Source organism: Agaribacillus sp. DX54, from assembly GCF_056858335.1.
Genome location: NZ_JBXEQE010000001.1, coordinates 1 through 57,671 on the forward strand (window position 1 = coordinate 1; position 57,671 = coordinate 57,671).

Consider the following 57,671-nt stretch of genomic DNA (forward strand, 5'->3'; position numbering starts at 1 on the left):
CTTTACAGTAAGCTTACTTTTGAAGAGCTTATTTTAATTCAAGATGATGTTCAGCAATACAATCAATTCTGGAGTGTTTGGGAGTTATTTTATCCAAAAATTATCGGCACTAACTACCATAAAAGCTCCCATCTAAGTCAGGTGATACATAATTATTTATTAGCCTGGAACTGGTGGAAAGAAACCGCTAAAAGTTGGCACAGTTTAAAAGAAAAGGAGAGGGTATTTTATAAAAACATAGTAAAGGATATTGGACACCTTCCATGCGTATTAGATTCCATAGCCAAGTTTCTTAATCAAATTGGTAGTGACTTTTTAAATGAAGGAATTTTTTGGATATGTGAATTGATCGAAAAAAATAAGAGTAAAAAGCTTGAATCTAATACTGTGTACTATGTCGAAAAATTAGTCAGAAAATATGTTCACATAAATAGATCAAAAGTGAAACAAGATATAAAAGTAAAGCAGAAAATATTAGTTATTCTGAATTTTCTAATCGAACATGGTTCTGTGAATGCTTATTTACTTAGAGAAGACATCATTTGATTTTTCCATATTAGTTTCCTAACGATTCCAGGAAGAGAAATGGCGCTGGGCTGAAGGAATTCCAACTATTGAATGTCCGGCATTTGAACCCGTTCTTCATGACATTTTTTCTTTTCCATGACAGCAGTTCAGTGAGGTGATGTCTTTATCATCCATTATGCTGTACTTTGGAATATTTGCACCCTGATTTGGTTTTTTGCCCCATTAATCTATGACTGATCTGGCGACAGTATGTTGTCTAAATGTGTCATACAAAAGACGTCCCTGACCCAAGGAAGGGACGTCTTTTTGGATAACTTACAGGTCAATCTTCACAATTGAAGAATAATTGTAGCGATTAAGGGGATTATCCGAAAGAACGCCAACTCTCACGTAATAAGTCTTTCCTGTTTCTAAGTCAGATATCTCATCTATGAAAATGGTGGAAGAGATTTCATTTTCCGTCAGCGTGCTGAGATCATTGGCACTTGAAGATATCAATCCCCTGGTTTGTTCATGTACGATATTTCCGGTGTGGCAAAAGAGCACACTTTTTAGTATATCCCTTGTGCCGGAAGTACCCGAAATCCTGTACTTTGCGGTAATTGTACCTCCGGATCCCGATATTGTAACATCGGAAATCCTGGCAAATGGCGCTACTTCAAATTGAATAGTCTTATTTGCATTCAGGTCGACTATTACCGGCGCTACACTTGATTCTTCAAACGGTCCGTCGATCACGGATACTTCATAAGTACCGGCAAATAGTCTGGTATTTTGAAAGGTGCCATCGGGTTTGACCCAAAAATCAAGTGGTGTGGGATTTTCATATCCATCCTGTAGTAATCTTACCCTGATTCCATCAGGCTGGCGTGTTTGGATAGGCTCACCGGTAATGACATCAACCACAACGCCTTTCAGCGTCAGGTTAGGGGCCTGGTAATTATCAATTTCGCAGGAACATATGATTAACGCTCCTATGGTTATGATCGTAAATATGATGATGTTTTTCATAGTCTTTTTTATGTATTGGCTTAGTAACCCGGATTTTGAACGAGCAAAGTGTTTGCCTGCAAAATATGGTCATGAATTCTGTTGTAATACATGGTGGCATTAAAGGTCTTCGTATAGATACCGGGCAGTAATTGCTTTCTGAAGATATATACCTGCTTATCTTTATTGAGAATTGGCCATAGGGCATAAAATTCCTTATTGGACACAAGTGTATGAAATATTCTCCATCTTCGCATATCCCAATACCGGTTATCCTCAAATGCCAGTTCTATTTTCCGTTCATGCCTGTAGTCTTCCATGGCTATAGGGCTGTTGTGTATCGGAAGTCCTGCCCTGGTGCGAATGGCATTTACATAAGTCCGTGCCTCGGCTTCATTGTCCAATTCCAATTCCGATTCAGCGGCATTCAATAATACCTCGGCATATCGCATGGAGATCCTGTCGACGTCAGACGAGCCGATGTTGACCGGTCTTGTCTGATCCCGGTCTCCCCATTTCGACATATAAAACCCTGTTGAAGTTGCTTCGGGCTGGGCGATACCATCTACCCCGAAGCCTTCCCCTTCAACGTCCCCTTCAATAACACTTCCGTATATTTCCAGGGTAGTTCCAAACCACGGCGCACCGGGATAAAGCACCGCCTGAAAAAATCTCGGGTCTTTATTGGCAAATAAATCTGCGGGATTGGCATAGGCTATCGGCTCTCCTTGTTCATCCGTTATCTTCAGGGTACCATCGGGATCATCAATATACTCATAGCTCTCCACCATCTCCAATACGGGACAATACTTTCCACCATATCCGCCACCGCTTCTATGGCTAAAAGGGGCAAAATGTAAATCAAAATCATGAACCAGATCGGGCCAGTTGTAAGCTTTCACAAATATGCGCTCCTTGTTGGTTTCAGATTCATCGAAAAATAAAAAATGAAAATTTTCAGCGCTATCATTCACTTCATCATAAAGTTCATAGTTCCCACTGGCGATGACTTTTTTCGCGGCATCCCTTGCCGATTGCCAATAATATTCGGCTTCGGAAGCCGGAATACCGGTCAAACCATCCAGTTGAACTTCACCATAAGTCGAAACAGACGCGGCGTGAAGCATGGCTCTTGATTTCAGGGCCAGCCCTGACCACTTATTTAACCTGTACGGATTAGCGGTCTCCGGCATCATATCGATCGCTTCATCCATTTCGGACTCCACAAATTTAAAAACATCAGATTCCGTATCACGAGGGATATATAATGTTGTTATATCACCGGATTTTGCCAATGGTTCCGCAGTTGTCACAATAGGCACTCCGCCATATCTTCTGGCTAAACTAAAGTAGGAATAAGCGCGTAAGAATATTAACTCGCCCAGGACGGCTGCTTTCTCATTTTCATCGGTATACATAGAAGAGGAAGGAAACTTTTCTATCATATTGTTAAGGGCGCGGATAAGTTCATATCCATCTGACCACCAATGGGTATTTGCCCCTGCAGTACCACTACCGCTACTTACCGATTCATCTGTATAAAGGGCAAGCAGATTATTATCATAGTTCCTAAAATGCTCAAATGGCATTTCAGCGTATAAGAAGGCCAAATGGGCTTCAAAAGCTGATTTTTCCTGAAGAATTATATCATCGGTTATGATGGAAACCGGTTCCTTATCCAGGAAGTCGGCTTCACATCCGGAAGAAACCGTCAGTCCGCATGAAAGCATGAAAGCACCTAAAAATTTATATACACTATTCATTGTACGAATGGTTAAAAAGTTATACTTAAACCCAGGTTGTAATTGGCCATTATCGGATATTTATAACCGTTATCCGCCCCACTCTGGTTCATCCTGTGTTCAGGATCCGATACCTCCAGCAAATCTTTGTTAGCCCATGTAAATACATTAAAAGCATTCCCATAAATCCGGACCTCCTGCGCTTTAATGGTGGATATCCACTTGTCGGGTAGCTGATAGCTTAACTCAATGCTTTTTAACCTCAGGTATCTGACGTTATGCATCCAGAATTCAGAATCTGCCTTATTGGGCTCATAACCAAAGGCATCCCTGGAAATGGGATATTTACCAGGTACCCAGGGGGTACTAAAGTCCAGCGGATCCTCGTGACGCCAACGGTCCAGAAACATGGCAGATGAATTTCTACCCCACGGGAGCGGAGCATTTAATTGTTCCGTAGGTTTCAATGAGTAATTGGTTGCCCCCTGAAAAAACAGGTTAAGTGATAAACCCTTCCAGGTCGCTGAGATGTCCATACCATAAAAGATTTCAGCATCTTCATTGCGGCCAATAGGGTGTTGATCCAGCGAATTGATCATTCCGTCACCATTCCAATCTTCGTATTTGAAGTCTCCGGGAAACATCTCTGAGTGTCCATGGCCATCCTGGATGATGGGGTAGCTGTTAATTTCTTCTTCCGTTTGGAATTGTCCTTCATAACCATATCCCCACCTGATATTTGTCCAACGGTCTTTAGCGCCATGCCGCCAGGCAATATAGCTATTCCCTGCCTCAGTCTGTTCACGATGTACCCACTTTAAACGGGCATAGGTGATGTTTCCGCGAACCGAGTAGTTAATCCCGTTAACTTCATGGGAATGTCCCAGTACAATTTCAAAGCCTTTACTCAAATCACTGTTTAGATTTTCCTGAGGTAAATTCGCCCCAAAACTCGCCGGAAGTGTGGCACTTCTTCTGGCCAGAAGTCCGGATCGCTTTCTTTGAAAGAAATCAAACTGGAAGTCTAACTTTCTTTTCCAAAGGCTACCGTCCAAACCTAAATTTGTGGTGGTAGCTGTATACCAGGTTATATGGGGATTATTCAGGCCCCGGGAAGCAATGCCTGTGACAAGGTTGGTACCGTCGAAAATATAGGCCCCGGAATTAGAGTAGCCGGTCAGATACTGGAAATTGCTGGCATCGCGATCATCCCCCATTTTACCATGTGAAAAACGGAGCTTTAGATTGTCCATAAAACCTATATTGTCACGAATGAAGTTTTCGTCGCTCAACCGCCACCCTAATGACATCGCTGGAAAAAACCCCCACCTGGAATCTTTCGGGAATCTGGATGAACCATCGTATCTGAAGCTAAATTCCACTAAATATTTAGTATCGAAATCATAATTTAACCTGCCTACCAACGCCTTATTGCCATCCAGAATTTTATCCGACCCGCCAGCGCCCTGATTGGTTATCAAGCCAGCATCCAACTGGTCAAGTACATCTAACTGATAAAACCTTTCTGACCGGAATCCGGTCCCTTCGCCATTTCGCAGATCGGTCAATAACAAAGCATCGATATTATGCTTATTGTTCAGGAAAGATCTGTTATATCGTATTGACAACTGGGTCTGGTAATATATCCATTCATCAAAATATTGCCTGAGCCTGGTGGGATCATGAAGACCCTTTACGCCATATTGATTTGTTGACTCGTCAAAACTTCTGTATTCTTCATAAGCACGCCTGAATTGCTTTTCACGGGCATACTTCATATCGTAGGCAAACAGTCCTTTTAATTGTAGTCCCTGAATGCTTGGAATATCGTAAACCAAAGAAAGGGTTGTTTCATAACGCCTGGTATTATATTTTCTATAGCCTGTCAGTTCCGAGTCAGTGATAGCCAATGGGTTTCTGTCGGCCTGCCCGTCGTAATATAGCGGTTCGGTATTGTTGAGATAGATCGGCTCCCACGGTGGTTGCATCCATACTTGCTTAAAAAAATCCCATGAAGAATTACCATAAGGACGGTTTCTTTCTTCCAAAATAGTCGTAAAGATCAGATTTGCAGTAAGGCCTTCTTTGAGATTTGCCGAAATGTTTGTACGCAGGTTATACCGGTTGTAATCCATCGATCCGGACTTATATATTCCCTCCTGATGCAGGGTTCCCAGCGACATAAAATAAGTTACTTTATTGCTCCCGCCACTAACGGATAAATTGTTTTTATAGATGGGTACCCTTTCCCTGATCGTAAGATCCCACCAGTTCACACTTGGAAAATCCGGATCTTCGCCTGTGTAGCGCTCCCAGTCAGGATAAGGCATGGGCCGTCCGCGAGCCAGTGCGCCTTCATTTTTAAGAATCAACGCATCGATGGCGTTATCAATAGGTTTTGGGTAATTCAGCAACTCCTCAAATCCTACAGATGTGTCCAAAGTTACTTTAGCCGGGCCTTCCTGCCCTTTTTTTGTGGTAATTAACATCACACCATTTGCCGCTTTTACGCCAAAAACGGCTGCAGAAGCATCTTTTAATATAGAGATGCTGGCAATGGCACCCGGGTCGATTTTTTGAAAGTCCTCCCGGGGTATACCATCCACTACCACCAACATATTTCCCCAACCCCGTATATCGATTTGGTTATCATACAGCCCCGGCTCGCCCCCTACCTGCATCACACGCAAGCCAGGTAATTTACCTGTCAGCGCATTGCTTATATCCCCGGTTGTAATAACATTTAAGGTTTTGGCGTCTACTGTCGACACAGCGCCGGTCAGATTACGTTTGTCTTTGCTCCCATAGCCTATCACCACTACCTCCGATAGCGAGGCAATATCAGGAGTGAGCGCTATATCTACCACAGACCTCCCCGTTATTTCTATTTCTTCCGAAATATAACCTACATAAGAAAATACCAATGTTGTAGCTTCACTGGGAACATCTAGTTCATAATACCCATCGACATCCGTAATGGTACCGATGTCCGTACCTTTAACCATTACATTTACTCCCGGTAGTCCATGGCCATTTTCATCGGTTACTCTTCCGGATATCTTCCCATACTCCGTAACCATGATTTTCTTTCGCGACCGGTTACGTTTGTCAGTAACTACCAGTATGTTGTTATTCACTCTCTTAAACCGTATTTCGGCTTCGTAAGCGAGTTCCTCCAGCACCTTCCGGAGGTTTGTCTTTTTAAAATGTAAGCTGTATTTCTTTCGGTCAGACTTGATAAATTCCGTATCATAGCCAAAAACGAAGCCTGTCTCCTCACTAATCACATGAAATACTTTCTGAAGAGAAACATCAGTGAGACTAATCCCCAAGCTTACCTCTTTCAGAAGCTGTTTCTGTCCGTTGGAAGATTTAGCCAGCAGCAATTGCATGGCGATCGTTTGGATTAAAAATAGGTAAAACGCTTGCTTTGATACAAACATTAATAGTTTAATTAGTTTTAAATGCATAATTTTGTAAGGTTTCAAAGTAAAACTTGGATGAGATTCCTGTTCATATCAGGAACCAAGATTTTCGGTCCGGTAAGCTGCTCCAACAGGCCCGGACTTTTTTATTTCCTCCTCGGCAGGAGAAATGAGTGATGAGATCGTCAAATTTTAATCATAGGCATTGTTTTAAGTGTTACATCCGTTGCCGTTTAAGATGACCTTTTGGTCATCCGTTATTTCATAATCGAGGTTGAATATATGCTTGAGACCTTCCAGTACATTAACCAGGGTCTCATCCGTATATTCATTTTTAATCCTGCAGGCTTTGATAGCCTCTGTTTTAAAAGAGATTTCCACACCATACCAGCGTTCTATGATTCGCGCTGCCTTCTCCAGTGAAACATTATCGAAGATCATGGTGCCTTGCGTCCAGGCCAGGTACTGCGCCGGGTTAGCTTCATTGATCCGGATATGATCCGAAGATCTGTTAAACATCGCCTGCTGGTTGGAAACCAAATCTTCGGAGGCCTTCCCGGTTCCCCGATTATCCAAAATACTTACCCGTACCTTGCCTGTTGCCACGGTCACATAGATGTCCTCATTTTCAAAGGCACGGATGTTAAAGGTGGTACCCAGAACAGTGGTTTCAATCTCTCCGGATTTAATCACAAATGGCCTTTGCTCATCTCTTTCAACCTCAAAATAGGCTTCCCCGGATAGCGTTATTTGTCTTGAATGCTTTGAAAACTCAGAAGGAAATATCAATTTACTACCGGCGTTCAGCCTGACTTTTGTACCATCGGGTAATCTGATCCGCGTTTTTACACCATAAGGCGTTTCTTTGGTAATGATTTGACTTGCTGAAATTGGTTGTTCATTCGTGTTGGGGAGGTAGTTATAAAAAAGAAAAGCCATGCCGACCACCAGAAAAAGAACAGCCGCAACTCTAAAAGCAGGCTGCTTCCAATAAACAACCTTGTCCGATCTGCGTTGTCCTATTCGATTTTCTACCTGCTTATAGATGTTTTGTTTGATGGTAAGTTTATCCGCATCGTCTTTCAAATCCCATTTCAATGCATCTTCCTTAAACTGATCACAAAAATCCTCAAATAATGCTTTCTCCTGCGGTGAACAGGTGCCCTTCTCATATTTTTCTGCCAATTTCAAAAACTCCTGTCTGGTCATTGTATTCCGTATTTTGCCTGGTAGTACCTTCAACAGCAGAAAACACGTACGCTTTTTTCAAACTTTTTGAAAAAATTACAGATTCATCAATCCTGATGATTTTATATCCATACACTTTCAGACAGGGGATTAATGGTATTCTAGCCTCCGGAATAATTGTTGCCTGAGGACTAGCGGAAAAGTAAAACTAAGGTTACTAACAATTCGGGTTTGAGGGATTCACGCAAATGTCTTGTGGCTCTGCTGATTTGGGTTTCGACAGTTCGAATAGATATATTTAATTGCTGGGCTATCTCTTTATTGCTATAATGTTCGAACCTGCTGAGTCTGAATATCTGGTAACAACGATTCGGCAATGCTTTTAAATGTCGATCGATCGTTTGTCTCAATTCTTTCAATTCGTAGATCGCATCTGCACCGGGGCCAACTCCCGATAATTTGGCAATCGCTTCCAGATGTTTTCTTTTTAACCGGATATGGCGAATGTATTTAGCCACTTTATTTCTTACAGCCTGGAAAAGAAATGCTTTTACATTCTCAATAAGCAGTATTTTTCTTCGCTGCCATAAGTCTATAAAAACCTCCTGGATGATGTCCTGGCAAAGTTCCTCATCTTCCAAAATACCGTTGCTAAATCTAAATAACATTTCCCAATAACGATCAAACAGTTCTTCGAAAGAAGATTTATCGCCATTTCTGATTCGGATTATCAAATCATTATCGGTACTCTCATACAAAGCCATAAAAATTGAGAATTTACCTGGCTAAAAATAATAGAAACAGTTTGCAAAAAAAATAAAACAGGACAAAACCCAGGCAAGTGGCCCGGCAAGCTAAAACCCGAGGAAACGGGTAAAAGGTTTTGGAGGGCCGCCGTCTAAAATAGGTTTACCATCCGTACGCAGGCTTATGAGGCTTTTGTCAATTACTTTGGCATTAAAAATCTATGAGTTTTACATTAACTTACTTCTTAAATGTTTTTATCTATCCTGCCGGAAAGCAGCTATATTTTCTCCAGATCACCATTCAATTTCAGCCTTTGACCTTTGACCAGGGGCAGTTCCACCCATTTATTATTATACTTTACTTTACAAGTATTGTTGACCGCCGACAGGATTTCCAATTCCGTTAACTCACCATTTTTCCATGAGAACGCCAGTTCGAACCCTCCGCGGGCTTTCAATCCCACAATCTTACCTTCGGGTAAAGCCTTGGGTAAGGCAGGTAAAATATCTATCCTTCCCATATGGGATTGCATCAGCATTTCGATTATTCCTGCCGGAGCGCCGAAATTTCCATCAATTTGAAAAGGAGGGTGGGCATCGAACAGGTTAGGGTATGAGCCTCCTCCCTTGTCATACCTCGTGGTAGTTCCGGCAACTGGTCTGAACATCATCTTGATCAGCTTGTAGGCGCGATTGCCATCCAGGAGACGCGCCCAAAAATTGATTTTCCAGGCAAGACTCCAACCCGTGCCATCGTCTCCCCGCATTTCCAGACTCTTCCTCGCTGCCTCCATAAGCTCAGGGGCTGTATCCCAATTGAAATCATTTCCCGGATGCATGCCCCACAGGTGTGATACATGCCTGTGTTTATTTTGAGGATCGTCCTTGTCCTCCATCCATTCCTGAAGCTGCCCATATTGCCCAATCTGGTTAGGGGCAATTTTCGGTATCATTTCTGACAGGAGCGAGGCAAATCGATCATCCCCGCCGATCACTTCATTGGCCTTGATGCATGCGCTGAAAAGGTGCCTGATAATCTGATGATCCATGGTTGGGCCGGCCACGAGTCCACCTGTTTCGGGGGAATTGGAAGGTGTACTTATCAACCATCCGGTTTTTGGATCTTCCGTTAAGAATTGAGTAAAAAACTTTGCAGCTCCTTTCATTAAGGGGTAGGCCCTGTGCTTCAAAAAATCCTCATCCTGGGTATAAAGGTAGTGTTCCCACAAATGTGTTGCTAACCATACACCCCCACCTGTAAAGATGCCATGATTGGCATGGTTGATAGGTGCGGCGCCGCGCCATATATCAGTGTTGTGATGCACCACCCAACCGTCAGCCCCGTAGTGCTCCCGGGCTACAATAGCACCCGACTCCGAACAATCTTCTATTAATGCAAATAAGGGTTCATGGCATTCTGCCAGGTTCAGTACTTCGGCAGGCCAGTAATTCATTTCAGCATTGATATTAATAGTATACTTGCTTCCCCAGGCCGGTTTTAAATCCTTGTTCCAGATTCCCTGCAGGTTAGGGGGATGAGTACCCTCTCTGCTGGATGAGATCAGCAGATATCTGCCATATTGCACGTATAATGCCAGTAAACCCGGATCATTGGGATCTTCATTAAATTTGATAATTCTCCGGTCAGTGGGAAGGGAGTCCCTGCTATTGCTTCCCAAATCTATAGTAAACCTGTCAAATAAGGTAGTGTAGTCTGCCATATGTTCCTTAAAGAGCTGATCGTAAGATAAACCGGCAATGGCCGCAAGATTTTTCGTAATCTCTTCTTCAGCATTTTTAGAAACGTCTTTGTAGTTTTTGTAATTGGTGGACGCTGTTAAGTGAAGGGTGGCTGTGGTAGCATTGGTTACTATTACATGACGGTCAGTGGTTTCTACCATACCATCGGTTGCTAACTTTATGCTGGCTAAACCCTTGAGTACACCGTCCTTCACCTTAACTTCAAGGCTTAATAAGCTATCGTTTATTGAAACTTCCTTCACCTCATGTTCTGCATCCATGGTATATCTAAAACCCAAAGCGCCCTTTTTATCTGAGCTAAGCCTTATTGCCACCACTTCATGTGGATTGCTGGAAATGACCTCCCTTGTGTAAGTTGTTCCATCCACTTTATAGATAACTGTTGATACGGCCTTTGTCAGATCGAGCTGACGACGGTAGTCGGTGTATTTGTCATGGCCGTCAAATTCAATGTAGAGATCACCAAAGGGTTGATATTCCATTTGTTTCAATGGAATGCTCATAAATTTCTCCATACTCAGCATATGGGCTTCTTCTTGTTTCCCTTCAAACAGCAACCGGCGAATATCATCCAGGTATTTAACCGCTCCTTTGTGTGCATAGTCGTGAGGTCGACCGGTCCAAAGCGTTTCTTCATTAAACTGAATGTGTTCCTTTGCTACGGTACCAAAGACCATGGCTCCCAGTCTTCCATTACCCACCGGTAATGCCTCAGTCCAGGTTTCGGCAGGTTTGTCATACCACAGCCGCAGCGCAGCTTTTTCCTGCTGAATGGTGCATGACACAGAAAAAAATACGTAAAGTAAAAAAAAGCATGAGATCCTTAACATATCAATTGATTTAAATTAAATGAGTTTATTACATAGCCATCCTTATTCACAGGCCGTTTCTACAAAGTAACCTTTATGTTCATCTATGAACAAATAACTGAAGTGCCACTTCGTTAGTCGCACATCCGGAAATCCACCGAATCCACTTCCTGCCCCATTACACATTATCCCTTTCGGCGCTGTTTGACTATCACAATTTTCATGTGGCATGCCAAATGTATGTCCCAGCTCATGACCGATGGCACCTGCTTCTGTATCGTAACCTTGTTCTATCCTGTCGATTATCCATTTAGGCATCGCTGCAAAATGGAAATTTGCCGCTGCGGCACACGGACAAAATCCCCCCACATCTACTTCCAGAAAAACTATACTCTTGTGGTTCGGATCATTCATAATTACATTTGTATGGGCGATAACCTCATTGACGGCATTACCTAACCAGTTCCAGTCAGGGTTATTATGAATGTCATCATTGTTGTTTAAAAACGCATTTGATGAAAGACTGCTTTTAATGGTTACCACATCTTCGACGACAAATGTTGCTCCGTCACGAGCCCACAATTGCCTGTTTTTTTCCACAGCTTTTGCTACTATTTGTTGCCTGTCGGTATGTTCGGCATCACTGGGCAACACATAGAAAACTTTAACTGTCTTGCAAGCTCCGGGATCAATTACACGGATGGTTTTGGAAAAAACTGCGCGCTGACCTTCATTCATTGCCGTAAGCTCAATGGTATATGTTCCAGGCTCGGTGTATACATAAGCGGGGACTTCTTCGACGGATGTATCGCCATTTCCGAAATCCCAAAGATAGGTAGTCGCATGCTGGCTTTGGTTTTCCGCTTTAAGGGAACATGGCGCCAGGCAATTTGTTTTTTCAATAACAAAAAGTGAGGTCACCGTAACCCCATTATCTTCGCTGCATGCTACAAGCAGCATCATGGTTGTAAAAACAGGTATTATTCGTTTCATTCTCAGTAATCATCTTATGGTGTCTTTTTGATCATTGTTGGTGTGTTATTATTGCCGATGTGGTGAAGACAAGCTTGTGCCATGTCCGACTTTGACTATTTCAACAGGCGCATTATTCTTGATAATCATTAAATGATTTTTGTTAATGATCTTAAAATCTCTTATCTGACCCTCAACCCAGAAACCGCTCGCCGAAGCACTCACAGGTGTGAACCCGGAGGCATGACCTTTTAAAAAATGCCCGTAACTCGCATCATATCTGCCCATCTCCGGTTTGACTTCATATAAATTTCCCCCGGTGAGAATATCGACAAATCCGTCCTTGTCAAAGTCCTGAACTAACAAGGCGTACAGGGGACTCGATTGAACTTCCATCGGAAGTGGCACAAGATCGAATTGGTTATTTCCCTTATTTATCAGAATTGAGGATTTCAAATTATAAGCAACCAGTTTTTCCGACTTCTCAAGTGCTTCTTCACTAAAAATTTCGTTGATCTGTTGTCCCTTATAACGTTCGTATTTCAGGTATTTTTTCTTTAGATGGGGGAGCTGCATGACAAGGTCATGCTTCAGACAAACCGGGTAAGATCGTTCACCATTATAGGCGCAGATGATCTGTTCAGCCGTTCCGTTTTTATCGAAGTCATTGATATACATGGAAACAGGCTTTTCATGGGAGGCCCTAAATCTGGAGTTAAGACCGTGGTTGCCAATGACAAAATCCATGTCACCATCATTGTCAAAATCTCCGGCTTCTATGTTATTCCACCAGCCATTACTATTTGAAAGACCTGCCTGAGTGGTAATATTTTTGAAATTGCCATCGATGTTTTCAAAAATCGTGACGGGCATCCATTCCCCAATCACAATTAAATCCCAATCTTTGTCATTATCAATATCACTCCATTCTGCCGAAGTAAACAGGCCATAATTCAGTAAATCCGGTGCTATTTCCCTGGTCACATTGGAAAAATTGCCATGACCGTCGTTTTCCAGCAAATAACCATTTGCCGGCACTCCGTATAACATGGGACGCATTCGGAGACCAACAAACAAATCCTGATCCCCATCCAGGTCAAAATCAGCGGCCCTGACGCATGATGTGTTTTCAAACCGGGTGGAAGGAAGTATCTGCGGCGACTTTTCAAAATTGCCTTTTCCATCGTTCATATAAAGCCGGTCGATCAGAGCAGCCGAGGTATTTGAAAATTCATTGCCCCCGCTGGCGACGTACAAGTCCAGATCCTGGTCATTGTCGGCATCAAAAAACAGGCAATCAGTGTCTTCCGATGCCTTGTCGGCATGAAATAATGCCACATTGCTTTGTATAAACTCACCGCTATCTTTTTGAACGAATAGTGAGCCTTCGAATCCTTTGGCGCCACCTATGTAAAAGTCCTCTAAACCATCTGCATTTACGTCCCCGACACAAGCTTTTGGCCCTTGCGTTGACAACATAAAGTAGGTTAACCGATCTCTGTCGAAATCTACAAAGGCATTTTCTTTGTGGACGTATAAATCCTTGAATTCTTCCAACGGTTCGGAAAAAAGCAGTTTTTGAATTTTGGATTCGCTTACGTTTGCCTCGGCTTTGGAGGTTTCACCACAGGTGACGGTTAAGGTTTGATTGACCTCCACACGGGTTAAAATGGTCTGGCTATCATTTGGCCATTGAATAATCAAAGAGTCTATCACCTTTGCTGTGCCAAGACCCAGGTTAGGTCTCGGGTCCACGGAAGATTGAAAGCCTTTCAATGGCATTTGCTCCAGGTAAAACCTGGAGCTTCCTGCAATAGCAGTAATTTTTGTTCCGAAAGCCATGGTGTTTTTACCCGGACCTTTTAGTTCCAGTTTTATGTAATTGTTTTCCGGGTAAAGGCGATCAGCGTCGTTGCGATATACAAAGGCTGGCATATTAACATTATTGACAACAAGATCCATGTCACCATCGTTGTCCAAGTCACCGAACGCAGATCCATTAGAAAAACCTGGTGTTGCCAACCCATATTCAGCGGACCTGTCGGAAAATTTTAAATTCCCCTCATTGACAAAAGCAAAATTGGGAACCGGATTGGATGGAATCACGTCTACCAGATAGCTGTAATCAATGGCGTTATTGTTAACAACAGATTTCCTGGTGCTTTCATTGGATATAAATTGGATATAATCCTGATCAGTCAGATCTTTATAAATGCCATTAGCTACAAATATGTCCTTTAACCCATCGTTTTCCATATCAAAAATGAGGGCACCCCAGCTCCAATCAGTGGCTTCCACACCCGATAACCTGCCAATTTCACTAAAAAATATTTCATTGGAATTTGGGCGTTTACCGCTATTAAGCTGCAAAGTATTTCGGGTAAACTGGTGATAGTAATCGTATTTTAAGTTGAATTGATATTTGTCCCAGTTTTCGAATGTTGTTTTTGTTTTAAGTCTGTGTTCATCTTTTGGAAGCATTTCGGTCACGAAAATATCCATAAGGCCATCATTGTTAATATCAGCCATATCGGCGCCCATGGAGGTGGCACTAATGCTTTTCATTTGGGTGTCCATAACCTCCCGGAAGGTTCCGTCCCCATTGTTCATATAAACGTAATCTTTCTCGAAAAAATCATTTGAAATATAGATGTCCTGCCATCCGTCCCTATCGAGGTCTCCGATGGTAATGCCCATGCCGAAACCTATGATACTGCCATAGATGCCTGCTTTTTCACTGACATCGACAAAAGTATCACCGTCATTTCTATACAATTTATCACCGCCCACTTCATCACGTATCATTCTCTCATTTTCCCGGAGGTTAAAAGTGCTGATAGGCCGGTAGGAATTATTCAACTGGTACATGTCCAGATCACCATCTTTGTCATAGTCAAAAAATGCAGCATGGGTCGAATATCCCAGGTCCGCGAGACCATACTCCGCTGCGCTTTCCGTAAAGGTGAGCTGTCCTTTTTCATTAATACCATTGTTAATAAAGAGCTCATTCTGCTTGTTATCACCATCAATATCCCCTGAATTGCATACATAGATATCGAGCCACCCATCCCCATTGACATCCGCCATACTCACACCTGTCGACCAGGCCCGTTCACCTTGCACTCCTGCCGATTCGGTAATGTCCTTGTATCTTAACTCCCCTGCTCCTGCATTTATGAAAAGCTTGTTGTCCTCCATGTTGGCAGTCAAGTAAATATCCGGAAAGTTGTCATTGTTTACATCACCCAAAGCTACTCCGCCGCCGTTATAATAATTTCTGTATTTATAAATATTGAATTCCTGGTCGAAAGTTAATGTATTGTTAAAGGCGATACCTGTCACTTCACCTGACAAAATTTTAAAGACAGTCTTTTCAGACTTCTCCGGCCCGGCACAAGCCAATAGAATCAGTATGCTTAAGATTATGCTATTTGCTTCTCTGAATAGGAAGAACTTCATTGCTTCATTGTACTTTATCAATTTTCACTTAAATCAGTAAACCGCACCTTCACTTTGTTATAATTATCGATAAAAACCGATATCCTTCTGTTTCCTTCGACTGTAACATGTGCTACCTGATCGTTTTTGGGATTTTTTATTTCAATGAAATCATCCCCATAGTGTTGCTTGGTAAATAATAACACTTCTTCCAGCAAGCAGTCGACCTTCGTATCCTCTCGCCATGGCATCCAATCCCGGTATGTAAAAATCAATGGCAGCTCATAAATGCGGTTATTACGGAATTTTGGAAAAAAATTAATATTTATGGGGTTACTGAAACTATCTATTTCACACAAGACCGACATATCGCCTCCCTGCTTCACGATTCCCTGGTACCCTAAGGGCGTGATGTGGTCATAAAATTGTCTTTGAGTCATTCCAAAAGTAACCCCCAAAAAAAGACTGTCCTGCCTATGTCCTTTTCCAAGTTCTCTCTCCACAAGTTTTTCATACGCTGACCGGTGGTTGCATCCCAGCAAGATCATTCCAAATAGGGATGCGCAGCACAGACAATATTTCTTAATATTTAAACAATTGAACATTGTCGTTGTTTTTTATTACCAATATGGCGTCCTCGTCTTTTATTTTTAGCTTTTCCAGATCTCTGATCTCTCCTTTTACCGAAAAGCCGGACTCAATGGCGGGTACGGGCTTGAAATTATTAGCTCCATCTCCCAAAAGGAGTAACCCATAACTGCCATCATATATGCCAATCTCCGGTTTTGACCGATAAAAATTGCCTCCTATGAGGAGATCCTCTGCCCCATCCCGATCAAAGTCCTGTACCGCCAGGCCGTAAACCGGAGAATACTGAGCTTCCATTGGAAGCTCCTTAAGAAAAAAAGTACCATTTCCCTGATTTATAGCAATTGATGTGAAGGTAGTGTAGACTTTTAATTCGATGGCTTTTTCCAACTGATCAGGGGTGAAAATGTCGTTGATCGTTTGCTCCTTATAACTGCTGTATTTCAGGTATTTTTTCTTTAATTGGGGAATTTGCGTCACCAATTCATTTCTTAGCACCAGGGGGTACGCATTTTTACCATTAAATACAGTCACTAATTGCTCCACCGTACCGTTTTTATCAAAATCATTGATGTACATCGAGGCGGGTTTATTCATGGATGCCTTTATGCGGGTATTGGCGCCGAGGTTGCCAATTACGAAATCGACGTCTCCGTCTTTATCAAAATCTTTGGCTTTAATGCAGTTCCAGAAGCCATTCGATTGATCGAAACCGGCCTTATGTGTGGCATCATAGAACTTTCCCCGGTCGTTGATAAAGACTTTTATAGGCATCCACTCCCCGACAATTGTCAGATCGTAATCTCCATCCTTGTCAATATCTTCCCAGACGGCGTCGGTAATCATTCCAATCTCTTTAAGCCCGGGAGCAATGTCCAACGTGGCATCACTGAAATTTCCGGAACCATCATTTAGCAGCAAGTAGCCGCTGCAAGGAACGCCATACAGAAAAGGACTCAACCTTTCCCCGACAAATAAATCCTGATCACCATCATTATCGATGTCGCAAGCCTCAACGCAGGAAGAGCTCACATACTTTCTTTGAGAAGGTAAAATCTGCGATGACCGGTCAAAATGACCATTTCCATCATTAAAATATAGTCGATCAGCAAGATAGGGCGAGCCATTGGAAAATTCATTACCTCCACTTGCCACATACAGATCCAAATCACCATCATGATCCGCATCAAAAAATTCGACATCCAAATCCTCTGAATTCTTGTCTTTTTCGAATACGTTATGATCTGGTTTTTTAAATCTGCCAGGCTGCTGTTGCATGATGAGACAGCCTGTAAAGCCTTTTGAGCCTCCAATGTATAAATCTTGCAAGCCATCTCCATCGACATCACCTATCGCTGCCTTAGGCCCTTCTGATGAAAGCATATGACTTATTAACCTTTCTCTGTCAAAGTCAATAAATGTATTTTCATAATGCCTATGATCGATTAATTCTTCAATCTCAGAGAAGATGGTATTATTATTTCCCTTACTTGTCCTGGAATCGACTTTCAGTGCCTTGTGTTGATATAAGGTAAGTGTTTGATTTACAGGAATATTTTCCAGGACAGTTGTATTGCTGTCGGGCCACAATACATGTACCGTATCAATGATTTCTATTTTCCCCAGGCCAAAGGTCAGCCTATGGTCCACACATGACTGAAAACCCCTCATGGGGTTCAGTTCCTGATAAAAGATTTCACCCTGGCATTTGAGGGTGACCTGGGTACCCAATCCAAAGGTATTTTTTCGTTCACCGACCAAGGCCAAAGTCAAATAACCATTTTGTTTGATTTTGTCAGCTTCATTGCGATAAATGAATGGTGGCATATTAACATTGTTGACCACGAGATCCAAATCTCCGTCATTATCCAGGTCGGCATAGGCAGAGCCGTTAGAGTGGCTTGGTGTATCGAGTCCCCATAAAGCAGCTTTGTTTACAAAGATCAGGTCTTCATTTCCGGAAAAAGCGTAATTGGGAATTCGGTTAGAAGGAATTTTATCGATTAATTTTTTTATTACCCCGGTTTCGTTCTTTATCATTTTACGAATGCTTTCGGGGTTTGCTGTGAAATTAATGTAGTCCTGGTCTGTTAAATCCTTATAAATCCCGTTCGCTACAAAAATGTCTTTGGTTCCATTATTGTCCATATCGAAGATAAGTGCTCCCCAGCTCCAATCTGTTGCCTGGACACCTGCCAGCCGACCAATTTCGCTAAAGGTTCCGTTGCGGTTATTGAGTTGCAGAACATTTCTTACAAACTGGTGATGATAGCCATTTTTCACACTTGTTCGATAGGTATCCCAATTATGAAAAGTTGTTGTTGTTTTCATTCTGGCATCTCCTTCGGGCAGCATATCTGTGACAAAGACCTCGGGATAACCGTCGCCATTGATATCGGCCATGTCAGCCCCCATGGACCCCATGCTGATTTCCCTCATTTGATGTACCAGTAATTCACTGAAGGTTCCATCATGATTGTTGATATAGAGATAATCGCGCTCGAAAAAATCATTAGAAACAAAAATATCCAGCCAATTGTCTTTGTTAATATCGCCAACCGTAACACCGAGCCCAAAGCCGATATTGCTGCCGTAAATGCCGGCTTCTTCGCTGACATCAACATATTTGTTGCCGACATTTTTATATAATTTGTTACCACCATCCGGATCCCTGATCTCCCGTTGTCCCGGTCTGAAATCGTACCCTCCAACGGATCTTATGGAGTTGTTTAACAAATAGCAGTCCAGATCGCCATCCTTATCGTAATCAAAAAATGCTGCATGCACTGAAAGGCCTACGTCCGCAATTCCGTATTCGTGTGCCTTTTCAGTAAACGTCAGATCACCATTATTAATAAAGAGTTCATTATGCCGGTTTTCGCCTTTAGGGTCGCCCGATTTGCATACGTACAGATCGATCCAACCGTCTCCGTTTACATCGGCCATACTAATGCCGGAACTCCAAACCCCGGCGCATGAAACGCCTGCTTTTTCAGTGATATCTTCAAACTGAAAATTTCCTTTGTTTAGATATAGTTTATTGGAGACCCTATTGCCGGTAAAGTATATGTCTGTTAAACCGTCGTTGTTTATATCTCCTAACCCAACTCCGGCACCGTTGTAAAAATTTCTGTAGGTGTAAACATTAAATTCTTCGGTATAGTCCAGGTTGTTTTCGAAATCAATACCGGTTTGAGCACGGGATAATAATGTAAACAAATGAGGCTGTTTGTTACTATTCTTACGGATGTCGCATGACCATATGAACATGCCAGTCAATACCCAACAAGAGATAACCCAAAGTTTTGACATATCAATTTACTATTATAATAGTAAAAGGCAGGCCGTAGTTTTAAGACGGCCTGCTGATGAAGCGCGAATTTTAATTACCTGTTAATAACCGGGATTTTGAGTTAAATTTGAATTGGCATCCAATTGAGCTCTGGGAATGGGATAGAGATTCCTGAACGCCGGGCTTGGATCTTTTTCCCACCAGGCATCATTAAAGACGCCGAACCTGATCAAATCCTGTCTCCTGATCGCTTCTGCGAAGAGTTCCCTGCCTCTTTCAGCTAACAGGCTTTCTTCCGTCAACGCTGTGAACGGATCGACCCCTGCTCTTTCCCTTATCTGATTCACCAACATCAGAGCAGTACCGGTTTCCTGTCCAAGTCGCAGCAAGGCTTCCGCTTCCAGCAGCACAAAATCTGTGAGCCTGAAGATTGGAAAGTCATTGTTCATATCGATTTGGCCGCCTTGCTCAAACTCATATTTTGCAACTCTGGCTCCGTCCTGTCTCAGGAAAAAGAGTCCGTCCCCATTCGGGTATACGGTCAGGTTCAATTCGGGGCCATCGGGGTCGAATATTTGCTCAGGGGCGTCCGGATTTTCTACCTCGTAAGCATTATCGATTACCGGATCACCGTTTCTCTTGAATTGGGGCCCTGAAATAAAGTTGCCTCTGATATTCGGATCAGATGGGATCCCTCTTCGTTTGTCGTTTTCTTCATAGGTATCATAGAACTCGCCAACGGCGGCCCATCCATTCCATGGTTGATAAGCCAGATCATACACATCCTGTAAACCAAAATGAAGGCCCATGGCCCCCATTACGAAACCTTTGGCAAAAACTTCGTCGAAGGGGATGGCAAAAATAAATTCAGGGGAATTTTCGTTATCGGCATCAAAATTGTCGAAATAACTGGTTGCCAGCGAATATTTCCCCGAGCCTGTTATTTCGCGTATCGCTGCCAAAGCTTTTTCCCATTGAGGAGTGCCCGTATATACTCCGGCATTCATGTACACTTTGGCCAATATTGCCTGACCGGTATAATAGTCGACTCTTCCATAGGTTGCAGGGTCAACTTCCTTGCTGAGTTTGTCTACGTTATCGGTGATTTCGCTTATGACGAAATTATACACTTCCTGCCTGGTATTATTGGCAGGATTCGGTTCGGCATCGGCGAAACGGGTTACTATAGGGACATTGCCATAAAGGTCCAATAGCCAGTAATAATACATCGCCCTGAAAACTTTTAATTCTGCAATTGTTACATCGGCAGCCGCTGTTCCAATTTGTTCAAACTGGAATATTAACCTGTTTGCAGCATTAACCCCCTGGTAACAAAAGTTCCAGCATGAATTCACGCGTGGATTATCAGGGGTCCATTCGTGGGTGTGCAATCTTCTCCAGGTGCCATTTTCATTCCAACCATTGCCTCTTGTCGGTACCACCAATTCGTCTGATGATGTTTCCTGCAGGCTATAAACATGATCATTGTTCATATAGCCATATAAGTTGGCATACACTGACCCAATTGCAGCAACCAGTTCCTCTTCGGTTTGGAAAAAATTGTCGACGGTTACCTGACTAAAGACCTCCTCATCTAAGTTCGTACAAGCAATAGCTATTGAACACATGCTTACGACCAATAACAATATTTTAATGGGTATTTTTCTGTAATTCATGATACTAAAATTATGTATGAAATACTAAAAACCGGCATTTACTCCAAGCGTGTAGGTTCTTGTTGCAAACCAGGTATTGCGTCTGTCGATACCCGGTGCCAGTACGTTGCCGTTATCCTCATACCGTACTTCGGGATCTACACCTGTGTAATCGGTGATCACGAACAGATTTTGACCGGTAAAATAGAAGCGAAGTTTTTTAAGCACGCCTGAATTTTTGACAGCAAGGTTATAGCCTAAAGTCACATTATCCAGTTTAAAAAAAGAAGCATTTTCAACATGGAGGTCGGAATACAACGGGATATCACTGAGGTTAGGGAGAAAATGCTCGGTTTTGATAGCATTCCAGGCCTCCACCACATCGGTATTCTCATAAAAGGCTCTGTTAGTATGGATCAGGTCATGACCAAAGGTACCTCTGAAAAACGCATTTAGATCAAAATTTCCATAGGTAATCGTATTATTAAAGCCGATGTCAAAGTCAGGAAGCCCATTGCCTACCACGATTTCATCCAAATCGTCGATAACAGCATCATTGTTTTGATCGATAAACCTCCAGGTCCCGTCATCATTCAATCCGTCGAATTGTAAGGCGATTATCTGTCCTATATCTTTTCCTTCTTCCACGCGAATAAGTGGCCTGTTCTGACCGGGAGAACCAAGATTTGAAATATCCTGCCTGCCGTCGGTTCCAAACGCCAACTCATCGTTTGACAGCGATACAAGCTCATTTTCATAGGAGGCAAAATTAAGTCTCAGATCATACGTGAGTTTATTTCGGTCGATCACTTTGTATCCCAAAGACACTTCCAAACCCTGGTTTCTCATTTTACCGATGTTTAGCCACTTCAGATCAAACAGATTAGGCGGAACCGGAACGGGTAGCTCAAAAAGTCCTTGATCCGTATCCCTTATATAATAATCGATAGTACCATCTATTCTTCCCCGGGCCAGGGTAAAATCTACCCCAATATCAAATTCTTTCTTTCGCTCCCACTTCAGATCAGGATTATCATTACTCACGGGACTGTAACTCGGTACAAAATTCCCTTCGAAGAAGAAATTGGAAGAGGGGGCAAATCTTAACTGAGACAAAAAGTTTTGTCCCGGGATATTTCCGGTTATACCATAGCTGGCCCTTACCTTAAGATTATCTATCAGGTCGCTGCTACCTACCAGGTTTGCCAGATCTACGCCTGCACTTACTGCCGGGAAACTTCCCCATCGATTGTTTTCTCCAAATCTTGTTGAACCCTCTCTTCGGATGGATGCGGAGAAGAAATAGGTATTTTGATAATTAAGGTTGATCCTGGCAAACCCCGCGATTAGCTTGGAGCCTTCTTTCCAACTGCCGGGAGTGCTTAACCCTTCCTGAAAAGATTGAGCAGCCGACAAATTGTTGTAACCGAAGACATCTGAGATAAAATCGAATCCGCCCGCTGAAAAGCCTTCATTTTCGAACTTCTGGTACGAGTAGCCGACCAATCCGCTCAGGTCGACCTCCCCTAACGCTTTGCGATAGGTGGCCGTAGTTTCAAACAACTCAGCGCTAACGTCCTCAGTGGTTCTACTGGCCTCTCCATTGCGATTATATCCCCCAAAGTAGCTGTTCCTGTCAAAATATGTACCATCTAATCTGCTACTGGTCTGCAGGGCATATCTTCCCATCACATTCAAGCCATTTATTAGCTCGAAATCTGCCTCGAACTGCGTCAATAATCTTTTAGTTGTTCGATCCCGTTGGTTTTGCTCAACGATGGAAACAGGGTTGAAGTAATCAAACTGGATAGTCTGCCAATAGCCATCGAACCTCTGAGCTTCCGGACCGCCAAAGACCGGTGCGGTGGGATTATAGATGGTGGCATAGCGGAAAGCTTCGGTAAAGCCCAGTTTGGCCTCATTTGTCAAAGACGATAGGTTGACAGTCAGCGCTAGCCTGTCATTGATTGCCCTTTGCGTAAGATTTAATCTTCCATTCAGTTGATTAAATCCGGAATTATAAGCAACTCCCTCGACATCTCTATAGTTAATCGATGCTCTGTACGTTGTGGTATTATTACCTCCGGAAACGGAAATATTGTGAACGTGCGAAATAGCTGTTCTTGTCAGTTCGTCGAACCAATCGGTTTCGCTTCCCTGGTCCTTTCCCCCTGCGGCAATAAATTCCGCTGCTGTCATTACTTCCGGTGTGCGGGCCATTTGTTCGGCGCTTACATAGCCATTATAATCTACCTCTGTTTTACCTACGGCCCCTCTTTTGGTCGTTATTAATATAACACCGCTGGAACCTCTGCTGCCATATATGGCCGCCGCAGAACCATCTTTCAATACATCCATGGTGGCAATATCATTCGGGTCCAGGCTGTTAAGGCTTGCCCCGATAACACCGTCGATCACAATCAATGGGCTGGAATTAGCCCCGAAAGTTGATAATCCGCGCAGTCGCAGCGTAAAGCCTGCGTTCGGATCCCCGCCAGGCCTTGCAATATTCAGACCGGCTACCTTGCCCTGTAACAATTGAGCGACATTATTTACATTACCCTTGTTGAAGTCTTCGGCACTTACGCTTGTCACGGCACTTGTGATTTCCTTCTTTTCCTGGGTGCCGTAGCCAACTACTACAATCTCGTTCAATTGCGTAAGATCAGCCGCCAAAACAATGTCGATTGTGCTTCTTCCCCCAACGCTAACCTCCCGGGTTTCATAACCGACAAAACTGAAAATCAACACGGCATCTTCCCCGGCTTCTATCACATATTTGCCATTGACATCGGTAATGGCGCCGGTATTAGTTTCTTTGATCCGAACAGTTACTCCTGTCAGCGGCTCACCTGTTTCATCTTTCACGACTCCCTGTATTCTAATCGGATCGACAGATGCCTTTATTTGGACGGCCCCCTTATTTTTTATCTTTGACCGACTCACGTTGATGGTCCGGTTTACCTGTTTGAAATCCAATTCGGTTTGCCGGGCTATATCATACAGGATTTCATAAACCGAGGCCGTCCTATGGCTAACACGTACATCCCGGTTCTTTTCTATATCCTTTTCGTTGTAAGCAAATTTGTAATTCGTTTTGGATTCAATTTCCCTGAATACTTTGGATAGCTTATCTTGAAACGATTCCAGAGAAATAGTTACATCCCTGATGCTCTTGACCCGCTGAGCCTTAGTAATATCAGCCATCAGAAAATTAAAACTCAGCGTCTGAATGATTATGATCAGGAATGAATACTTCATTAAATGGTATAATTGTGGTAAAAGATTTCTTTTCATATCTTTACAATTATGTTAAACAAATAATTTGGAGCTTGTAAGATGGAAAGCCCTGAGAAAGTTTACCATCTGTCAAGCTGATTGGGATAGATACATTTCTTAAATGTTACTATCCCTTTTTAGCGTTAAATCAATATTTCATATTTTGTTGGTTTAGTGATATGTTATTGTTACCTGTTGGTCATTAATCTCAAAATCAAATTTCATTGTAAAGCCCATCGAAACCAGTACGTCATGAAGGGTCATTTTTTTAAATTCGCCTGAGTAATCCCATGTCAATGACGACTTATTGGTGGTGGTTATATCGACATCATACCAATCCTCGAGTACACCCATAACATAGTCTTCTCCTGCGCGCTTAAAAACAATGATTTTGTTTTTCCATGCCAATACCTCCTTATTATCAAATTGTCCTTTTACCAATTCATTGATTGCTTCATTGTAAAAAGCATCTTCCCCGGGATTCAACAGGAGGTTCGATTCCTGCATACCGGCGTTATTCGACACGTAAACCTTGCCGGTTACCAATGCCACGTGGATTCGATTATTTTTCGTATTTATATTAAAAGATGTACCTAAAGCGGTAGTAGTTACATTGCCTGTATTCACCTGAAAAGAACTGTTGCTGTCTTCGGCAACTTCAAAAAATGCCTCACCCTCCAAATGGACAACTCTGGCGGAGTGAGAAAACTGTTCCGGAAAAGTAAGCCTGCTATTTGCATTCAGGGTTATCTTGGATCCGTCATGCAGGTAGATTGTTGATTTTTGCCCACGCGGATTTTCCTTGGTGATCATTACCACTTCCTTTTCCGAAATCCGCTCTTCCTGGTTTTGCAGGCTTAGGGTCGTATAGCCCAACGTGGCTCCAATCACCAGTATTATCCCTGCGGCAATCTTTCTTGATTTTGTCCTGAAACTGATTTTCCGGTTGTAACGCTGGTTTTCAAACCTGCTAATGATCGTTTCCGAATTCAGCAAATAAGTATGATTACCCGCTTCCTTGGATTGATCTTTCCGGGCTGCTGATTCAATGGCTTTCCATAAATCATCTACTACCTCATCTTTGAGATGATTATATTCAAGTGGAAAACTTTTCAGGATTTTCTTTGCTTTCTTTACCTCTTGAATTTTTTCAGGATACTGCCTGAGCCAATTCTCCCAAAACTCATTTGAGTCCATGGTTGGATTGATTACCCACGCTCTGAATTCAGGATTGAGCACCAGATCCTCAGCCGTATAAGAAGCGTAATTCATAGAGATCAGCTATATCGTTTACTATACAATGTATCCGAACACCGATATCTATTCAAAAAAAAGTATATTTTTTTAGGGCTTACACAAGTCGTTTGATTTGAGTAATCGCTTTCCAGGCCAATGTGTAAACAGAGCCGATGCTGATTGACATGATACTGGCCACTTCTTCGTAGGTAAGGCCCTCATAAAAAATTAAGGTGATGACTTCTTTTTGACGGGAAGTCAATTTATCCAGCGCATGTTCTACTTTTAATTTCCTTGATGCAACATGCTGGCTTCTTATCAGTTCATCTTCGAAAGGGAAGGAGATATGTTTGCGAAAGATTTGAGGCTCCTGGTCCATAGCCACCATTCTTTTGTCCCGCACCTTTGAATGATTAATTTTCCAACGCAACGCTTTGAGAAGATAGTACTTAATACTGCCCGTTGACGATAAATTTCTTCTCGATTTCCAAAGTTCCAGAAATAACTCTTGAATGCAATCCTTTACCAGCCCCTCATTATGTACAATACTCATACCATAGTTAAACATATGTTGTACATTGCTCCTATAGATTACTTCATAAGACTTTATATCTCCGGACTTGAATTTCTTCCAGAGTTCGTTATCTGTTTCACCTGATTTTCTGAAATTAATCTCTAAATTGGAGTCAGACATGCGTATACAAAGTCGATGCTTTTCAAACGACTAAACGACAATTTATTGAAATTTTTTAACAATCCATGAATCCTATGCTAAATTATCTGTTCCTGAAGTAGCGGTGATTACCAAAAAGGAATCACATTTTGTGTGACCTTTGATGTTGTCATTGAAATATTCACAAAAATTTGGGAAAAAAGAGAAGATATAAAACCAGGTCCGACATTTCAGGCTTATCTGTTTAAGGTAACCAAAAACCACATTATCAACTTTTTACACAAAGCATCTGTAGATACAAAGCTTCAAAAACAGTTATTCACCTCGGCTAATTACTATCGGTCCAGTACTGAGGAAGAGATTATTTACAATGACTATCTCACATTGGTGGAACATTAGTCAAATGCCTAGCCAGAGGAGCCGTATTTTTAAACTAAGAAATGAGGAGGGTATGACTTACGATCAAATAGCCACACAACTCGGGTTATCCAGAAACACTGTAAAAAGTCATCTGGTGGCAGCCACTGCGCATCTGCGGAGTGTGTTCATGACGCATCCTGATAAACCGGCAATGCTGCTGCTGTTGCTTTCATATCATTTAAGGGGTTAAAAAAACTTTTTTTCTTTTCGACTCACCCATTCGATAGATGAGAACTGTACTGTCTATACATTGAGAAATAATGTATGGACCCAACGGCAAGATTAAAATTACTTTTCGAGCGATTTTTGAATAATGATTGCTCAGAAGAGGAAGTTGAAGAATTACTCTCCCGCCTCAGGAAAGGCCCTGTTTCCAAAGCGTTGGAGCCCCTCTTAGAGGATGTGTGGCGTAAATTAGCGGACTATCCGTCTCTTAATTTACATCATAGAGATCAGTTGTTGGGAAAGATAAGCGTGCGCATGGTGGAAGAAAAATCAAAGAGGAGGTGGCTCCTGCCCTTAAAAATTGCGGCAACATTAGCGCTTCTATTAGTAGTAGTTCGGATAATAAATATGCCGGGGCTAAAGCCGTTGGCAGATGGAAAAAGCATAAACTATATCACAAAGTCTACCCAGGTGGGCCAAAGGGCATTATACACATTGCCCGATGGTTCAGTTGTCAACCTGAATGCAGGGAGTTCACTTACCTTCTCCGAAAAATTTGCTGCCTTCCAACGTGTGGTAAAGCTGGATGGAGAGGCATTTTTCGAAGTGACCGGGCAGCATGACAGGCCATTCATTGTGGAATCCTCGGGAATAAAAACCAGGGTGCTGGGCACTTCATTTAATGTCAGGGCCTATAAGGGACAAGATATTGAAGTGACGGTGCTAACGGGAAAAGTACAGGTGGAATCATCTGATAAATCATCACCTGAGCAAGATACGGCGATTTTGCTTACACCGCATCAACAGGCAATTTACAGCCAAAAAAATAAAGATTTTACACATACACCGGTAGACGTCAGAAAATACCTGGCCTGGTATACTAAGGAGCTTATTTTTGAAAACACACCCATGCGGGACGTAATTGTGATGTTGGAAAAGCGATTTGATCAAAAAGTCATGCTTGAAAACAGGGAGATGGGCTCCTGCACCATTAGAAAAGCCAGGTATGAGCGAGAAAGCCTGGAGACGATTCTGAAGGGATTACAAACCTTACTGGAATTCGACTATGAATTTGACGGATATAATCAATGGACTATTCAAGGAAAAGGTTGTCACTAAATAAAGGAAGGAAAGCCTATGAAGCAATAAAATACCCAATAAACACGCATTAACTTTTTACCGGGTGAAAAGTAGAAGGCCTTAAGCTGGTGGCACAGCCTAAGACCTCATTCCCGAACCATGCATTCGGGAAGTAATCAATTGAATTAATTACTCTAAATGTAAAAGTATGAAACTAAACTTACTTAAGCTAATTATGCTATTATCTAAACATTCGCTTTATATCATGGTGATACAACTTGTATCGATGCAATTGGTGGTGGCGAATGCAACACTTGGTCAATCTTTAGCAAAAGTGAAGGTGTCAATTTCGGTAAGCAATGCCTCTTTGGAAGAAATTATCCGTATCGTTGAGAATCAGACTGATTTTGTATTTGCTTCAAAGGGGCAGATGGTAGTCAGTGACTCCAGGATTGACCTGCATTTGAGAAATTCTAATCTGAAACATGTGCTTGAGGAGCTTTCCCGAGCATTTCAATACAACTTTAAACGGGTAAACAGGAACATTTATGTCTGGAAGCAGAAAAAATCAAACGCTAAACCAAACGATAAGATTGACTATCAGGTATTTGATCGCACGATTTCAGGAAAAGTCACCGACGAAAATAATCAAGGTTTGCCGGGTGTTAATGTGCTGGTGAAGCATACGGGCATCGGCACTATCACAGATGCCAATGGGGGTTACAGGCTCAATGTTCCTGACGATGCAACCACCTTGGTATTTTCCTATGTCGGATACATTTCCGAAGAATTAGAAATAGCAGGCAGATCGGTAATCGAAGTACAGTTGGCACCCGATCTTTCAACACTTTCGGAAGTAGTAGTGATAGGTTATGGTACTCAAAATAAGAAAGATTTGACCGGGGCGATTGGCCTGGCAGCTTGGCGATGAAAATTTCATGAAAAGTATTTCCTTCATAGGTGACGCGAAGGTGCGTGCCAGCTGGGGACAAATAGGCAATAACAGAATAGATGATTTTGCTGCTCAGGCAGCACTCGAATATGTGGATCGAAAATACGCATCGGGTTCTACGATTTTTTATGCTTTTAACAATGAGCTTCAGCTTGGGGTAGTACCCAACAGGCTGGAAAACCAGTACCTGAGGTGGGAAACCGTTGAAGAAGCCAATATTGGATTGGATTTGGGACTGTTAGAAAATCGTTTCAATGTTAAAATAGCGCGTGATCCGCCGGCGAAGGTTTATGAGCAGATCATTGAGGACATGGAGTATGCTGAGGAGCGGGTATTTCCCGCATCTCGTTTTGTGACGGCTGAATATGGAAGAGTTTGCCAAGGCGCAGTGAAAGGCATGCTGGCCCGGGTAAATTTGACAATGGCCGGTGAACCACTTAGAGATGTAACCAGGTATCAGGAAGCACTTAAGTGGGCACAAAAAGTAAAAGACTCCGGTGAGCATGGACTCCTGGATAACCAGCATCAGGTTTTTATCAACTTAACGGCAGATATATTCGACATGCGAGAAAGCATGTTCGAAATTGTATTTTTTGGCGACAGAACAGGGGATACGGAGTCCTGGCGTTTTGGTAATTTGAACGGTATACGATCCGGAAATATCGATTATGGATTTGACTGGGCATTTTTTGGTACGACAAAAAAATTGTACGACCTGTATGAGCCAACAGATGCCAGAAGAGATGTGGCCATTGCTACCTATCGTGTTTTATCAAACGGTGATAAGCGTTTTTATGAAGACACAGATATATGGGATCGTGAGCCTGGAAAATGGGATAGACAATATTCATCACTTAAGGATAAAAACTTTACGTCGACGAATTATCCGGTGATGCGCTATGCCGATGTATTGTTGATGTTGGCCGAAGCAGAAAACGAAGTGAACGGTCCTACACAAAAGGCTTTGGATGCGCTAAATGCTGTGCGCATAAGAGATGAGCAGCTTGCCACAAATAATACCGGGGCCACACCCTTTAATCTCAACGGACCGGAGGTCGCTGATAAAGATGCCTTTAGAAATACGATTATTGATGAAAGGGCCCGTGAATTGTGTAACGAGGGAGAAAGAAAAAGGGATTTGATACGGTGGGGCATTTATATTACTACAGTGAAAAGTCTTGCGGCCCAAATCAGGGCCGAATATCCTGATAACAGACAATATCAAGCCAGGGTCGGGGACAACGTCGAGGAAAAATACCTGCTCTTGCCCATTCCCACAAAGGAAATAGAAATTAATCCCGCCCTGAAGCAAAACCCTGGCTGGTAGTCAAAGATGTTTGATTTTAAAGTTCGAAAAATGAAAAATTCTATCATCATAACGCTTCTTTCCATCATAGTTTTCATAGCGGGCTGTGTGGAAGATTTATCGGTTGAATCACCTGATTTTCAGATTGCTATGGACAGTGCAGTGGTGAAAGCAGGAGAGGAAGTGATATTTTTAATCGAGGGTAATCCGGATTTCATGACGTTTTATTCCGGAGAAGACGGTCATCGTTATATGCACAGAAGCAGGACTCAGGCTGAGGGAACTCCTGCACTTTCTTTTAAAAATACATTGCGGTGGGGTGCACAACAAAATACGCTACAGGTCATGATCTCTACCGATTTGAGCGGTAACGCGGATGCCTCTTCGGTGGGTGCTGCTACCTGGACCGATATTACTTCAAGCTTCATACTGGATACCAACGCAGGTTCCTTTGACTTCGTTGAATCGGGAGCAGGTGACCTGTTGGCTTATATAGATAAACCGGTTTATCTGGCCTTCAGGTTTACCGGAACAGCAGGCACTACGCAAAGAACCTGGAGGATCACAGATTTTTCAATCACTTTGACTACTACCTATGGTGAGGCAATTAATGTGGCTGATATTAGCATTCCTGGTTTCGTTGGCGTCAATGTCGAAGGGGAAGGAAAGGTTTGGACCTGGAAAAACACGTTTTGGGAGATGGCAGGTGGTAATGCTTCCGCTCCATCCAACGAAGATTGGCTGGTTACCGGGCCGCTCAATTTAACCGCTGTATTTCCCGATAAAGGAGCGTCACAAAACTCCTACACGGATAAGGTTAGCGAGATACCTCATACCTATGATCAGCCGGGTACTTATACGGCCACATTCGTTGGTATAAATGTGACTGTTGATGACACCAAAGAATTAGTAAGATCAATCAGTATTCAAGTGCAGTAAAGATGCCGGATTATAAATCTAAAAAATCTTTCCTTACTTTTTTTGAATTCAAAAAGAAGGAAAAGTCTTTAATACCCCGGAATGCCGGTAGATGCCAATCATTCTTTTCTAAGGCGTAGGGAGAAAAATCTTGAAAACGCCGATTTTCCATATGGTTTGGCTTAATGCTAAAGCAGGCCCGGGGAGCTATAAATTTCTTAAACTTCAAGACGATGCAAACAATTACTAATCATAAAATGCCCGCTATTCTGATATTATTTCTCTTTTTGCCATCGCTTCTTATGACGAATTACACCCATGCTCAGGAAGCACAAATCTGGAAAAAATATACGGGCGCGATTAATGATCCCAATATTCCGCTATTACCAAATTATGGGTATGCCGGATACAAACTCGGAGCGGAAGCGATACCGGATTCTTTTAATTACCCGGTTTTTGATGTGACCAATTACGGTGCCGTACCCAATGATGCCAACTCCGACCAGGCTGCGATCCAGGCAGCTATTGATGCAGCCGGGGCCAATGGCCGTGGGATCGTATTTTTCCCTCCGGGCGAGTTCCTCGTCAATACCGATCCGAATCATACTACCTCCATTACCATAGCGTCATCCCATATCATTTTAAAGGGGAGTGGTTCTACGCCCGGAGGTACTGTCATCAACATGAAAAACCACATGTTGCTTCCTCCCGGTAATCCTACATGGGCAGTGCCGCCTATGATTGATTTCACCCTTCCCTGGTCTTCATCGGCGATCAGTTCACTGACCCATGACGCCGACCGGGGGGATCACTTTATTACTGTTCGGAATGCCAGCCTTTTTCAGGGGAGAAAATATTGCCGGATGGAAATGCCTGCTACGACAGCGGCGAATAGTCAATTTCTGGAAGGAAAAACACCACGCAGTATCTGGAGCAAGATCAATAACGATGGGATTAACCTGATCGAATTTCATGAAATTGACTCGATTGATGTGGTCAATAACCGGGTTTACTTCAAAGATCCAATCGTTGATGACATGAAAGTGTCACATGGTTGGAAAGTACGGGGTTTCGATATGATGGAAGGAAGTGGGTTTGAAGATATCCATTTCAAGGCCAACTTCCTGGATAACTTTGTGCATCACAAAGATTACATTCATAATGCGGGTTGGAATGCCATTAAAATGTCCAGGGTAGCCCATTGCTGGGTAAGGCGATCCCGGTTCACCGATGTTACCGGTGTAGCGAGTTTTGGCCACGCCTATGCGTCATCTATGATCATGCTATTGATAGACGGCAACCGGGGCCACACCCTGACTTCGACCGGAGGATCTACCAGAATCCTGCAAGGACTGATCTGGGATAATACCAACAACGGCCAGTGGCATGGGCCAAATATGTCAGGAAGTGCCAGTGGGTCCGTCGTTTGGAGAATAGAGGCTACCAAAGGCCGGGGCTTTGACCTGCATGGCAGTTTTCCGAGAACCAACCTCATTGACCTTTACACGAGTGTAGAAGTAACTGGCAATGGCGGGGCTTACCAGAACTTGCCCAACCACGTCAGCGGTTTGACGATATGGAATCAAAAAAGAGTCGGCGCCAACCTGTCGGCCCCTTACAATTTTTGGGAAAACTGTGGCGGCAATTACTGCGGCATAGCCATTGTGAATCCCATCGTAGTGGGCTACCATGGCAGTACCACCACCTTTGTCCGGTCAAATGTAAAATATGAAGAAAGCAATGGCACAAAAGTGAGCCCGGCGTCGCTATATGAAGCCCAGGTGGAACACCGGCTGGGGGCAAGACCTGCCTGGATGGATGCTGCCCTTACAAAGTATGCTGCCTTAAAGTCAACATGGTATCATGGAGGTGTTGAAACTTTCGGCCATTTGACCTTCACAGGTTGGGGACAAGAAACCTATACCGGTGATAACGGAAAAAATTGGCATGTTGCCGCCAAAGGCGTTTCCGGCTATATTAATAGTTCGAAAGGCATTTATTTTCAGTCCGGAAAAACCGGGGTGGTTTCAGATTCGATACCCGGTGGTATTGCTTCTTTTTCAGTAAAGTGTAAAGACCTGTGGGATACCGGCAACCCACGCACCATCCAATTATTAATCAATGGTGCCGTAGTAGGTTCAATGAATCATACCGGTAGTGAGATTTACGATTTTACAGTTAACAACATCAATATGGCCGGCAATATTACCGTGGCCATAAAAAACGCCTCTTCTGCAAGCACCAATAACACGATAGCTATCGATGATATATCATGGACAAGCTATACCGATCCATCAACGGCAAGGAACGTTTCTGCCTTGAACCGGCCCATCACTGCTTCAAGCAAGCCTCAGACCGGAAATCCAGCCCCCGGTTTGATGAACAGGACAGGATTAAACGTTTATCCTAACCCGTTTTATTCAACAGTAAAAGTACAATTCGGCGAATATCATACTGTGAGGCGGATTTTGCTTACGGATATCCATGGTAAAATCATCTTCGAACAGTTGGTCGATGAAGTTGAGAATCAGGAAATTGCCATCGATTTAACCCGGCATATGCTGTCACAAGGATGGTATTTGTTAAAGATTACCGAAGCGGATCGGTTGCATACATTTAAACTATCCAAACTTTTGAGATAGTCATCGATAAGACCAAGCTGTCTTTTTTGTGTAGCTTTTCATGGTGTTGCGGGAAAAATGATGACCCCTGCCAACTATGAAGGAAAAATCCTTGTGCCATAGTGAACAGGTCTTTAAAAATTAACATTTTCATAAACACAATCTCAGCAATGGAAAATGCTAAAGCAATAAATTTGAATACGCAAGTTTAAGGAATTTATAAAGCCATGCGAGATTGGAAGGCAACGAAATTATTATCGGAATTCCAAAAAGGAAATAAAAAAGCTTTTGAAATAATATATAACCTTTATTGGAAGGGGCTATACCTGCATGCCTACAAGCGGTTGAATGCCGAGGATCTGGCAGAGGAACTGGTTCAGGAGCTCTTCATACAACTTTGGGAAAAGAGAAGGGAGATAAAAGTGGAAAAGTCCTTACAGCATTATCTGTATGGAATTATCAAAAAGAAGATCCTGTACCATTTGCGGGAGCGATACCGGGAAGCGGCACATTATCAGGCATTCAGAGAAAATGTAGTGACTGTAAACGGCCACTTGGAGCATCGCATTGAACAGCGGGATATGTTACAAAACATCGAAGATTTGGTACAGAAACTTCCGGCCAAATCGAAGCGTATTTTTGAGCTAAGCAGAAAGAAATTCCTTTCTAACAAGGAAATCGCCTGCCGATTGAACATTTCCGAAAAAGCCGTGGAGTACCATATACATTCCTCCCTTCGTTTTATAAGAACCAATTGCCCCGATTACCTTTCTTATCTGTTTTTATGGGCGTTGTTTTTTTAATGATCACATGATACCCGAAACTCAAAAATTCTTATCATTATTTTGATTTTCAGTCATTTATAATTTTTCTGTGAAAGAAAATGAATGATGCTTAACCCATGAAAAATCAAAACAAGATCTGAACTGCCAGTTGTGCGTTCAGGACTTCGAGTAGTAATTACGCCCGGTTGTATCGTCAGGCATTGCCCGTAAACCACTCCATGTATTATTATCGCCATATTAAGAATTCAGTGTGACATTTAACAATAGCATAACAGGTTGTTTTTAGGGAGATGTGTGTGCCGGGTAACTATATGGCTGAACGTAACTTATTATGCAGAGAGAAAGAATTAAATATTTGCTGGAAAAACATGCTGCCAATGTATTAACAGAAAATGAGCGTAAGGAACTGGAGGTGTGGTATCAAAGCTTCGATACGAAAGAAGACGAGCACATCATTCAATTTGAGCGGCACAGTGCTAATAAACGTCAGAAAATATATAAAAATATATTAGAGGCTATAGATACTGAAGATTCCGGAAAGATCAGCAGATCTGTCTTACCGCTTCGTTGGGCTGCAACCATTGCCCTTTTATTAGTCACCTCTATGCTTTTACTTAACTATCGTGCTGCGCTCTACCAGCAGCTACTCTCTGCTACCAGAAGAACAGTCGTTGTACCCGAGGGGAAAATGCAAATTTTAACTTTGCCTGATGATTCGAAAATCTGGTTGCGTTCAGGTACCACACTGACCTATAACCGGTTTTTTATAGGCAAAGAAAGAAAACTTGTCCTGAATGGCGAGGCTTATTTTGAAGTGGAGGAAAACCCGGATAAGCCATTTGTAGTACAATCAGGCCCTCTGAAAACCACGGTACTAGGTACCTCTTTTAATGTAAAAGCCTTGTCAGGACTAGATATTTACGAAGTAATTGTCCGCACGGGTAAAGTATTGGTAAGTGATTCCCTGCAAGTGTTGGCCACTTTATTCCCATCCGGGAGGATAAGTTTGAAAAACGATCGACAGTTATTAGACAGCACCAATGTGGAGGCTTATCTGCAATGGCGGGAAGGCGACCTGGTTTTTGATAGCAGCAGCATGGAGGAAATCAGGTGGTATCTGGAAAACCGGTTCGATGTCCGGATTGAATTAGTGGATGAAGTCATAAAAAAACATTCATTTTCCGGTGATTTTACCGGTTTCCGCTTGGACCAGATACTGAAAATGATGCAGGAGATCCACCCCTTTGAAATAGTATACCAGAATGAAAAACAATTAATAATCAGAAGCCCCAGGCGGATAAAAAATGAGCTGACACAATGACCCACTAATTTTATATATATAAAGATCACCAATTAAACACGACCTACATGAAAAAAAACTTACCCGAGAAGTATTATCATTTACTCTGTACAGGCATGTTGATTTTTCTTTCTTCTTTTTCACAAATAACCGGTAATTCGGCTGAGAGTCATGCCTATAACGACATTTTGAAAACAACTGTGACAATTAATTGTACAAACTGTTCCATGAAAGAAGTGTTGCATTATTTGGAGGAAAGTACTGAAATAAAGTTCATCTTTAGTACAGGTAATGTCAAAGGGATTTCGTTTCCAAATCTGGCGTATGTGAATACCCCTTTGGGAGAGGTGCTGGCAGCACTGCTTAATCCCTATGAGCTGACATATACGGTCATGAACAACCGCATCATTATTAAGGCGGACCGGCAACCTGGTACAGGCACAATTCGGGGGAAAGTATTCGACTCGCAAAATAAAGATGAGTTTTTAATAGGGGCCTCTGTGCGTGTGGAGGGCACCAATTTAGGAGCTCCCGTGAATATTGATGGTGTATTTGAGATTACGCACATTCCGGTAGGCACCTATTCATTGTTGGTTTCATACGTAAGCTATCAAGCCAGGCGAATCGAAGACATACAGGTAACAGAAAACATCGTCACTGTGGTAAACGTACCGCTGGATCAGCAAATGAAGAAGTTGGATGAGATTGTGGTAACGGCTGACTTTCCCGTTGAGTATGTACCTATCAAAAACTCTACCGAAATGACCTTGCTGTCGAGCATCAGGGCTGAGACAGGCATTGTAACCGGCATTTCTCATCAACAGATATCCCGCAGCCTTGACAGAAATGCGGCAGATGTGGCACAACGCATACCAGGTATTACTTTGCTCAATAATTTTGTGTTGATCAGGGGATTGGATCCGCGTTATACAATGACCTTTCTGAATGGCATGATCGCTCCCAGTACGGAGGAAAACCAACGGGCCTTTTCGTTTAATCTCGTCCCTAGTGGCTTACTCGATCAGATGATGGTTTATAAAAGCCCGGCCCCTGAATTGCCCGGTCAATTTGCCGGGGGGATTGTCAAAGTTTCTACGAAGCAAGCCAACACCGCCCGAAGGATACAGATCGGTATTTCCGGCCAGTACCGGACAGGAGGCAGTTCATTTACCGATACTTATTCCAATACCGGTACCAGCGACAGCGACTGGATAGGCTTTGGGCTGGGAGATCGCCTCTACGATGAAAGACTGTACAACGCTGATTTTCAATTCCCTGACAAGCAGTTTTTCCCCAGCGCCAATGCCGAGCTTACCCGTAACTTTCCCGAACCCTATAGCTTGAGGAGGAGTACCCATAATTTTGACAAACGCTTTAATATCAATTATTATGATTCCTGGAAAATTGGCGGTTCGCGGCTCAATAACCTCACCAGTGCCACCTATACCAATGAGGCCAGTTTTAGAAGAATAGATGCCATTCAGGACCTTCGGGCAACAAGAGCAGGTGATACCTATATCGTGGAGCCAATACCCGAAGCGCAGTTTGTAGACAGTGTATACGACGCAGGCCTTCGATTGAGTGTATTGGAAAATCTTAATTACCTGATTAATGATCATCACGAAATAGGATTTACCGGTTTTTTTAACAGGCAGGTATTGGATCAGACCATTGTCAGAGATGGCTTCAGGGAACAAACGCTTCTAAACACCATACGAAGAATACATTTCGAATATTCCAGACGTGACCTTTTCAGTGGCCAGCTTACAGGAAATCATTTGCTCGGCAAACACCATGTGCAGTGGTATGCCGGGCGTACCTGGATGAAAGAGTCCATACCGGATCTGCAGAGTTATGAATTTTACAATGTGGATTCAGCCAAAACCGAGGGTACTTACATCATAAGGAGTCGGCTTATTGACAGAAATACCAGAAGAGGGGGGTTCTTTATGGAAGAAAACGGGATCATGGCGGGTGTGGACCATGATTATACATTTTCCAATGGCTTAAAGCTGAAAACCGGTGGAATGATGCAGGTTCAGGACCGCCTTTTTGAATCCTGGTATTATTCAACCTATTACGCCGGTAACTTAGACCTTCAGCGTATCAGCGAGCCTTGGTTCAACATGTCAGGCATTTATAATGACAGTCTTGTTACCAATGATCAGTCAGGTTTGTTCTTGATGAGGGATTACAGCGAAGGACGCTATTCGGTGGACTACCAACTTTACTCGGGCTACGTGGGCTTTGAACTTCCTGTATGGAATAACCGCATTCAGTTAAATGCGGGTGTCCGCTATGAATGGACTGAACGTAAGCTTTTTGATAACCTGGATAGGCTGGTGATTACTGAGGGCGGTTTTGATAATAATCGGGAAGGAGTGCCAGTGGGTGATACCATAGCGGGACCGGTTTTTGATTATTGGCTGCCTTCCGCCTCGATTAACTGGAATATTACTTCTGGCATGAAGCTAAGGGCTACCTACGGTAAAACACTGGATCGCCCGGCTTTTCGTGAAATTGCCAATTTCAGCTTTTTGGAATTTGAAGAACGAATAATTTACACCGGTAATCCTGGTCTTGTAGATGCGGAGATACAAAACTATGACTTGCGTTGGGAGTGGTATCCCACCTCTGAAGAGTTTGTGGCAGTAGGTTTTTTTTACAAAAACCTGACCAATGCCATTGAGCTTGCAGATGTCACCAATCTTTCTGCCCTATCCGGTTCCGGTAACAGCCAGATGGTTTTTATTAATACGGAGGAAGCCTATGTACGTGGTTTTGAAATTGAGGTAAGGCGCCATCTGGGCTTTATTCCCTGGAGGCCTTTACGATATTTTTCCATCATCGGCAATTATGCCTACATGCAAAACAGGGTAGATCTGGGTGAAGAATTTGAAGAGGAGGCCGATCAACCGGAGATCGGGAATTACAGGCCTTTTGTGGGTGCTTCGCCTTATGTAGCCAATGTAGCGCTGTATTTTGAACAGCCGGAATGGGGTACCACCATTTCAGCGTTGGTCAACAGCATAGGACAGCGAATGATCTCAACCGGTATGGTCAGGCAGGGGCCTATTTATCAGCGGGAACGCACTACCCTGGACCTCACGTGGTCGCAACGTATCACCCCCTTTCTCAGCCTGAAGGTGGGTGTACAGGATTTGTTAAACCAGCCCTTTGAATTTTACAGGGACGATAACCTCGATGGGAAATATACACCCGGACAGGTGCTGAACGTGACTTACGACCGATCAGAAAGAGAAGAGCAGGTAGTGGATTTTATGGACAGGCGTTTCAGGCTGGGCAGTTATTATTCCGTAGGCCTGAGTGTAGAATTTTAAATGAACAAAAATCAGATAAATGAGCAATACCATAAACATGATTATCTTAATTGACATTGTATTCCATGCCAAGGTGACAATGATACTCCCTTCGCTACTTTCCCGCTACCCGGCGGGAAAGCAGCATGGAGTTACAAAACCGGATAATCCTTTAGTAATCAACCAGGCAATACCTAACCAGCAAATATCAAGATGATGACCTGCCTGCTTCATGATGGCGGCATAAGGATCCGGGACAGATTGGTGAAGTGAAGCAGCATGTTGTTTTTAACAAATTATTTAACCTGTAAAACACAGCGGATGAAACAGTACCTCAGGTAACAAAAAAGCCCCGCACCGTGCCAAGGGCAAGATGCGGGACAGGTATTCCACCGACCTCATGCCAGTGGAAAGTAACAATCAAACACAAAAATATTAAATCATAATGAAAGCTTTAAATTTAATTGGTATTTTTCTTATAGCAGGTGCCTTACTTGTATTTACCGCCTGCGAAGAAGATGTTTTAACAGTAGATAACCCTGCGATGGATGTAGAAGGTGTAGCAGCCGGTATACAATCGACCGTAGGTACTGTCGTATTAGGGGCTAGTCCCGATGCAAATGGAAATACTTTTTTGAGTACCAGGACACTGGACAGGGATACCCTTTATATACTCAACCAGTTTGTACGTGTGCCTAGTGGGGTTACTTTGACGATCGAATCCGGCACACGCATTTTAGGGAGGGTCGGTACGCTTGCCGGTAATCCTGCTACGGGTGTGCCTCCCGGAACACTTGTGATAGAAAGAGGCGGTAAAATTCAGGCCAACGGTACTGCCACTGCGCCCATTGTATTTACTGCCGAAGATAGTACTCCTGAACCAGGAGACTGGGGAGGCGTTATTGTTTTAGGCAGATCTACTGTAAACCTTCCAGGTGGGGTAGGTCTCATTGAAGGGATCCCTCAATCTACTACCGGAGATAACGGCTATGGAGGAAATGTGCCAGGCGACGACTCAGGTACCTTACAATATGTAAGAATTGAATATGCAGGAAATGTATTGGTCGATGGTGATGAAACCAATGGCCTGACACTAGGAGGGGTAGGCAGCGGTACGACCATTGACCATATCCAGGTATCCTTTGGTGCAGACGATGGATTTGAGTTTTTTGGAGGTACAGTCGATGCTTCTTACCTGATCGCCAGCCGCAATACGGACGATGATTTCGATACCGACCAGGGTTACAGTGGGAATGTGCAATTTGGTATCGTATTACGTGATCCGGCTAACTTTTCCTCTTTCCCTACCGGTGGTTTTGAGTCTAATGGGGACAGTGATGATGCCACTGGAAACTTTACCAATGGTACCTTCAGCAATTTTACAGTGATAGGTCCCATTGGTCCGGGTTCAACGGCATCTGTAAATCCTGCCTACAATGCGGGCGTTCTGATCCGGGATGCTTCAGAGATGAACCTGTTTAATTCTATTATAGTTGGATGGCCACAAGATCAACTGGAGTTGGAAACTCCTGGTGACTTCGATAGTGATGGCAATGATGCAACTGACAATAGTGTAAGCATTGAAGGGGTTACGTTGGTATACCCAACATTTGGGGTATATAATGCTACATCTACTAATGTAACTAATTTTACCACTGTTGCTGCCTATTCTAATGCGGCGCTTGAGGCTAGTAGTTCAGGGACAGGTGCAAATTCTTTAACTGCTTTTTCAGGACTTAAAGCTGCTGCCTGGAATTTGACAACTCCTGATTTTGTACCTGCTGCAGAACAGCCTTCAGACTTTTCCAATAACCTGTTGGATACTTTTTTTAACAAAAATGTTGACTTCCGGGGAGCTTTTGGTGCAGGTAGTGAAGCTACCGAAGGTACCAATTGGAACATTGGCAGTTGGGCAGACTTTTAAATAAGAAAGCTAATTTGTTGGAATGATCCTTATCCGGGATCTATAAAAACCCGGCAGCAGGCACTGCCGGGTTTCTTTACAAACTAAAACACACATATACAATATCCATAATTGACCCTTCAATGAAAAACATTTACCTGTTATATCAATCCAATTTAAATAATTAATTTTAAAAAATATGAAAAGAAAAATGTGGAATGCCCCGCTGCTTATGCCGGGAATTTTTTTAGCAATAGCAATGATCTTTGTAGCTTGTAGTGATGACGATGATGGTGGTGATGGCCCACAGGGCCCTGAACTAACTATTACCTCCTTTAACCCTACTACCGCCAGAATAGATGAGACAGTCGTCATCACCGGTACAGGTTTTAATACAGATTTTTCACAAAACTCGGTATTCTTCACAGGAAGTCAAAGTAGTGCGACACCCGGGCTGGCACAGGCTATCCTGGAGGAAGGAAACGCTACCAGCCTTACTGTTATTGTCCCTGAAAGTGCCATCGATGGTCCTATTACGGTAAGAGCCAATGGTGTAGAAGCTGTTTCCAGTCAATCATTTACTGTAGATACCTCACTTCCCGATCCTGTATTGACCAGCCTGGATCCTACCAATGGCCTGCCTGGTGTTGCAGTGACAATAACCGGGGAAAATTTTGGAGAGGATGCTACGGTAATACAAGTATTGTTTGGGGATACAGAAGCCCAGGTTTCATCGATAACCAATACTAGTATAGTTACTGCTGTACCCGAAAACCTTGAAGAAGGGGAACTGCAGGTGAGCGTTAGCCGTGATGGAGTAAGTGCTTCCACCACCCTGTCTTTTACCGTGAACCCATTGCCAGTAGGGGTGAAAACAGCTTATTGGGTCGCCCAAGAAGGGGTCTTTAGAGGTGTAATAACAGAAACTGGTGTTGATATCACTTTGTTGTACAGCGCCGCAGAAGATGAAAATGTGGGAAGTAGTGGTATTGATTTGGATTTGGATGGCGGGTATATTTACTGGACATCAAGAGGTGATGGGGTTGTACGGGCACCAATTGATGGAGAGGGGCCTATTGAACTTTTATATGAAGTTGGTGGAACAAGTGGTATATATGATATCGCATTGGATATTGAAAATAAGACTTTGTACGTGATGACGGAAAGTGGCTTTTTTGATCCGGACCAAAATTCTTTTATTAACAGGGCGCCCATGGACGGCTCCGGTGAACTTAAATCCATTTACACCCTCCCGAAGTCATCTAATTTAGCAGTCTCGCCAAAACTTTATGTTGCGAATAATAAATTATATTGGACTGACGAAAGGTTAATCGCCGTATCGGAAGGAAGCCTTGATGGTTCGACAGACCCTATTGTACTGTTTGATGATTCGGATGGATTGGTCAGACCAACAGGGATCACCTTCGATCCGGATGGTGAAAGGTTGTTTATTGCTGACAATCGGATTGATGGTGGTGCCTCTAGTTCAATTTTGGTCGGTAAACTGGATGGTTCCGGTGATTTAACTACCCTCGTCGGCCCCGGTGATAATGTGCGAAGCCCCTCCGATATGGAGATTGATTTGGAGAATGGATTTGTTTTTTGGCTGAATGCTACCAATGAAAACAATATGGGCGAAACGGAACTGAACAGGGCCAGCCTGGATGGTCAAACAGTAGAAGTATTATTTGACGGATTTAACTTCGCCAATTATTTCGATCTGGAAATAGGGGTTTTAGGCCAAAATTAGTAAATATTGCCATTGGATTGATCAAAATGCGTTTTCAGGCGTACATAATCATGTGCGCCTGTTTTAATTTTATGAGTATCGGATAGCAGAACAAAAAGATTAAGATGTATAGAAGACTTTCTCTTTTATTTTTTACCTCCTTGTTGCTTACATCCGCCTGCAGCGACGGCGAAGATCCCCTCCCGGAATATCCGGAATACACCTACCTGTTCTGGACCAGCCTGGGCGACTGGAAAATACTCAGGGCGGTGTATGAAAAAGAGCAATACCTGCACACCGACACCCTTTTCAACTCCGTGAAAGGCGTGGAGGGGCCCGCCGCCATCATAGCAGACGCCGCTAACCAACGCATCTACTGGACCGATTTCTCAAAACGCCAATTGGTGCGGGCCTCCTGGGATGGAACCGGTAACCCGGAGGTGCTCTATGCCACGCCCTTCAATACTCGCGGCCCTATGGAGCTTGTGCTGGACAGCGAAGCCCAGCAATTATACTGGACTCAGCCCTACGACAACCTTATTTTAACTGCCCCCGCAGATGGCACTGGCCCTGTAGATACGCTGTTTACCGGGCAGGAAGGCATTCACGGTCCATGGGGCATAGCCTTGTCTGCCGGTTATCTCTATTGGGTGGAGTACGTGGATAACGAACTATGGCGCGTGGATATGGATATGAGCACTGCACCTGAGCTGCTTTACGCCGGAGGCAGTGGTTTTTTAAATCCTTATGGCGTCGCTATCAGCGAAGGAACCGGTGAACTGTTTATTACAGACAATGCATTGCCAGGGGCGGCATTTTCAGACAGGATCATGAGAGGCAGCATCGATGGCAGCCTGAAACTGGAAACGGTTTATGACCTGGAAGATGGTGTCGATAATGCCTACACGATGGTCATAGATGAATCGGAAGGGCAACTATACTGGCATAACCAATTGGAAGACGGTGGTATTTACAGAGGCACCATTTTTGGGGAACAACCGGTGGCGCTGATAACCACAAGCCACGTAGGACAAGGGTTGGCGCTGGCAAGGTCTGGCAAGTCATTGTAGGTGATGTAATTGAAGCCCATAACAAAGGAAAAAAGGCCGGCTACGATCTTTGGGATACATACTATGACAGGGTATTTTTCAGAACCTTATCAGCGCCTTTGAGTCATCAGAAGAGCCACTAAATGAATTGGACAAAAATGAAGTTTTGAAGGTAAGACATCTATCCATGATTAGAGAAATCGGCTTTTAAATCGTAATATTAAATAGTTAAAAAAAATTTTCTACTTCAAGTCCTGGTTTTGCACTTCTGTTGACGGGTAAATGGTATATGCTGCGTAATGTTTGTAATAAACAATCATTTTTTAATTTCATGCGTTACGTTATATTAGAGTACCTAAACTATGTTTGGATGAAATAGAGCAAATTAATTATTAGGAAAGATGCAAAACACTAATTTCCAGGGACTATATAATAGCCGGGGTGCTTCTATTGAAGTTATTTTATCGCTGTTTGAGTTCAAAGAAGATGATACTTATATAGTCTATTCACCAGCTTTAGACTTAGCAGGGTATGATACAACAAAACGAAATGCGAGGAAATCTTTTAAAGAGACGTTGAAGGAATTTTTTAGATATACAACCAATAAAGGAACGTTTGAATCAGAACTTATTAAACTTGGCTGGCAAATTAATAAGAGAAAGAAGAAATTTGTTCAACCTGCCATAGATAAATTGTTAAGGGATAGGGACTATTTAACAGAGGTATTACGGGATAAAGAATTTTCAAAAGTCAATTCAAAATATGATTTTCCTGTATTAGCTTAATGTCTGGCCTAAGAAATATACCACTTAGAAAATACAAAAAGTTTCTTAAATCAATTGGTTGCAAACACACAAGAACATCAGGTGGGCATGAACATTGGACACGTAGTGATGTGCCAAGACCTATTACCTTACAGACCCATATAAATCCGGTGCCGGAATTCATCATCAAAATTCACTTACGCCAATTGAACACTACAAAAGATCAGTTTATTAAAATGATCGCTAAAATGTAATTCGAGCACTAAAGCTCTTCTAAATGTTGAATGTTGTTTACAGTTACTTTCATAACACTAACGCTTTTTAATTCTAACCAAAGGACTATTGAGTAAGCCTACCCATGTTGACGTATGACCCTGTTCCCGTCCCAAAATATGATACCATCCCGTGTTGTAATAACAGGCCCATTCGAAGGTTGGTTTTATTATCGAAAACGAAAAACTGTCTCTGGCTACGAAATAACTAAAAATGATTTATATTATCCTGGTTAATTAAAGATTTATATCGCAAGGTTGATTAGCATTGCTATACGTGGCTGTTGCGCAACCTATATCTGGTCCTTGTCTGTGACGATGATCCCATGGTCTTGAGTTTTCAACTCAATTTATTTAGAATGAAACGTTCATATTAATAAATAATGTGTCCAGGCTTTACAAAAGCCAAACCATAACATCCGCATTAGCTTTTCGCACAAGCCCACCCTAAAATGCGGACGATAATATTAGTTGTGCACACCGCCGCATACATTTGTGCTCATATAGTTGATTTATTGCCAGCCTTTCCCCGCTTAACAAATTGTAAAAACTATTGTACGATTGTTTTCTATTTTGTAGATTAGTAGTAGACATTTGATATTACCGGCCTGTAGGGGAATGATGGTAACCATTCTTAGACAGTGCGGATTTCTACAACTTATATTTTATTGGAATAACAGGTTGAATATGCCCGTACATAAAGCATAAGCGCCAAAGATTTAAAATGCCCTGTAAAGGCTTCGCGAGCGCTGATTGAAAGATTTCCATAGCTGAATGAAATTGGCGGCTGCCACCCAGGCAGTTGCCTTTTTCCGTTTTAAGTATTACGGTTCCAACCTTACAGCTTATTCCTTTTCCAACGATACCTTAAATGTAGGCTTAACCCGGAAGTTACCGGAAATAGTAATGAACTTGTCCGGGTCGGTAGTATTTTTTTCAAAATCCAGATACAGGGCCTTCATGTTGGGCGTGAAATCGTATTCAACATCATTTCTGGTAAAAGTGGCTTCGCCGCCATCAAAAACAAAGCGTTTATCATATGTCGAGGATTGGTAGTTTAAATTTATCCCAATAATCCCTCCCCTGAAATGGAAATTGGAGAAATTGCCCCTATCATACGTGTAGGTGCCATCGGCAAGGCCCGTACTGACCGGCGAAGTAAAATTGGAATACATCAGGTCTCCCTCACCCACAAAATTCCTTACATCAGTATCGTAACTGATTCCGTCGGTATGCAAAGCAAAGATCATCCTGTATAGCGTGTCTGCCTCATTTTGCGTATTGACGATGGTACTTTTTGTGAAGTTAATCTCTTTCCCGTCCACCTCGATACGCGCTATGGCGGCTTCATCATCACTGTCATCGCATGAAAAAAAGGCAAGGGCGATGCACAAAAAAATGGTAATTTTTTTCATAATCAGAATTTTTAAAAATTAAATTGTCGATTTGAAGTTGTCACTATAAAATCTTTAAAAAGCTGTGCTCCATCTTAAATCCGATAACACCGTGTTAAGTAACCTTTGCTGGTCATTGAAAACATACTTATGTAAGGGAGTAAATGAAAAACATTATCAGGTTAAAGCGATTTGTTGATAAATACAGTTGCGTTGTGAATCGGCTGTGGCTACGATTCTGGCATGCCGTATTCCAGTCAAAACCGGTTACAATGCCATTCCCTTGTCCAAAGTGTTCCTTATTGGTACGGTACCAACCGGTGACCATGAAATTGTAACCCAACAGCCGGATGTTTAACCGGCCCATATTCTCGAGCATCTGGCAATAGTTATCAATATCCCTGCAATCACAAAAAATATCATAACAAATAGCTTCTGTTTTTCCTGTCACTGCTATAGCTTTGCAAATTCGTAAGAGCGCTAAACCATACCCAATGTTTAAAGGAAGAAAAGAAATGTAATAGTTGCAATTCCGGAAAAAAATGGTTATATGATAGCCTGAAACATGCACAAAAATATATAACTATATTTAACGGCATGTAAGGGAAACGAAACAGTTATCTTAAAACACAGACAACATGAATGCAAAGATTGAAGATTTAATGGTGAATTCAGTAATAACTACAGTTCCCCATAAATCTATCGGCCATGTACGTAAGATCATGGAAACCAACAACATCCAGTCCGTACCAGTAGTCAACCCCGATGATGAGGTTGTGGGAATCGTAACTTCCCAGGATTTAATTGCTGACCACAATGAGGGCACTCCCATCCAAAAACTAATGACTAAAAACGTTTTAACAGTCCCGCTTTATTCCGACGTACACATCGCGGCGAGGGTCATGCGAAACCACAAAATTCACCATCTGGTTGTTACTCATGAGAAAAAAATTGTAGGCATACTTAGCTCTTTTGATTTATTAAAATTAGTTGAAGACAAACGTTTTGTGATGAAAAATCCCCCTACTCCTTCAAAGAAGAAATCAAAGAGGGGGTAACAGGACTTTTCGCTATCATAGTTTCACAAGTTTTCTGTTCCGTCTTTGCCGATGGTCATAAAAACTTAAATGATCGGATAACAAAGTAGCAGCCGGGAGAGTGATTAGTCCTGATACGGGTCCAACTCCTGCCTTTTCACCATTAAATCTATATAAAAATCAAACGCGGCGTGCGAAAAGTCCTCATCATCACCGGCTTCGATATCTTTAACAAGCTGGGTTTGACGGGTAAAATACCATTCGTTCAGTTCATCGGAAATGTCGTTATCGAAGCCTGCCAGCCCCAGGATTAATTCGCCGAAATCCCATAGGCTTGCACTGGCGTCGATTCCCTGCTTTAGCATGTCGTTGATGAATTTCAGATTTTTTAGCTCGGCTTTGATCAATGATATGGCTAATTCCACTTTTGGCGGGAGCCTGACAGTTGGAGGGGGCTCTAGTAATAATTTTTCATTGTGGGCAAAAAATCCCTCATCTGCCAACATGTGTTGCAGGAATCCGTGATAGCGTTTTAGGTCTTCCCCAAAGGCTTTTTCAAATTCTTCAATTTCGACTTTTTTAAGAATCGCCAATATCCCATTTTGATAATCGTTTAATTCATGAATTCCTGACAGTGGAATAGTGAACCATACCTGATCTGCTTCCTGATCGTATTTTACCATGATTTTAAAATATCACTACTGGCTAAATTATTCCATAGTACATTTTGCCAGTTGGGTATAGCTGGTCGACTTTTGTTTAGCTAAAAATAAAGATAAAATTTAGAGAATCGAAAAGAATGTTGAAATATTGCTGAAAGTGTTTGTGAAGGTAAAGAACAAAGAGTTTATTTATCAGACGGTAAGTTGTCGTGCCTTATTTTAGCATATTGTTTTTAGTATTTGTAAAGTTTTTATTTTTTGAACTAAAAGTAGTTCAATTTGATCTGAAGTGGTTCATTTTGTTATGAAATCTATTACTATACATCATCTCGACGACAGGCTTGCCAAGCTTATAGAAAAAAAGGCAACCCTATCCCTTTGAATGATGTTTGAATTGCTGCCCATACCTTGCAGACAGGTTCAATTCTTGTGACCTATAACCAACACTGTAAAGCTGTTCCCGGATTACGAATCCGGGCATTGAACAACACCCCTATAAAGGAGCTAAGGGCGGTAATCAGAAAAAACAAAAGACTGAAGGTAACGGCAAGCCCTGTGTCAATCGGCAGAAGAGCGTTGCCATATATAAAAACCAATTCCCTGGCCCCCACGCCACCCAGGGTTATGGGAAGGACAGCAGCCACACTGGACAGCAGGAAGAGAAAAAGGTAAGAAGCAAAGCCGCTGTCTGGTCCCAGGGAAGCCAAAATGAAATAAGCGCTGATAAGTTGCAATAGCTGTATTGACAAGGATTGTAAGGTAATGACTTTAAAACTCGTAGTATATTTTTTATCTATCAGGCTAATGATCAAATAAAGTATCGGAAAAATCAGCGTAGCCAGAAGCACATAGAGAGGCGCAGGTATTGAAATAGCTTCCCTTGCAGGAACAAAGGCCATGATAACCAGTGCCAGTGTCACCAGGGCCGCCAGCCCGTTTAACCTTTCTAAAAACGAAATCAGGATCAGTGGCTTCCATGGGGTGTTATACTCCTTTTTGAGTATCCAGACCTTATAGCCATCGCCGCCAATACCACCCGGCAAAAACAGATTGTAGAACATGCCCAGGTAGTAGAGTTTGATATTACGTAGTGCATTTAATTGAATATCGACAATTTTAAGGTATTTCCGGTACCTGAAGGCACTGGTAAGCTGGGAAAAATTGAAAAACACAAAGGCTAAAAAGACCAGGGAGAGCCTCAGGTCATAAACGAGTTTTTGGATTTGGCTGATTTCGATTTTTCTAAAGACTACATAAAGCGCTACAGCAGAAACGGTGATTTTAAACAACCATTTCAGGGTAGGGCTTAACCTCGGGCTTTCCAAAGAATTTTTCCTTTATTCGGTAAGTGGTTTTATTTTGCGATTCAAAGTAAGTGCGGGTAAGCATTTCTGCCATAAACCCTGTGGTGATCAACTGTATGCCCCCTAAGGTTAAAATAATCCCTAACAGCAGCAATGGTCTTCCCCAGATATCCTGGCCCAATAATTTTGTGACAAAAAAGTAAATGTTAATCACCATTCCCAGTAAAAACGTCAGCAGTCCTATAGAACCAAATAAATGGATGGGCTTTTGAAAAAACTTTTGAAAAAATATCATTAAAAGCAAATCGCAAAGGACTTTGGATGTCCGCCCTAGGCCGTACTTCGATCTTCCGTAAATTCTTGGTTTGTGATTTACCGGCATCTCCTCGATACGCGCCCCCTGCAACCTGGCCAACACGGGAATAAATCGGTGCAGTTCGCCATATAACCCCAGGTTTTTGGCTATTTCCGCTCTGAAAACGCGTATAGAACATCCATAATCATTGACTTTCACACCGGTTAGTGTCCGGATCATGTAGTTGGCTATCTGACTGGGGAGCTTCCGGATCAGCAACGAGTCTTTTCTTTTTTCCCTGATGCCGGCGACCATATCGCACTTTTTTTCCTTTATTTTGCTTAACATCCCGGGGATGTCTGCCGGATCATTTTGCAAATCGCCATCCATGGTGACAATATACCTGCCCCTTGCTTCTTTTATGCCAGCCGATAACGCGGAGGTTTGTCCGAAGTTTTTGCAGAAAACCAGGAGTTTGACACGGTGATTGGCATGTTTTTTAACCTCCTCGATGGTATGATCTGTAGAACCGTCATCCACTATGATTATTTCATACTCAAAACGGTCTATGGCGTTGTAAAGGGCTTGAAGCAGGGGACCGATGTTTTGCTCTTCATTAAGCACGGTGATGACAACTGATATTTCCATTTGAGCGCCTAATTTAAAGGTACGAATCAAAAGATACCAGTGCCACCAGTCGATATAATAATTTAATAATCTCAGGCTTAAAGTTGCATAATATCCCCTTTTTTTTGCTATTCCCCGACAAATTACAGCCTTTTTTCAGATGTGCCTAAGGCATTATTACACCAATATTTGTTGCGCTTTAAGCTTTTGTTAAAACTCTGGCAGCGCTGTTTTTGCTTTGGTATTTTATTTTAATTTTAGGCGTTTTTCAAATATTTCATAGCTGTTTGAATTTAAAAAAGATCACATTATTCCTGACCATTGCCCTTCTGATTCTGGTGTACTTTCTGAATTTGGGTTACAATGATATCTGGAATCCAAACGAGGGATTTTACGCTGATGCGGTCAGGGAAATGTTCCGGCGGAACAACTTTCTCGAGTTTTATTTTAATAACGAACTTAGATTCAACAAACCACCGCTTACCTATTGGTCTGTAGCCCTATCTGTCTGGTTATTTGGGTTGAATGAGTTTGCCATAAGATTTCCTATGGCAGCTATGGCCTTGATTACCATCTATCTTACTTACTTAACCGCTAAGCGTCTGTTCGGACCCCGGGAAGGCGTGCTGGCAGGCATTATGATGGCGCTCAGTCTGCAGTTTACGGTCAATGCCCGCTACTCTTCACCGGAAATCCCGTTGACCTGCTTTTTTTCCATGACCATGTATTGGTTTATCAGGGGATACCTGGATAAAGATTTCAGATATTTATTGCTTTCATACTTCGGATTGGGAGGTACTTTATTGGCAAAAGGGTATCCCTACGCATTTGTCATAGGTGGTATTGTCCTGCTTTACCTGTGTTTTGAAAGTAATTTCAGGCCGGGAGAGGTTTGGACGCGTTTAAAACGCTTAAAACTGGCATGGGGCATACCCATTGTGATGATAGTTGGTTTCAGTTGGCCTGTTTATATGTATTGGCTGCACGGTGATGCGTTTTTCCATGTTTTAAATGCTGAAACTGTGGACCGGGCATTGAATTATGAGTCTAAAGGCTGGAGTAGTCTATTCTTTTACATCGAAATCAGTTCCTGGGGATTTTTACCTTATTCACTGGCTTTCTTTTATGCGTTATTCTTTTTCATCAAAAACAAAAAGTTAAAAGAGGTTTCCTTTCCTTTTAGCTGGCTGCTGGTGATGTTTGTCATTTTTACCCTGGCCAAGGGAAAGTTACCCACATATTTTATCCAGGCCCACGGCGCCATGGCAATCATAACTGCCCGGTTTCTGGCAATGCATGTACCCTATACCCGTTTGAATAAAATTATGGCTAATGTTACACTATGGTTTCCGGGATTGCTGGTTTTGATACTAAACATCGCTATGGTGATTGCATTTGATATCAACTACCTTGTGATGGTCCTTGTATTTCTGCCGCTGGTTCTTTGGATACTTTTGCATAGGGAGCAATCTGCTTTTGTGAAAAAGTTAGCTGCGTGCTTTCATGTAGCAAACAATTTCAGGTGGCACTATCTGAAGTTCTACCCTTTTTATTCGTTTTTGGTCTCTATGTTGATTTTCTCAGCTTTTGTTTTGCCCCAGCTAGAAACTTACCGGCCTTATGATCAGATTAAAACGGCCGTAGAGGAAAGAAGTATAAAGCCGGAGGTGTCTTTGTGGCTGGAGGATCAGTTATTATTTAACCTTCCTTTTTACGTAAAAAGGAAGGTCGTTAATGAAAAGTCCCTGCAGGAAATAGAAAATCATGCTTTGCAAAATGATCAGTTTCTGGCACTGGTGAGCGAAGAGCACCTGAGCCATTTTCCTGGCACCCAATTGCTCTGGTCAGGGTGGGTTTATAACAGGAATTCCGAGGCAAAATTTTTCAGGTTTGTTACCGGATATTTGAAAGCCAAACGTGGAGATTTTTCAGATTACCGGCGTTTATGTCTTATTTACAGGAGGTCGCGGACAAATGAAATCTCCGGAAATTAAAAATACCCTTGTCCTGTTCATCCTGTCTTTTGCGATCTGCTCCCTAAATATCGGGGGAAATACCATCTATATTCTGGACGAGGCAAAAAATGCTACCTGTGCTCTGGAAATGATGCAGCGCAATGATTGGGTAGTACCTACTTTTAATGGTGAACTCAGGACTGACAAACCGCCTTTGCATTACTTTATGATGCTTATATCGTACAGGGTTTTTGGCGTAAATGAATTTGCCGCAAGATTTTTCTCGGCCTTTTTCGGGGCTGTTACGATTATTATTACATTTTTATTTTCTTTAAAATATCTTGGAAAAGCCACAGCTAACCGGGTGGCGATGATATTGTTGTGCTCTCTCCATTTTACCTTACAGTTCCACCTCGCTGTACCCGATCCTTACCTGATATGTTTTATCACAGCAGCATTGATTTGTTTTTATTTGTTTTTTGACCGGGGAAATAAGGTTTACCTGTTTGCTTTTTACGCATTTCTTGGCTTAGGCACCTTGACCAAAGGGCCGGTGGCCATAATATTACCAGGGCTTGGTGTGATTTTATTTTTGATTTATTCACGGCGTTTGACATGGACATTCATAGTTTCAATGCAACCTGCGATAGGTATTACCGTCTTAGCTATCATCACTTTACCCTGGTATTTGCTGGTTCATTTCCAAACAGAAGGTGCCTGGACCGAAGGTTTTTTCCTGCGCCATAATGTGGGCAGATTCACCAAAACGATGGAAGGACACGGAGGCATATTTCTCCTCACGCCGTTATTTGTGCTTATTGGGTTACTCCCATTTTCTGTTTTTGTTTTTCAGGCCTTCAGGCTAACATGGACAGAACGGAAAAAAGATATGCTGGTTTTTTGTTTAAGTGTCGTCGTGGTAGTGGTTTTGTTTTTCTCCGTTTCCAGTACCAAGCTGCCCAATTATGTCGTCCCCTGTTATCCGTTTCTGGCTGTATTACTTGGCTATTATCTGAATCAAACGATAGCGGGAAACATCGTTATAAGTCGCTGGCCTTTATGGATTTATTTGGTACTGATGCTTTGTGTGCCGGCAGGTGTGTACATTGCTCTTGAAAGTGAAACTTATCTTTCGCATTTAAGTGGGCTTGCCTATTATTTTATACTCCTGCCGATAGGTGCACTATTGGCATTATGGTATGCCTGCCATGGTGAAACGGCCAAAACCTATTATGCCTTGTTTCTTTCTTTTCTGGCATTGAATATTTTGTTTTTCACTGTTATTTTTCCGAAAGCAGACCGTGAAAATCCTGTTTTTGCAGCTAAAGAGCTGCTAAAAAAAGAAGGTTTACCAATAGCCTATTACAAACGGATTAATCCGTCTTTTGTCTTTTATCTGAAAAGGCCTGTTCAGCCCCTCAATTCTCAGGAAGAATTAAAGGATTATTTACGATCACACCAAAATGCCCTGATCATTTCCCGTGCCAGGTATCTGGATGAGATCTATCCCGCCGGGGATTTTGAGATGCTGCTAAAAACCAGGGATCTTTTTGAAAAGCACCGCACAATCCTTATCCGGGAAATAGAATAATTTTTTTTCTTTGGCACTGGTCTGGCATAAGCATAACCTAACACCAGCATCCGTGGCTGTTGCCCAACGTTTTCGCAAAATTCTTTGTGTCTTTTTGTGCCTTGGTGTCTTAGTGGTTCACCATTTTTCACCACGGAGGCACAAAGACACGAAGGAAACGAACATACGGAGTTTCATATCACCACTTCCATTTCATGTTTACCAGGGAACCATTCAATTTGTCAATACCAGGATTCTGTTTGTTGTAAAGTTCCAGCAACATGTAAGTAATCAATGATGCCAGTACCCCCAGCATAGCACCTATGTATACATCGACAAAAAAATGTTGCATCAGATAAACCCGTGAAAATGCCACCAGGGTCGCTGCCATAAACAGGAAGAAGGACAGGTACATCCGCTTATAAAAAATCATGGATAAAAGCGTTGCCAGGGCAAAAGCGGTGACGGTGTGGCCAGAAGGAAATGTATCGTATCCGTGAATATCGACCCCTTCGATAAAGTTCAACTCAGCGACTCCGTTAAAATGGACTTTTGGCCTGGGCAAATTGTTAAACCAAAGATGCTTAAAAAGATAGACAAGCACGGCTTGTACAATGGTTAAAATCAATATTCTGATTGCGTGTACGAATTTTACAAATAGGAATATTGCAAACAAGACCAGGCAAATTGTTGCATTCCCTAAATGCGTAAAATACCGGAAAAACATATCCATAAACGGATGGCGATGGTCGCTGATGAAGAGTATCAGTTCACCCTTTGGAATAAATAAAACAAGAAAGGCGCCGAATAACAGAAATGCTGCAAATAAAAACAGAAACAGACCGGATTTGTTGGGGTTCATTTCCACATAAATTATGCCGCCAAAATAGTATTCTGCCTTTACATATCTTTGATGGAACCATTAAGTATTTGATAACAATCAGACAAATATTGCACCATGGCTTAATAAAATGTTAATCATGCCCGGAAAGGCCTGCGAACGTGGCCCATACCCTGGCTTGCCCCATCCTTCAAAATGATCCGGACGATGGCTTTCCTAAAGTTGAATGGCCTTTTAATGTGGCATTAATTGTAACTTTAATACCTTTATGGGTTTATAAAGAATCAAGCAACTAATAACATGAAAAAAATCCTTGTTCCCATTGATTTTACCGAAAACTCGGACATATCATTTGACTTTGCAGGTCAGATCGCTAAAAAACATGATTGCGAGATCACGCTCTTGCATATTATCTATTTTCCTGCCATGACCAATCTGAGCTTTGAGATGGTTGGGGCCAAAAGCAAAGAATTAATGCTGCAATCACTGAAAAAAGATGCCAGAGAGCGCCTGATGGAAGTGGTGGAGGAGAAGAAGTTATCGGGCCTGAAGGTAAAATATGAAGTAAGGGAGGGAGGTATTCTGGAGGAGATTACATCCTTCATCAAAGGAAAAAGAATAGATTTGATGATTTTAGGCATTGAACAAAGCCTGGAGTTGGAAGATCACTTGTTTGGGGCCCTGTCTGACAGAATAATACATGCGATAGATTGCCCGGTGCTGGTATTAAAACAAATGACAAGACTTTCTTCTATTAAAAAAGTGGCAGTAGCCAACGATCTGGCCGGAAAGCCAGCTATTTTGGCGAAGCAAGTTCAGAAAATAACCGATGTATTTAATGCAAAACTTAACATCATCAAAGTAAATACCCCCCAGGATTTTACCAGTGAAGTGGTTTTTGATCAGCGGCTGCAGGAATATCAAAAGCAAAAACCCCTGGCGGATTGTTCCTACAAAATATTTAGTCATTACAATGTGGCAGAAGGTGTGTTGCATGTGGCCGGTAAGTTAGCTGTCGATATGATCGTCATAGGCGGCAAGAGGAAGTCTTTTTTAAGAAGGTTAGTCATGGGAGAAGATCTGGCGGAAGAGGTTATAGACCATTCGAATCTCCCGGTTTGGGTATTCCCGGGTTGACAGCTCCGTCAGCCCGCTTCAATGCTATTGATGCCTAGCAATCCTAAAGCCCTGCAGTCAAAAAGTTAGTAGATATGGAAAATCGCCGTCCCTGGGAAAAGCTAAGGGAACTTATTAAGACAAATGATGTGGCTCATGTCAAGGCATATCTGGATGGATTGAAGGCTGAAGAAATCGTAATCTCCATGAGCCACATCGGCCATGATAACCAGCTCAGGCTCTTGACACTTTTGGCCCCGGAAGACGCCGCGGTTGTTATGGAAGATATTCCTGAAGTACAGGCAGTAGATTTGCTGGAAGACCTCAGGGCCCCTGATGCCGCGGCCATTATTGCAGAAATGAGTAGTGATGATCAGGCAGATTTGCTCACCGAACTCGAAGAGGAGGATGCCAGGGCGATTATAGAAGAAATGGAGCCCAATGAGGCCGAAAATGTCAGAAAACTGATCCGTTACGATTCCAATACTGCAGGGGGGGTAATGATCACCGAATTTCTGGTATTTGACGAAAAAAATACAGTGGGTGCCGTTGTGGCCGATCTTAGGGAAAAGTCTGAAGAATACGAACGGTACAATGTTCAGTATATCTATGTTACTTCCGAAAATAGATTCATCGGCGTCCTTCGTATGCGGGATTTGTTGCTGTCTAAGCTCTCGACACCTTTATCGCAGATTGTGGTAAAGAATGCCATTACACTCAAGGAAAATGCTCCGTTGGAGGAATTGATCAGCTTCTTTGATACACACGATTTTTATGGTGCACCTGTGGTGAATGAATCAGAGGCGTTGGTGGGGGTGGTGCTCCGCAAAGATGTGAGGGAGGCAGAGGCTGAACTGGCCAATAAGGAGCTTTTGGAAACGCAGGGTATTGTGGGTGGAGAGGAGCTCAGAACCATGCCGGTCTTTTTGCGGTCAAAGAGGAGGTTGTCGTGGCTTAGTGTGAATATACTGCTCAATATCCTCGCTGCAAGTATTATTGCCATTTACCAGGAAACGCTCAGTGCAGTGATTGCCCTGGCAGTCTTTTTACCGGTAATCTCTGACATGAGCGGGTGCTCCGGCAACCAGGCTGTAGCTGTTAGTTTACGGGAACTTTCGTTGGGAGTGGTAAAGCCTTTTGAGGTTTGGCGGGTCTGGTTGCAGGAGGTATCTGTCGGGTTGATAAACGGCCTGGTACTGGGATTCCTGATAGGTTTCGCTGCCTGGCTGTGGCAAGGCAATGTATATCTCGGGCTGGTGGTTGGAGGTGCCCTGGGCATTAATACAGTCGTGGCTGTGTCCATTGGAGGTACTCTGCCGCTTTTCCTGAAAAAAATAAATGTCGATCCGGCACTTGCTTCAGGTCCTATTCTTACCACTGTTACCGATATGCTCGGTTTTTTCCTGGCTTTGACTTTTGCGGGTTTGATGTTAAATTATATTTGAAAAACCGGCCTGGCATATCTGAGCATTCTTCCGCTCATTTCAACCTTTCAATTGGGTTGTTGCACAACTCAAACATGTGCTTGTATTTTTATTTTACAGGCGAAAACGTTGGGCGATAACCACGGGCGCTGGTGCCATCTCCTTTTGTTTTTTTGCAGAAAGTGAGCGGAAGACTAGGTGTTGCCGGGTTCCACCAGCCTGATATCGCTGAATATTTCACTCAGCACCTTTTTGATATGCTGAAAATAGCTGACTTTCATCGAGTAAATGATGATTTCAAATTGATACCGGTCCGGGGTTTCTTTGATAAACTTGACCGTGGGTAGTTTTTTCAACGAAGACCATGGTGCGTTGGCCAGGGTAAACTTTAACTTCTTGGCGGTTTTGTCAATGGGGTCGATTTTGGGTAAATTGACGGCAAAGGAGTGGCTCTTGACTTTTTCACTTACACTGGGCCGGGTTCGTATTTCACCCGAAACACGGCTGTAGGGGATACTTACCATCTCACCGGTACCTGTT

42 protein-coding genes (1 of these 42 running past the window's edge) are annotated in these 57,671 nt (G+C 42.7%); 21 read left to right on the forward strand and 21 right to left on the reverse strand.

Going from position 1 to position 57,671, the window contains the following annotated elements:
* The coding region (locus AC04NP_RS00005; RefSeq protein WP_482857239.1) for a hypothetical protein at window positions 1–546 on the forward strand (546 nt) is incomplete at its 5' end.
* A gap of 297 nt (window positions 547–843) precedes the next feature.
* Here AC04NP_RS00005 and AC04NP_RS00010 read toward each other — a convergent pair.
* The 14 genes from AC04NP_RS00010 to AC04NP_RS00075 form a co-directional block, all read right to left on the reverse strand.
* Window positions 844–1,539, reverse strand: coding sequence for a DUF3823 domain-containing protein (locus tag AC04NP_RS00010; RefSeq protein WP_482857240.1), 696 nt, complete (start codon window positions 1,537–1,539; stop codon window positions 844–846).
* Window positions 1,540–1,559: 20 nt separating this feature from the next.
* On the reverse strand, window positions 1,560–3,281 hold the full coding sequence (locus AC04NP_RS00015) for a RagB/SusD family nutrient uptake outer membrane protein (RefSeq protein ID WP_482857241.1): 1,722 nt from the start codon (window positions 3,279–3,281) through the stop codon (window positions 1,560–1,562).
* Window positions 3,282–3,292: 11 nt separating this feature from the next.
* Window positions 3,293–6,703, reverse strand: a complete 3,411-nt coding sequence (locus AC04NP_RS00020; protein WP_482857242.1) for a SusC/RagA family TonB-linked outer membrane protein — start codon at window positions 6,701–6,703, stop codon at window positions 3,293–3,295.
* Window positions 6,704–6,895: 192 nt separating this feature from the next.
* Window positions 6,896–7,894 (reverse strand): FecR family protein, encoded by a 999-nt coding sequence (locus AC04NP_RS00025; protein ID WP_482857243.1) that lies wholly within the window; start codon window positions 7,892–7,894, stop codon window positions 6,896–6,898.
* Between the two features lie 170 nt (window positions 7,895–8,064).
* Window positions 8,065–8,637 carry an RNA polymerase sigma-70 factor gene (locus tag AC04NP_RS00030; protein WP_482857244.1) on the reverse strand — a complete coding sequence of 191 codons (573 nt, stop codon included), beginning with the start codon at window positions 8,635–8,637 and terminating at the stop codon, window positions 8,065–8,067.
* 260 nt (window positions 8,638–8,897) lie between these two features.
* Entirely contained in the window at window positions 8,898–11,210 is a 2,313-nt protein-coding gene (locus tag AC04NP_RS00035) for a glycoside hydrolase family 95 protein (RefSeq protein WP_482857245.1), read from the reverse strand.
* A gap of 42 nt (window positions 11,211–11,252) precedes the next feature.
* The gene (locus AC04NP_RS00040) at window positions 11,253–12,182 is read right to left on the reverse strand and encodes a PKD domain-containing protein (RefSeq protein ID WP_482857246.1); all 930 of its coding nucleotides are present in this window, start codon (window positions 12,180–12,182) and stop codon (window positions 11,253–11,255) included.
* A gap of 48 nt (window positions 12,183–12,230) precedes the next feature.
* Window positions 12,231–15,620 (reverse strand): VCBS repeat-containing protein, encoded by a 3,390-nt coding sequence (locus AC04NP_RS00045; protein WP_482857247.1) that lies wholly within the window; start codon window positions 15,618–15,620, stop codon window positions 12,231–12,233.
* A gap of 17 nt (window positions 15,621–15,637) precedes the next feature.
* Window positions 15,638–16,102, reverse strand: coding sequence for a hypothetical protein (locus AC04NP_RS00050; RefSeq protein ID WP_482857248.1), 465 nt, complete (start codon window positions 16,100–16,102; stop codon window positions 15,638–15,640).
* 79 nt (window positions 16,103–16,181) lie between these two features.
* A complete protein-coding gene (locus tag AC04NP_RS00055; protein WP_482857249.1) occupies window positions 16,182–19,499 on the reverse strand; it encodes a VCBS repeat-containing protein in 3,318 nt (1,105 codons plus the stop codon).
* An 81-nt stretch (window positions 19,500–19,580) separates the two neighbouring features.
* Window positions 19,581–21,155, reverse strand: coding sequence for a RagB/SusD family nutrient uptake outer membrane protein (locus AC04NP_RS00060; RefSeq protein WP_482857250.1), 1,575 nt, complete (start codon window positions 21,153–21,155; stop codon window positions 19,581–19,583).
* Between the two features lie 24 nt (window positions 21,156–21,179).
* The gene (locus tag AC04NP_RS00065; protein ID WP_482857251.1) at window positions 21,180–24,431 is read right to left on the reverse strand and encodes a SusC/RagA family TonB-linked outer membrane protein; all 3,252 of its coding nucleotides are present in this window, start codon (window positions 24,429–24,431) and stop codon (window positions 21,180–21,182) included.
* 153 nt (window positions 24,432–24,584) lie between these two features.
* A complete protein-coding gene (locus AC04NP_RS00070; protein ID WP_482857252.1) occupies window positions 24,585–25,685 on the reverse strand; it encodes a FecR family protein in 1,101 nt (366 codons plus the stop codon).
* 79 nt (window positions 25,686–25,764) lie between these two features.
* Entirely contained in the window at window positions 25,765–26,343 is a 579-nt protein-coding gene (locus AC04NP_RS00075; protein WP_482857253.1) for an RNA polymerase sigma factor, read from the reverse strand.
* A gap of 132 nt (window positions 26,344–26,475) precedes the next feature.
* Here AC04NP_RS00075 and AC04NP_RS00080 point away from each other — a divergent pair, with 132 nt between their 5' ends.
* From AC04NP_RS00080 to AC04NP_RS00150, 15 genes are all read left to right on the forward strand, one after another.
* Entirely contained in the window at window positions 26,476–26,721 is a 246-nt protein-coding gene (locus AC04NP_RS00080) for an RNA polymerase sigma factor (protein WP_482857254.1), read from the forward strand.
* Between the two features lie 4 nt (window positions 26,722–26,725).
* Window positions 26,726–26,932: a sigma factor-like helix-turn-helix DNA-binding protein gene (locus tag AC04NP_RS00085; RefSeq protein WP_482857255.1), complete on the forward strand. Its 207-nt coding sequence runs from the start codon at window positions 26,726–26,728 to the stop codon at window positions 26,930–26,932.
* Between the two features lie 74 nt (window positions 26,933–27,006).
* Entirely contained in the window at window positions 27,007–28,026 is a 1,020-nt protein-coding gene (locus AC04NP_RS00090) for a FecR family protein (protein ID WP_482857256.1), read from the forward strand.
* Between the two features lie 196 nt (window positions 28,027–28,222).
* Window positions 28,223–28,918, forward strand: coding sequence for a DUF4974 domain-containing protein (locus AC04NP_RS00095; RefSeq protein ID WP_482857257.1), 696 nt, complete (start codon window positions 28,223–28,225; stop codon window positions 28,916–28,918).
* 7 nt (window positions 28,919–28,925) lie between these two features.
* Window positions 28,926–30,266, forward strand: coding sequence for a RagB/SusD family nutrient uptake outer membrane protein (locus AC04NP_RS00100; protein ID WP_482857258.1), 1,341 nt, complete (start codon window positions 28,926–28,928; stop codon window positions 30,264–30,266).
* 30 nt (window positions 30,267–30,296) lie between these two features.
* Window positions 30,297–31,184 (forward strand): DUF5017 domain-containing protein, encoded by an 888-nt coding sequence (locus tag AC04NP_RS00105; protein WP_482857259.1) that lies wholly within the window; start codon window positions 30,297–30,299, stop codon window positions 31,182–31,184.
* A gap of 212 nt (window positions 31,185–31,396) precedes the next feature.
* Window positions 31,397–33,805 carry a DUF4955 domain-containing protein gene (locus tag AC04NP_RS00110; RefSeq protein ID WP_482857260.1) on the forward strand — a complete coding sequence of 803 codons (2,409 nt, stop codon included), beginning with the start codon at window positions 31,397–31,399 and terminating at the stop codon, window positions 33,803–33,805.
* Between the two features lie 206 nt (window positions 33,806–34,011).
* A complete protein-coding gene (locus AC04NP_RS00115; protein ID WP_482857261.1) occupies window positions 34,012–34,587 on the forward strand; it encodes an RNA polymerase sigma-70 factor in 576 nt (191 codons plus the stop codon).
* A gap of 313 nt (window positions 34,588–34,900) precedes the next feature.
* Window positions 34,901–35,890 carry a FecR family protein gene (locus AC04NP_RS00120; RefSeq protein WP_482857262.1) on the forward strand — a complete coding sequence of 330 codons (990 nt, stop codon included), beginning with the start codon at window positions 34,901–34,903 and terminating at the stop codon, window positions 35,888–35,890.
* A 47-nt stretch (window positions 35,891–35,937) separates the two neighbouring features.
* Window positions 35,938–39,210, forward strand: coding sequence for a TonB-dependent receptor (locus AC04NP_RS00125; RefSeq protein WP_482857263.1), 3,273 nt, complete (start codon window positions 35,938–35,940; stop codon window positions 39,208–39,210).
* 19 nt (window positions 39,211–39,229) lie between these two features.
* On the forward strand, window positions 39,230–39,406 hold the full coding sequence (locus AC04NP_RS00130; RefSeq protein ID WP_482857264.1) for a hypothetical protein: 177 nt from the start codon (window positions 39,230–39,232) through the stop codon (window positions 39,404–39,406).
* A gap of 228 nt (window positions 39,407–39,634) precedes the next feature.
* The gene (locus AC04NP_RS00135; RefSeq protein WP_482857265.1) at window positions 39,635–41,113 is read left to right on the forward strand and encodes a hypothetical protein; all 1,479 of its coding nucleotides are present in this window, start codon (window positions 39,635–39,637) and stop codon (window positions 41,111–41,113) included.
* Between the two features lie 178 nt (window positions 41,114–41,291).
* Window positions 41,292–42,842: an IPT/TIG domain-containing protein gene (locus tag AC04NP_RS00140; RefSeq protein WP_482857266.1), complete on the forward strand. Its 1,551-nt coding sequence runs from the start codon at window positions 41,292–41,294 to the stop codon at window positions 42,840–42,842.
* Between the two features lie 104 nt (window positions 42,843–42,946).
* Window positions 42,947–43,891, forward strand: coding sequence for an NHL repeat-containing protein (locus tag AC04NP_RS00145; RefSeq protein ID WP_482857267.1), 945 nt, complete (start codon window positions 42,947–42,949; stop codon window positions 43,889–43,891).
* A gap of 380 nt (window positions 43,892–44,271) precedes the next feature.
* Window positions 44,272–44,655, forward strand: coding sequence for a hypothetical protein (locus AC04NP_RS00150; RefSeq protein WP_482857268.1), 384 nt, complete (start codon window positions 44,272–44,274; stop codon window positions 44,653–44,655).
* Window positions 44,656–45,751: 1,096 nt separating this feature from the next.
* Here AC04NP_RS00150 and AC04NP_RS00155 read toward each other — a convergent pair.
* Window positions 45,752–46,321, reverse strand: coding sequence for a hypothetical protein (locus AC04NP_RS00155; RefSeq protein ID WP_482857269.1), 570 nt, complete (start codon window positions 46,319–46,321; stop codon window positions 45,752–45,754).
* A 127-nt stretch (window positions 46,322–46,448) separates the two neighbouring features.
* Window positions 46,449–46,751: a mannonate dehydratase gene (locus tag AC04NP_RS00160; RefSeq protein WP_482857270.1), complete on the reverse strand. Its 303-nt coding sequence runs from the start codon at window positions 46,749–46,751 to the stop codon at window positions 46,449–46,451.
* Window positions 46,752–46,938: 187 nt separating this feature from the next.
* Here AC04NP_RS00160 and AC04NP_RS00165 point away from each other — a divergent pair, with 187 nt between their 5' ends.
* Window positions 46,939–47,358 carry a CBS domain-containing protein gene (locus tag AC04NP_RS00165; protein WP_482857271.1) on the forward strand — a complete coding sequence of 140 codons (420 nt, stop codon included), beginning with the start codon at window positions 46,939–46,941 and terminating at the stop codon, window positions 47,356–47,358.
* A 104-nt stretch (window positions 47,359–47,462) separates the two neighbouring features.
* Here AC04NP_RS00165 and AC04NP_RS00170 read toward each other — a convergent pair whose 3' ends face one another.
* The 3 genes from AC04NP_RS00170 to AC04NP_RS00180 form a co-directional block, all read right to left on the reverse strand.
* Window positions 47,463–48,020 carry a hypothetical protein gene (locus tag AC04NP_RS00170; RefSeq protein WP_482857272.1) on the reverse strand — a complete coding sequence of 186 codons (558 nt, stop codon included), beginning with the start codon at window positions 48,018–48,020 and terminating at the stop codon, window positions 47,463–47,465.
* 413 nt (window positions 48,021–48,433) lie between these two features.
* Window positions 48,434–49,324 (reverse strand): lysylphosphatidylglycerol synthase transmembrane domain-containing protein, encoded by an 891-nt coding sequence (locus AC04NP_RS00175; protein WP_482857273.1) that lies wholly within the window; start codon window positions 49,322–49,324, stop codon window positions 48,434–48,436.
* Entirely contained in the window at window positions 49,281–50,246 is a 966-nt protein-coding gene (locus AC04NP_RS00180; RefSeq protein ID WP_482857274.1) for a glycosyltransferase family 2 protein, read from the reverse strand. The genes AC04NP_RS00175 and AC04NP_RS00180 overlap by 44 nt, the downstream gene beginning before the upstream one ends.
* Before the next feature lie 266 nt (window positions 50,247–50,512).
* On the opposite strand from AC04NP_RS00180, the gene AC04NP_RS00185 reads away from it, so the two are divergent.
* Together AC04NP_RS00185 and AC04NP_RS00190 are read left to right on the forward strand one after the other, a co-directional pair.
* Entirely contained in the window at window positions 50,513–52,219 is a 1,707-nt protein-coding gene (locus AC04NP_RS00185; protein WP_482857275.1) for an ArnT family glycosyltransferase, read from the forward strand.
* Entirely contained in the window at window positions 52,143–53,771 is a 1,629-nt protein-coding gene (locus tag AC04NP_RS00190) for an ArnT family glycosyltransferase (protein WP_482857276.1), read from the forward strand. The genes AC04NP_RS00185 and AC04NP_RS00190 overlap by 77 nt, the downstream gene beginning before the upstream one ends.
* Window positions 53,772–53,949: 178 nt before the next feature.
* Here AC04NP_RS00190 and AC04NP_RS00195 read toward each other — a convergent pair whose 3' ends face one another.
* The gene (locus tag AC04NP_RS00195) at window positions 53,950–54,612 is read right to left on the reverse strand and encodes a phosphatase PAP2 family protein (RefSeq protein ID WP_482857277.1); all 663 of its coding nucleotides are present in this window, start codon (window positions 54,610–54,612) and stop codon (window positions 53,950–53,952) included.
* Window positions 54,613–54,891: 279 nt separating this feature from the next.
* Between AC04NP_RS00195 and AC04NP_RS00200 the strand changes: the two genes are divergently transcribed.
* Both AC04NP_RS00200 and mgtE read left to right on the forward strand, forming a co-directional pair.
* Window positions 54,892–55,728, forward strand: coding sequence for a universal stress protein (locus tag AC04NP_RS00200; RefSeq protein ID WP_482857278.1), 837 nt, complete (start codon window positions 54,892–54,894; stop codon window positions 55,726–55,728).
* Between the two features lie 74 nt (window positions 55,729–55,802).
* Window positions 55,803–57,152 (forward strand): magnesium transporter, encoded by a 1,350-nt coding sequence (mgtE, locus tag AC04NP_RS00205; protein ID WP_482857279.1) that lies wholly within the window; start codon window positions 55,803–55,805, stop codon window positions 57,150–57,152.
* A gap of 173 nt (window positions 57,153–57,325) precedes the next feature.
* Here the strand turns inward: mgtE and AC04NP_RS00210 are convergent, their stop codons facing one another.
* Window positions 57,326–57,671: the 3' end of a mechanosensitive ion channel domain-containing protein gene (locus tag AC04NP_RS00210; protein ID WP_482857280.1), read on the reverse strand. It continues 407 nt past the right edge of the window; 346 of the gene's 753 nt are visible here — the last part of the coding sequence; the start codon falls outside the window, past its right edge; the stop codon is at window positions 57,326–57,328.

Excerpts from the sequence above, each read along its gene's own strand:
- AC04NP_RS00010 (WP_482857240.1), bottom strand. The coding sequence starts at position 1,539 with ATGAAAAACATCATCATATTTACGATCATAACCATAGGAGCGTTAATC.
- AC04NP_RS00015 (WP_482857241.1), bottom strand. The coding sequence starts at position 3,281 with ATGAATAGTGTATATAAATTTTTAGGTGCTTTCATGCTTTCATGCGGA.
- AC04NP_RS00020 (WP_482857242.1), bottom strand. The coding sequence starts at position 6,703 with ATGTTTGTATCAAAGCAAGCGTTTTACCTATTTTTAATCCAAACGATC.
- AC04NP_RS00025 (WP_482857243.1), bottom strand. The coding sequence starts at position 7,894 with ATGACCAGACAGGAGTTTTTGAAATTGGCAGAAAAATATGAGAAGGGC.
- AC04NP_RS00030 (WP_482857244.1), bottom strand. The coding sequence starts at position 8,637 with ATGGCTTTGTATGAGAGTACCGATAATGATTTGATAATCCGAATCAGA.
- AC04NP_RS00035 (WP_482857245.1), bottom strand. The coding sequence starts at position 11,210 with ATGTTAAGGATCTCATGCTTTTTTTTACTTTACGTATTTTTTTCTGTG.
- AC04NP_RS00040 (WP_482857246.1), bottom strand. The coding sequence starts at position 12,182 with ATGAAACGAATAATACCTGTTTTTACAACCATGATGCTGCTTGTAGCA.
- AC04NP_RS00045 (WP_482857247.1), bottom strand. The coding sequence starts at position 15,620 with ATGAAGTTCTTCCTATTCAGAGAAGCAAATAGCATAATCTTAAGCATA.
- AC04NP_RS00055 (WP_482857249.1), bottom strand. The coding sequence starts at position 19,499 with ATGTCAAAACTTTGGGTTATCTCTTGTTGGGTATTGACTGGCATGTTC.
- AC04NP_RS00060 (WP_482857250.1), bottom strand. The coding sequence starts at position 21,155 with ATGAATTACAGAAAAATACCCATTAAAATATTGTTATTGGTCGTAAGC.
- AC04NP_RS00065 (WP_482857251.1), bottom strand. The coding sequence starts at position 24,431 with ATGAAAAGAAATCTTTTACCACAATTATACCATTTAATGAAGTATTCA.
- AC04NP_RS00070 (WP_482857252.1), bottom strand. The coding sequence starts at position 25,685 with ATGAATTACGCTTCTTATACGGCTGAGGATCTGGTGCTCAATCCTGAA.
- AC04NP_RS00075 (WP_482857253.1), bottom strand. The coding sequence starts at position 26,343 with ATGTCTGACTCCAATTTAGAGATTAATTTCAGAAAATCAGGTGAAACA.
- AC04NP_RS00085 (WP_482857255.1), top strand. The coding sequence starts at position 26,726 with ATGCCTAGCCAGAGGAGCCGTATTTTTAAACTAAGAAATGAGGAGGGT.
- AC04NP_RS00090 (WP_482857256.1), top strand. The coding sequence starts at position 27,007 with ATGGACCCAACGGCAAGATTAAAATTACTTTTCGAGCGATTTTTGAAT.
- AC04NP_RS00095 (WP_482857257.1), top strand. The coding sequence starts at position 28,223 with ATGCTATTATCTAAACATTCGCTTTATATCATGGTGATACAACTTGTA.
- AC04NP_RS00100 (WP_482857258.1), top strand. The coding sequence starts at position 28,926 with ATGAAAAGTATTTCCTTCATAGGTGACGCGAAGGTGCGTGCCAGCTGG.
- AC04NP_RS00105 (WP_482857259.1), top strand. The coding sequence starts at position 30,297 with ATGAAAAATTCTATCATCATAACGCTTCTTTCCATCATAGTTTTCATA.
- AC04NP_RS00110 (WP_482857260.1), top strand. The coding sequence starts at position 31,397 with ATGCAAACAATTACTAATCATAAAATGCCCGCTATTCTGATATTATTT.
- AC04NP_RS00115 (WP_482857261.1), top strand. The coding sequence starts at position 34,012 with ATGCGAGATTGGAAGGCAACGAAATTATTATCGGAATTCCAAAAAGGA.
- AC04NP_RS00120 (WP_482857262.1), top strand. The coding sequence starts at position 34,901 with ATGCAGAGAGAAAGAATTAAATATTTGCTGGAAAAACATGCTGCCAAT.
- AC04NP_RS00125 (WP_482857263.1), top strand. The coding sequence starts at position 35,938 with ATGAAAAAAAACTTACCCGAGAAGTATTATCATTTACTCTGTACAGGC.
- AC04NP_RS00130 (WP_482857264.1), top strand. The coding sequence starts at position 39,230 with ATGAGCAATACCATAAACATGATTATCTTAATTGACATTGTATTCCAT.
- AC04NP_RS00135 (WP_482857265.1), top strand. The coding sequence starts at position 39,635 with ATGAAAGCTTTAAATTTAATTGGTATTTTTCTTATAGCAGGTGCCTTA.
- AC04NP_RS00140 (WP_482857266.1), top strand. The coding sequence starts at position 41,292 with ATGAAAAGAAAAATGTGGAATGCCCCGCTGCTTATGCCGGGAATTTTT.
- AC04NP_RS00145 (WP_482857267.1), top strand. The coding sequence starts at position 42,947 with ATGTATAGAAGACTTTCTCTTTTATTTTTTACCTCCTTGTTGCTTACA.
- AC04NP_RS00150 (WP_482857268.1), top strand. The coding sequence starts at position 44,272 with ATGCAAAACACTAATTTCCAGGGACTATATAATAGCCGGGGTGCTTCT.
- AC04NP_RS00155 (WP_482857269.1), bottom strand. The coding sequence starts at position 46,321 with ATGAAAAAAATTACCATTTTTTTGTGCATCGCCCTTGCCTTTTTTTCA.
- AC04NP_RS00165 (WP_482857271.1), top strand. The coding sequence starts at position 46,939 with ATGAATGCAAAGATTGAAGATTTAATGGTGAATTCAGTAATAACTACA.
- AC04NP_RS00170 (WP_482857272.1), bottom strand. The coding sequence starts at position 48,020 with ATGGTAAAATACGATCAGGAAGCAGATCAGGTATGGTTCACTATTCCA.
- AC04NP_RS00180 (WP_482857274.1), bottom strand. The coding sequence starts at position 50,246 with ATGGAAATATCAGTTGTCATCACCGTGCTTAATGAAGAGCAAAACATC.
- AC04NP_RS00195 (WP_482857277.1), bottom strand. The coding sequence starts at position 54,612 with ATGAACCCCAACAAATCCGGTCTGTTTCTGTTTTTATTTGCAGCATTT.
- AC04NP_RS00200 (WP_482857278.1), top strand. The coding sequence starts at position 54,892 with ATGAAAAAAATCCTTGTTCCCATTGATTTTACCGAAAACTCGGACATA.
- mgtE (WP_482857279.1), top strand. The coding sequence starts at position 55,803 with ATGGAAAATCGCCGTCCCTGGGAAAAGCTAAGGGAACTTATTAAGACA.